The sequence below is a fragment of the Pectobacterium araliae genome (assembly GCF_037076465.1).
GTDB classification, from domain to species: Bacteria; Pseudomonadota; Gammaproteobacteria; order Enterobacterales; family Enterobacteriaceae; genus Pectobacterium; species Pectobacterium araliae.
Window position 1 is genome coordinate 2,823,180 of sequence record NZ_AP028908.1, and the last position, 57,671, is coordinate 2,880,850.

At 53.8% G+C, this 57,671-nt stretch carries 50 protein-coding genes and 1 pseudogene (2 of these 51 cut by a window edge); 23 read left to right on the forward strand and 28 right to left on the reverse strand.

Going from position 1 to position 57,671, the window contains the following annotated elements; all coding sequences use genetic code 11:
* On the forward strand, window positions 1-646 hold the 3' portion of the coding sequence (gene ggt / locus AACH44_RS12835; RefSeq protein ID WP_261848064.1) for a gamma-glutamyltransferase. Its footprint begins 977 nt before the window's first position; 646 of the gene's 1,623 nt are visible here — the last part of the coding sequence; its start codon lies off the left edge, out of view; it ends in the stop codon at window positions 644-646.
* Window positions 647-1,309: 663 nt separating this feature from the next.
* Here the strand turns inward: ggt and AACH44_RS12840 are convergent.
* Window positions 1,310-1,564, reverse strand: coding sequence for a hypothetical protein (locus tag AACH44_RS12840; protein ID WP_261848063.1), 255 nt, complete (start codon window positions 1,562-1,564; stop codon window positions 1,310-1,312).
* A gap of 385 nt (window positions 1,565-1,949) precedes the next feature.
* Here AACH44_RS12840 and AACH44_RS12845 point away from each other — a divergent pair, with 385 nt between their 5' ends.
* Both AACH44_RS12845 and AACH44_RS12850 read left to right on the forward strand, forming a co-directional pair.
* On the forward strand, window positions 1,950-3,002 hold the full coding sequence (locus AACH44_RS12845; protein ID WP_261848062.1) for a hypothetical protein: 1,053 nt from the start codon (window positions 1,950-1,952) through the stop codon (window positions 3,000-3,002).
* A 6-nt stretch (window positions 3,003-3,008) separates the two neighbouring features.
* Window positions 3,009-3,296 (forward strand): annotated as a pseudogene (locus tag AACH44_RS12850) (IS4 family transposase); the annotation flags it as partial.
* A 37-nt stretch (window positions 3,297-3,333) separates the two neighbouring features.
* Here AACH44_RS12850 and AACH44_RS12855 read toward each other — a convergent pair.
* The 4 genes from AACH44_RS12855 to AACH44_RS12870 are packed head-to-tail and all read right to left on the reverse strand — an operon-like array spanning window position 3,334 to window position 11,054.
* Window positions 3,334-4,308 (reverse strand): hypothetical protein, encoded by a 975-nt coding sequence (locus AACH44_RS12855; protein ID WP_261848061.1) that lies wholly within the window; start codon window positions 4,306-4,308, stop codon window positions 3,334-3,336.
* Complete coding sequence (mukB, locus tag AACH44_RS12860) at window positions 4,308-8,891, reverse strand: chromosome partition protein MukB (protein WP_261848060.1); 4,584 nt, start codon at window positions 8,889-8,891, stop codon at window positions 4,308-4,310. The genes AACH44_RS12855 and mukB overlap by 1 nt, the downstream gene beginning before the upstream one ends.
* Window positions 8,888-9,661, reverse strand: a complete 774-nt coding sequence (locus AACH44_RS12865) for a chromosome partition protein MukE (RefSeq protein ID WP_261848059.1) — start codon at window positions 9,659-9,661, stop codon at window positions 8,888-8,890. Before AACH44_RS12865 ends, mukB begins: the two co-directional genes overlap by 4 nt.
* Window positions 9,654-11,054: a hypothetical protein gene (locus AACH44_RS12870; protein WP_261848058.1), complete on the reverse strand. Its 1,401-nt coding sequence runs from the start codon at window positions 11,052-11,054 to the stop codon at window positions 9,654-9,656. Before AACH44_RS12870 ends, AACH44_RS12865 begins: the two co-directional genes overlap by 8 nt.
* A 215-nt stretch (window positions 11,055-11,269) precedes the next feature.
* Between AACH44_RS12870 and AACH44_RS21240 the strand changes: the two genes are divergently transcribed.
* The 3 genes from AACH44_RS21240 to AACH44_RS12885 all read left to right on the forward strand — a co-directional run bounded on the left by AACH44_RS21240 (window position 11,270) and on the right by AACH44_RS12885 (window position 13,714).
* Window positions 11,270-11,551: a hypothetical protein gene (locus AACH44_RS21240; RefSeq protein WP_425606665.1), complete on the forward strand. Its 282-nt coding sequence runs from the start codon at window positions 11,270-11,272 to the stop codon at window positions 11,549-11,551.
* A gap of 18 nt (window positions 11,552-11,569) precedes the next feature.
* Complete coding sequence (locus tag AACH44_RS12880; protein ID WP_261848091.1) at window positions 11,570-12,049, forward strand: DUF2501 domain-containing protein; 480 nt, start codon at window positions 11,570-11,572, stop codon at window positions 12,047-12,049.
* 165 nt (window positions 12,050-12,214) lie between these two features.
* Window positions 12,215-13,714 carry a SulP family inorganic anion transporter gene (locus tag AACH44_RS12885; protein ID WP_261848057.1) on the forward strand — a complete coding sequence of 500 codons (1,500 nt, stop codon included), beginning with the start codon at window positions 12,215-12,217 and terminating at the stop codon, window positions 13,712-13,714.
* Here the strand turns inward: AACH44_RS12885 and AACH44_RS12890 are convergent.
* The 12 genes from AACH44_RS12890 to AACH44_RS12945 form a co-directional block, all read right to left on the reverse strand.
* On the reverse strand, window positions 13,700-14,650 hold the full coding sequence (locus AACH44_RS12890; RefSeq protein ID WP_261848056.1) for an ABC transporter ATP-binding protein: 951 nt from the start codon (window positions 14,648-14,650) through the stop codon (window positions 13,700-13,702). The two genes, AACH44_RS12885 and AACH44_RS12890, sit on opposite strands and share 15 nt — an antisense overlap.
* A complete protein-coding gene (locus AACH44_RS12895; protein ID WP_261848090.1) occupies window positions 14,647-15,642 on the reverse strand; it encodes an ABC transporter ATP-binding protein in 996 nt (331 codons plus the stop codon). The genes AACH44_RS12890 and AACH44_RS12895 overlap by 4 nt, the downstream gene beginning before the upstream one ends.
* Before the next feature lie 2 nt (window positions 15,643-15,644).
* Entirely contained in the window at window positions 15,645-16,508 is an 864-nt protein-coding gene (locus tag AACH44_RS12900) for an ABC transporter permease (RefSeq protein ID WP_338659266.1), read from the reverse strand.
* Between the two features lies 1 nt (window position 16,509).
* Complete coding sequence (locus AACH44_RS12905) at window positions 16,510-17,466, reverse strand: ABC transporter permease (RefSeq protein WP_261848054.1); 957 nt, start codon at window positions 17,464-17,466, stop codon at window positions 16,510-16,512.
* Window positions 17,467-17,478: 12 nt separating this feature from the next.
* Window positions 17,479-19,044: an ABC transporter substrate-binding protein gene (locus tag AACH44_RS12910; protein WP_261848053.1), complete on the reverse strand. Its 1,566-nt coding sequence runs from the start codon at window positions 19,042-19,044 to the stop codon at window positions 17,479-17,481.
* A 51-nt stretch (window positions 19,045-19,095) separates the two neighbouring features.
* Window positions 19,096-20,313 carry a M20 family metallopeptidase gene (locus AACH44_RS12915; RefSeq protein ID WP_261848052.1) on the reverse strand — a complete coding sequence of 406 codons (1,218 nt, stop codon included), beginning with the start codon at window positions 20,311-20,313 and terminating at the stop codon, window positions 19,096-19,098.
* A 414-nt stretch (window positions 20,314-20,727) separates the two neighbouring features.
* Entirely contained in the window at window positions 20,728-21,534 is an 807-nt protein-coding gene (locus tag AACH44_RS12920) for an ABC transporter permease (RefSeq protein WP_261848051.1), read from the reverse strand.
* Window positions 21,524-22,405 (reverse strand): ABC transporter permease, encoded by an 882-nt coding sequence (locus tag AACH44_RS12925; RefSeq protein WP_261848050.1) that lies wholly within the window; start codon window positions 22,403-22,405, stop codon window positions 21,524-21,526. The genes AACH44_RS12920 and AACH44_RS12925 overlap by 11 nt, the downstream gene beginning before the upstream one ends.
* Window positions 22,402-23,499 (reverse strand): ABC transporter ATP-binding protein, encoded by a 1,098-nt coding sequence (locus AACH44_RS12930; protein ID WP_261848049.1) that lies wholly within the window; start codon window positions 23,497-23,499, stop codon window positions 22,402-22,404. The genes AACH44_RS12925 and AACH44_RS12930 overlap by 4 nt, the downstream gene beginning before the upstream one ends.
* Window positions 23,496-24,581: an ABC transporter substrate-binding protein gene (locus AACH44_RS12935; protein WP_137742464.1), complete on the reverse strand. Its 1,086-nt coding sequence runs from the start codon at window positions 24,579-24,581 to the stop codon at window positions 23,496-23,498. Before AACH44_RS12935 ends, AACH44_RS12930 begins: the two co-directional genes overlap by 4 nt.
* 15 nt (window positions 24,582-24,596) lie before the next feature.
* Window positions 24,597-26,600, reverse strand: a complete 2,004-nt coding sequence (locus AACH44_RS12940; RefSeq protein WP_261848048.1) for a hydantoinase B/oxoprolinase family protein — start codon at window positions 26,598-26,600, stop codon at window positions 24,597-24,599.
* Complete coding sequence (locus tag AACH44_RS12945) at window positions 26,597-28,678, reverse strand: hydantoinase/oxoprolinase family protein (protein WP_261848047.1); 2,082 nt, start codon at window positions 28,676-28,678, stop codon at window positions 26,597-26,599. Before AACH44_RS12945 ends, AACH44_RS12940 begins: the two co-directional genes overlap by 4 nt.
* 248 nt (window positions 28,679-28,926) lie before the next feature.
* Between AACH44_RS12945 and AACH44_RS12950 the strand changes: the two genes are divergently transcribed.
* From AACH44_RS12950 to AACH44_RS12960, 3 genes are read left to right on the forward strand one after another with little or no spacing between them, the layout of a single operon-like run.
* A complete protein-coding gene (locus AACH44_RS12950; RefSeq protein WP_261848046.1) occupies window positions 28,927-30,420 on the forward strand; it encodes a Sapep family Mn(2+)-dependent dipeptidase in 1,494 nt (497 codons plus the stop codon).
* Window positions 30,410-31,144 carry an alpha/beta fold hydrolase gene (locus tag AACH44_RS12955; protein WP_261848045.1) on the forward strand — a complete coding sequence of 245 codons (735 nt, stop codon included), beginning with the start codon at window positions 30,410-30,412 and terminating at the stop codon, window positions 31,142-31,144. The genes AACH44_RS12950 and AACH44_RS12955 overlap by 11 nt, the downstream gene beginning before the upstream one ends.
* Window positions 31,145-31,185: 41 nt before the next feature.
* The gene (locus AACH44_RS12960; RefSeq protein ID WP_261848044.1) at window positions 31,186-32,367 is read left to right on the forward strand and encodes a mandelate racemase/muconate lactonizing enzyme family protein; all 1,182 of its coding nucleotides are present in this window, start codon (window positions 31,186-31,188) and stop codon (window positions 32,365-32,367) included.
* Window positions 32,368-32,493: 126 nt separating this feature from the next.
* On the opposite strand, the gene AACH44_RS12965 is transcribed toward AACH44_RS12960, so the two are convergent.
* From AACH44_RS12965 to AACH44_RS12980, 4 genes are read right to left on the reverse strand one after another with little or no spacing between them, the layout of a single operon-like run.
* Window positions 32,494-33,165 carry a methionine ABC transporter permease gene (locus AACH44_RS12965; protein ID WP_261848043.1) on the reverse strand — a complete coding sequence of 224 codons (672 nt, stop codon included), beginning with the start codon at window positions 33,163-33,165 and terminating at the stop codon, window positions 32,494-32,496.
* Entirely contained in the window at window positions 33,150-33,944 is a 795-nt protein-coding gene (locus AACH44_RS12970) for a methionine ABC transporter ATP-binding protein (RefSeq protein WP_261848042.1), read from the reverse strand. The genes AACH44_RS12965 and AACH44_RS12970 overlap by 16 nt, the downstream gene beginning before the upstream one ends.
* A 16-nt stretch (window positions 33,945-33,960) precedes the next feature.
* Entirely contained in the window at window positions 33,961-34,767 is an 807-nt protein-coding gene (locus tag AACH44_RS12975; RefSeq protein WP_261848041.1) for a MetQ/NlpA family ABC transporter substrate-binding protein, read from the reverse strand.
* Between the two features lie 21 nt (window positions 34,768-34,788).
* Complete coding sequence (locus AACH44_RS12980; protein ID WP_425606575.1) at window positions 34,789-35,853, reverse strand: isopenicillin N synthase family dioxygenase; 1,065 nt, start codon at window positions 35,851-35,853, stop codon at window positions 34,789-34,791.
* A 456-nt stretch (window positions 35,854-36,309) separates the two neighbouring features.
* Here AACH44_RS12980 and AACH44_RS12985 point away from each other — a divergent pair, with 456 nt between their 5' ends.
* Complete coding sequence (locus AACH44_RS12985) at window positions 36,310-37,143, forward strand: transporter substrate-binding domain-containing protein (RefSeq protein WP_261848040.1); 834 nt, start codon at window positions 36,310-36,312, stop codon at window positions 37,141-37,143.
* 34 nt (window positions 37,144-37,177) lie between these two features.
* Here the strand turns inward: AACH44_RS12985 and AACH44_RS12990 are convergent, their stop codons facing one another.
* On the reverse strand, window positions 37,178-38,587 hold the full coding sequence (locus tag AACH44_RS12990) for an MmgE/PrpD family protein (protein WP_261848039.1): 1,410 nt from the start codon (window positions 38,585-38,587) through the stop codon (window positions 37,178-37,180).
* Window positions 38,588-38,738: 151 nt separating this feature from the next.
* Here AACH44_RS12990 and AACH44_RS12995 point away from each other — a divergent pair, with 151 nt between their 5' ends.
* From AACH44_RS12995 to AACH44_RS13030, 8 genes are all read left to right on the forward strand, one after another.
* Window positions 38,739-39,416, forward strand: a complete 678-nt coding sequence (locus tag AACH44_RS12995) for an amino acid ABC transporter permease (protein ID WP_261848038.1) — start codon at window positions 38,739-38,741, stop codon at window positions 39,414-39,416.
* An 8-nt stretch (window positions 39,417-39,424) separates the two neighbouring features.
* Window positions 39,425-40,090 (forward strand): amino acid ABC transporter permease, encoded by a 666-nt coding sequence (locus AACH44_RS13000; protein WP_161529359.1) that lies wholly within the window; start codon window positions 39,425-39,427, stop codon window positions 40,088-40,090.
* Window positions 40,091-40,113: 23 nt separating this feature from the next.
* On the forward strand, window positions 40,114-40,926 hold the full coding sequence (locus tag AACH44_RS13005; RefSeq protein ID WP_261848037.1) for an amino acid ABC transporter ATP-binding protein: 813 nt from the start codon (window positions 40,114-40,116) through the stop codon (window positions 40,924-40,926).
* A gap of 28 nt (window positions 40,927-40,954) precedes the next feature.
* Window positions 40,955-41,872: an aminotransferase class IV gene (locus tag AACH44_RS13010; protein ID WP_261848036.1), complete on the forward strand. Its 918-nt coding sequence runs from the start codon at window positions 40,955-40,957 to the stop codon at window positions 41,870-41,872.
* A 91-nt stretch (window positions 41,873-41,963) separates the two neighbouring features.
* Window positions 41,964-42,383 carry a hypothetical protein gene (locus tag AACH44_RS13015; protein ID WP_261848035.1) on the forward strand — a complete coding sequence of 140 codons (420 nt, stop codon included), beginning with the start codon at window positions 41,964-41,966 and terminating at the stop codon, window positions 42,381-42,383.
* 256 nt (window positions 42,384-42,639) lie between these two features.
* Entirely contained in the window at window positions 42,640-43,392 is a 753-nt protein-coding gene (locus tag AACH44_RS13020; protein WP_338659267.1) for a hypothetical protein, read from the forward strand.
* 491 nt (window positions 43,393-43,883) lie between these two features.
* Window positions 43,884-45,251, forward strand: a complete 1,368-nt coding sequence (locus tag AACH44_RS13025) for a pyridoxal-phosphate dependent enzyme (RefSeq protein WP_261848033.1) — start codon at window positions 43,884-43,886, stop codon at window positions 45,249-45,251.
* 45 nt (window positions 45,252-45,296) lie between these two features.
* A complete protein-coding gene (locus AACH44_RS13030) occupies window positions 45,297-46,454 on the forward strand; it encodes a trans-sulfuration enzyme family protein (RefSeq protein WP_261848032.1) in 1,158 nt (385 codons plus the stop codon).
* A gap of 388 nt (window positions 46,455-46,842) precedes the next feature.
* Here AACH44_RS13030 and AACH44_RS13035 read toward each other — a convergent pair whose 3' ends face one another.
* The gene (locus AACH44_RS13035) at window positions 46,843-47,931 is read right to left on the reverse strand and encodes an NADH:flavin oxidoreductase/NADH oxidase (RefSeq protein ID WP_261848031.1); all 1,089 of its coding nucleotides are present in this window, start codon (window positions 47,929-47,931) and stop codon (window positions 46,843-46,845) included.
* A gap of 87 nt (window positions 47,932-48,018) precedes the next feature.
* Between AACH44_RS13035 and AACH44_RS13040 the strand changes: the two genes are divergently transcribed.
* From AACH44_RS13040 to AACH44_RS13050, 3 genes are all read left to right on the forward strand, one after another.
* Window positions 48,019-48,324 carry an ArsR/SmtB family transcription factor gene (locus AACH44_RS13040; protein ID WP_261848030.1) on the forward strand — a complete coding sequence of 102 codons (306 nt, stop codon included), beginning with the start codon at window positions 48,019-48,021 and terminating at the stop codon, window positions 48,322-48,324.
* Between the two features lie 161 nt (window positions 48,325-48,485).
* Window positions 48,486-50,033 (forward strand): FGGY-family carbohydrate kinase, encoded by a 1,548-nt coding sequence (locus tag AACH44_RS13045; protein ID WP_261848029.1) that lies wholly within the window; start codon window positions 48,486-48,488, stop codon window positions 50,031-50,033.
* The gene (locus AACH44_RS13050) at window positions 50,030-51,058 is read left to right on the forward strand and encodes a 2-hydroxyacid dehydrogenase (RefSeq protein WP_261848028.1); all 1,029 of its coding nucleotides are present in this window, start codon (window positions 50,030-50,032) and stop codon (window positions 51,056-51,058) included. Before AACH44_RS13045 ends, AACH44_RS13050 begins: the two co-directional genes overlap by 4 nt.
* Before the next feature lie 49 nt (window positions 51,059-51,107).
* Here AACH44_RS13050 and AACH44_RS13055 read toward each other — a convergent pair whose 3' ends face one another.
* The 5 genes from AACH44_RS13055 to AACH44_RS13075 are packed head-to-tail and all read right to left on the reverse strand — an operon-like array spanning window position 51,108 to window position 56,626.
* Window positions 51,108-52,049, reverse strand: coding sequence for a carbohydrate kinase family protein (locus AACH44_RS13055; protein ID WP_261848027.1), 942 nt, complete (start codon window positions 52,047-52,049; stop codon window positions 51,108-51,110).
* 60 nt (window positions 52,050-52,109) lie between these two features.
* Window positions 52,110-53,108 (reverse strand): ABC transporter permease, encoded by a 999-nt coding sequence (locus AACH44_RS13060; RefSeq protein ID WP_261848026.1) that lies wholly within the window; start codon window positions 53,106-53,108, stop codon window positions 52,110-52,112.
* Complete coding sequence (locus AACH44_RS13065; protein ID WP_338659268.1) at window positions 53,105-54,097, reverse strand: ABC transporter permease; 993 nt, start codon at window positions 54,095-54,097, stop codon at window positions 53,105-53,107. Before AACH44_RS13065 ends, AACH44_RS13060 begins: the two co-directional genes overlap by 4 nt.
* Window positions 54,094-55,641 carry a sugar ABC transporter ATP-binding protein gene (locus tag AACH44_RS13070; RefSeq protein ID WP_338659269.1) on the reverse strand — a complete coding sequence of 516 codons (1,548 nt, stop codon included), beginning with the start codon at window positions 55,639-55,641 and terminating at the stop codon, window positions 54,094-54,096. The genes AACH44_RS13065 and AACH44_RS13070 overlap by 4 nt, the downstream gene beginning before the upstream one ends.
* A gap of 4 nt (window positions 55,642-55,645) precedes the next feature.
* The gene (locus tag AACH44_RS13075) at window positions 55,646-56,626 is read right to left on the reverse strand and encodes a sugar ABC transporter substrate-binding protein (protein WP_425606652.1); all 981 of its coding nucleotides are present in this window, start codon (window positions 56,624-56,626) and stop codon (window positions 55,646-55,648) included.
* Between the two features lie 238 nt (window positions 56,627-56,864).
* Here AACH44_RS13075 and AACH44_RS13080 point away from each other — a divergent pair, with 238 nt between their 5' ends.
* A complete protein-coding gene (locus AACH44_RS13080; protein ID WP_226292987.1) occupies window positions 56,865-57,386 on the forward strand; it encodes a 1,2-dihydroxy-3-keto-5-methylthiopentene dioxygenase in 522 nt (173 codons plus the stop codon).
* A gap of 84 nt (window positions 57,387-57,470) precedes the next feature.
* A protein-coding gene (locus AACH44_RS13085) for a DUF1456 family protein (protein WP_338659270.1) crosses the window boundary here: on the forward strand, window positions 57,471-57,671 show its beginning. It continues 264 nt past the right edge of the window; 201 of the gene's 465 nt are visible here — the first part of the coding sequence; it begins with the start codon at window positions 57,471-57,473; its stop codon lies beyond the right edge, outside the window.

The window sequence follows — 57,671 nt, forward strand, 5'->3', positions numbered from 1 at the left end:
GGACAGCGGCTATCTGAAACAACGGGCGGCGCAAATTGATCTCACCCGCGCCAGCACGCCCGCAGCCGGTATTCCGCGTAGCGGCGGCACCGTCTATCTGACCACCGCTGACGAGAACGGCATGATGGTGTCGTTTATTCAGTCGAACTATATGGGTTTCGGTTCCGGCGTGGTGGTGCCTGAGTTTGGCATCAGCCTGCAAAACCGTGGCGCGGGGTTCTCCAGCGATCCGCGCTCTGCCAATGTGGTTGAGCCGGGCAAGCGCCCTTTCCATACCATTATCCCGGCATTCCTCACTAAAGACGGGCAACCGCAGATGAGTTTTGGCGTGATGGGCGGCGATATGCAGCCGCAGGGGCATGTGCAGACACTGGTCAGAATGCTGGATTTTAACCAGCAGCCCCAGGCCGCCTGTGATGCACCGCGCTGGAAGGTAAACCGGGATTTCACGCTCGATCTGGAAAGCGGCTTTGACCCGGCGGTGAAACAGCAGTTGCAGGCACGCGGGCAGCGCTTAAAAAGTGTTGACGATCCTTATATGGACTTCGGCGCCGGGCAGTTTATCTGGCGCTTGTCCGACGATGCAGATCACGGCTATGTCGCAGCCAGCGACAGCAGACGGGATGGACTGGCCATCGGGTTCTGAAACAACAGAATGCAAACGCTAAGGAAATCGGGGCGTTTGCATTTGGCAGACTCATGAAAGAGCCGGGGCTGGCCAGCTGCCAGCTGCCGACCCCACTGAGCACAATGTTCTGTTGATCAATGCGCTGGGCATTCAGGACGTTTCTCATGTGATTGGTCTGAACTACAGTGCATGCGGCGGAATCAGTCCAGAACAGTTTGAAAACCAGAACCTCGCTTAGGGCTGTGTCCACATTACGTGGGTAGGATCAATACCGCTCACATGAAATCCTTAGACATTTGGTTCAAAGGGAGTGTTGTTGACCGATATAATTTCAGTCAGACGGCGAATAAGGTTTCGCGTGGGTTGTTGGATTAATCCCCTTACGTTAAATAAAACATTACATAGATATAAATAGAGAACCTCAACTATCATCGAGGTTCTTTGTATCTATATATGCATATTAGATCGATCACATCATTATTCAAACATTCTGAAAATATCCTGATAGCTAGACACAATAGTTGGTGAACCTAATGATTCAATCATACCAGTTGGAAGATGTTTGATTGTTTCTTCTCTCCCGACAGCTAAACAATCTCCTTCACCTCCCCAGAAAAGAGCAGAAGATGTTATTTTTAATATATCACACAGCCCTTGCCAAAACGCATCATAACCCGGAGGTCAATTTACAGAAAACCCAGATAACATCGGCACATTATCAATAAAGATAATATCAATATAAATTTCCGTGCTACTAATGGGTAAAATATTATATTTACCCGCATCTGGATTTTCATACTCTAGTAAAACATAACACATATTTTCTTCTATATTATAAGATGAAACGGCATCACCAAAAGCGTCAAGAAAAACTGATAGAGGAAAATATCCAACCTCACCATCATCATGCGTTTGTAAAAATATATCCCAACTCATAATCATCCTTAAAAGTGGTTATTAAAATCAGTGATGATAATATTTATTTCGCACCACTTATATATTATATACTTTCATTGACAACATCAATCAGCAAGAAACTACGTAAACAGTATACGCCTTAATTTAGTCAGGAAGCCCTGACGGTGTGGCCTACTACGCCCTTGTGGGTCATTCCGGCAGCACGCTGAGGATGCACATTTATGTAACAATAGAACATTGAGGTAACTGATAATGGTTCAACCAAAAAGAATCAAACACCGTTTTCCTCCCTAATTCAAACAGGAAACCTTTGATCTAAAGTGCCAAAGCTGGACATTGGTTATTCTGAATGGTTGAATCTTGTTTGCCTTACCCTATTTGCAAATAAACCACGGAGAGCCAAGTGGCACACTATTGGTGGCGAGATTTACTTGATCGAAATAATGTCTGGCAGGGGCTGGAGCTGATAGTTCAAGGTCAAGCGCCTTCAAAACAAAGTAGTATAGAAATGCTCAGTGGTCACCATGGGCGTATGTCGCTACAGCTTCGGGGCAAAGCGCTTTTCTGGGCCTCAATGCTAAAAGATCACTCTGGCGTTTGGTTGGTGTTTAATGCCGATCACCCTGACCAACAGGGTTTATTATCTCCTGTGACCTCAGTTGAGGTGGAGTCAGTGAAAAAACAGGGCGAGCAGGCATGGGTAAACGAATGGTGTCGCTATTTCGCCCGGCAATTGATGCGGACGTCTGATCCGTTACTTCCTGAGCGCCGCTGGTTGTTAAGACCCATGGCATCCGTCAGTCGTCATGCACCCTATACCGTTCAACAGACAGCCACCGTCGAAAACTGGCATTTCCATTCGCCAGCCAGTACTGGAAATATAGGATGTGATTGGACGCTTTATGGCGAAGATTTCCCTGATTTAACTCATCCTCAAAAAGTGAGTCTGGTGGACTGGTGGTGGGGCGGAAACTTACTGTTAGGACGTTACTCGGTAAAAACCAATACAGGGCGTCTGAAATGGTGGCGTAAAAAGTGTCGTGAAGGCACGTTGCCGCCAGTGTTGGTCTGGTACGTTGCCGGGCTCGCATCATTTGTAATCCTTGACGGTCACTACCGTCTACAAGCCGCAATGGAGGAAGGCATCCCGCCGTTATTTCTGGTACTCAGCGAACTTAATGAACGGACGTTTCCCCCTGCACCTGAGCATCAGGAACGCATTCTCCGCGCACTGGAGCAACAACAACGCACGAACCCGAAGTGTAGTGTTGAGGGGACCAACCAGACGTTAATCAATCTCTATGATACCCGCTATCTTTATGCAGCCACTCACAGTCGGGCTGTTCTCGGTAAAGGTGAATCTTGGGTGCGAGACGTCAAAGCTTATTTGCATAAATATAACTGTGAGGAAAATCTGGAAAAGATCCTTAACCGCGTGTCCACTATTGCTGGGTAAGATCAGCTTGCTTATAATCTGCTGCGTTATCAGATGATTAAGCTGGCAGGCCATCTGAAAGAATATAGACCGAACCAGCTGAACGTCACCGAATCGAGCGGTCTGGTTATGAGAATGCTGATGACATTACAGGGCGCCTCAGCGGATCGAATCCCGGAACTGTTGCGGGACCAGGGGAATTTGACGCCGTTGGTGAAACGCCCAGCAAGAAGAGAAAGAACCTTCCCGATAGTAGCGAAGGAAAGGCCGCAGAAATATGGAAAAACCAGGAAAAACAACCAGTCAGTTGCTTAACTGACTGGCATTACCGTCCAGCTAAATCGCTCGTATCTTATATTGTTACCGTTTCTGCCATCGGATTACCTATCAATCTCTGTATCGCTGCATTAAAACGGTAATCCACGACCAGCACTTCCTGTTCGATCCAGCGCTGTTCCTGCTTTAATTGCGTAAGTTGAGGGCAATCCGGTGCTGTATCCCAGGCATGTTTCCCAACGCCCATCATATTATTAACCTGGTGTGCTGACGGCCAAAAGTCCGGTAGCCAAATCCGGCAGGGCCGGGTCAGTGAGTGAGATATTCGTCGGGCAATAGACAGACCATTCGGATCAAGATCGGGAAAATGTACCCACGGTATACCCTGCCCGTATTGAGAAATCCACCGACAGCAGGGTAGATAATTCAGACCTGGGGCAAAGATCAGTATCAAACCATCGACAAGCGGCATATCAACATACGCGCCTAAGTTCTCGACGGTCATGATCAATCGCGCCGATAAAATATCCACTGAGAGCAAATTAAGTAGCATTCGCTCTGGCAGACAGCACTCCGAGCGCCACTGGCTCTCATCATCTGCAAACAGAACGTTTTCCCTATTATTGCAGGCAAACGTTAGCTGCATCTCCGTCCCCTGGCTGCGGAGCCGTAAGACGTCATCATGGGTGACAGTCTGTCCTTTGATTAAAGGCAGCCCCAGACCTGCTTTACTGTTGCCCCGCCATGCCGATGCTGATTTATGGTGGATACTTTGCAGGCGGCGAGGAATAGCCGGATGATTCTCTTTTCTACCAATGACCTGTTGTTGTATCTGTTGCTGCACCTGCGTGAGCAGGATTTCCAGGCGATCACTTTCTGCCAGCCGCCAGCGATTGCGAGTAGAAGGGATGATAATACCAAGTTCAATCAGATAATCTCGTAGCAACTGTTCCTTGGCATTTTCGGCCATCATTTGCCGTTCTTTTAATTGCTGAAGAATATCGTCAAGTTCGCTGGCCGGGAAACCTAACTGAAACAGTTCGTTATGCATTATAGTGTTTTCCCCTCGTCACTTTCAGCATTTTCCGCTGTAGCCAGATAGCTATCAACGTCAAACGGTAACTGTTGGGCGTCGCGAATCCCGGTAATTTTCACCTGATGACGCGTGACACTTTGCCCATTGTCTCCCGTGCTTTCAGTCCTGACTGTGCGTACCAGTTGGTAACCTGTGCCAGTAATTTTCCCTAACGTTTCCGGGGCCGCAACCAGCATCTGGCACCCAGTTCTTACGGCCAGCTCGTGGACTGTCGTCTGAGAGGCGGCATCCAGACGGGAAACCTCGTCCATCACCAGTGGCAAAGTGAAAGGCTCTTTATTGCCGTGAGAACTGCGTCCCCAATGTCTGAGCACGGCAATCAACACCGCCAGCCCGGAACCGATTCGTTCCCCGGTTGACAAGCTAGAGGCGTTCAATAGTTCAAACTGCTCCGCACCGCGACGCTGTATTAACGTTTTTACATCCAGGTAGTTACGGTGATCCAGCAAATGTGAACCATCAATTTCATGTTGATTGATTTTTTTATACAGGCCTGCCAGAGCTTCGGTAACGGTTCCAGCCGTGGAAAAGAGATCGTCCATGCCATAACCACCTGATTTCAAAGCATTCAGGGTATCCTGAAAATGTTTAACCGTCCTGGCCTCCAGACGCACACTGGCAACCTGCCCAAAGCCAATTCCGGTAAGTTCAGCACTTAATCGGCTTATCGCGCGTTTTTCATCGTTGATTCGGCGCGATAACGCATCGGCAAGCTCATCACGACGCATCTGAAACGCGGCTTCGGTTTCAGCCAGCATCCTTTGTGCATCTTTCGCCGCCTGAGACAACGCCAACAACATTGCACGGGGTTGCGTGGTACGCTGAATATCCTGTCGGGCGCGACGGCGAAAAAGAGCCACGGCGCGGCTATAAAGCGTGGTACAGATTTCAGCGACGTCAGGAGTGTCCTGACTACAGGATGTTAACTGCTGCATGAAGGGATCGGCTGAAGAAATAGAATATTCGATAGCAAGCCGAGTCAGTTGAGTCAGCAACGGTTGATCGACCAGCAAAAAGGTTCCTGATGATGGCGCGTTGCCATTTATCAGGACTTCGCGCATTGCAGGTTCCAGTTCACCATAGGAGCCATCGGCTTTTAATGCAATTATAATTCTGTTGCGCAGCTGAGTGATTTGTTCAATTTTTTCTGTCAGGGCAATGAGTTTGTCATTTTGATTTTTCAGTTGTAATTCTTCGTTTGAGCGTTGGCGATGCATCTCAGCATTTTTTACATTGCACTCTTCTACGTTGTTATTCAGCTTTTCAAGTTGGTTCTGTAAATGTGTTAACTGTAAAGCAAGCTGGGTTTCCAACCCTGGAATATAGGGAAAAGGCAAATTATCCAGATTATTTTTAGCTTCATCGCGATTCTGGCGATGGCGAATAATAGCGGAATCCATTACTGAAAAAGATGCATCTTTTTCAGCTAACTCTCTTTTTGCATGACTTAGTTCATCTCTAATGCGTACTCCGTCCTGTTCCAGCCGTTTTTGGTCGTCTGATAAGAGGGTTTGCTCTTGTGCTTCATCTTCCAGTATTTTCTGAGCATTAACATATTCTGGGTTAAGATGAGCCCGCACACTGTCTAACTGTTTCACCCGCCGGAGTCGTATCGCAGAAATTTGCCAAGTTTTCTCGTTCTTCTCAACCTGCTGGCGTACCTGTTCTATATTCTCTGGGTATTCTTCCCGTAGTAATGGACACTCTTTTTTTATCTGGCTAATTAACGGATGATAACGTTTGAAATTACGCCCGGCGGTTTCAGCCCGCGTTATCTGACTAGCAATATCAGCCAATTCCTGAAGAAGATCCCGAAACAGGATTTTACTGTCTGGCTCACACTCCTGCAGTACCAGCATGAGACCCCGGCTTTTTTTCCACTGGCTGGACACGCTTTTGCATTTTTCTGCAATGTCTGTCAGGGCAGTAAAACGATGATCGCGCTGTCGGCGAGCCTCCTCCAGCGGCGGCTCGTTATTCCAGATAAATGAGGGGGCAGCGCTGACACCCTTAAGATGTTCTCTGCTGCGCTCGAGGTCTTCAATCTCACGTTCCAGCGCCTCACTCTTTTCTTCCGCCTGTTGGATCTGTTGGTCCAAGTGAATGATTAGCGCCTCGCGGGCTTTATCACCTAATACAGGCTCTGAACGTATCTGGCTGATACGACGGTACCGTGGTTCATCGATAACACACCAGGGGGGAAGGATACTCTCCGATGTATTATATTCGTCGGTGATATCGTTAAAGAGTAATTCCGACTCAAACGGCTCGTTGCGTAAAACGTCCACGGGTTGGGTGACACTGATCAATATAACGTCGGGAAGCGGCCATTGTTCACCGTATTGCGAGAGCAATAGCCTAGCGGCATCATCGACATCACCATTGATCAGTATGGCAAACATTAACGGCCCTAATGCCGCCTCAAAATATCCGGCATCCTGTACTTCGGTATCGGCGTACAGTTCAGCAACCGATATTCCCGACACGTCGGCGGCAAGAAGCCGTAAATACTCAAGACTCCCAGCTTCTCTTCCGCTCAGTTTGTTACGCCGCTCCCGGCACTGTTTGATTTCTGTTTCGTAGCTAACAATTGCTTGTCGAAGTGATTTAACGTGTAACACGTGATCAAGAATAAGTTGTTCGCAGCGTTGCGGTGTCAAGTCATCATCAGGAAAAATGGAGCGTAAATAGCTAACCGATGGCTGATATTGGTGCCACTGCTGACTCTGTTGCTCATAGCGTGCAATATCGATGTCAAGCTGCTTAATTTGTTCCTCTACTTCGATTTGACGTTGCGCTAATTGTTCCTTTTGTTCATTTAAGTGCAATTCTTGCTCTTGTTGCACCGCCAGTTGTTGCGCAAAATCCTCATCGCTCAATGGTAACGATAGCATGCCTGCATCACGAAGCCGCTGCTGAAGGCGCCGCTGCTTCTGATGATCGCTTTGTAACGTCTTTTGATGCTGTTGTCGCCCGCCCAGTTGAGCGTCTTCGAGACGCCATTTTTCCAGTTGAGCGCATCTTTCCATAAACCAGTGCTGAGCGTCTGGAGGAGAGATGTCATCCTCCAATTTTCGCGCGCTGTTTGCGGCGAAAGTATAAGCATCCAAAATATCCTGATGGGATCGTAATTGACGCTCTGCATGGTTGAGAGCATTCACCGCCTCTTTTTCCTGATTTGCCAGTTGTTCAATGAATGCGCTTAATCCCGAAAGCGTAAAAACACTATTCCATTGACTAATCTCATCATAGAGTTGTTTTGCGTGGTTATATTGCAATGCCATTTTCTGAGCATGGCCATAACGCATATCGGCATTAGATAACTGTTTGGCTATGCGTAGCTGGCTTTCTTCATTCTCGCTTTTTTTTCTTTCCAGCTCATCAACTATACCCCGCTGGAGTTTGCTTGCTTCTTCCGCACTATCTAGCTGGGGTTCAAGTTTATTAAGTTCGCCAATTGCTTTTTGTTCTTGATCAAAATAAATCCTACCGTCATGGGCACATAACCGTTGGGGCTCAATACCCTTAATCTGTTGTTGCGTTATTGACCGTTCCGATTTGATGGCGTCTTCTTTGCGTCTAAGCGTACTCAGGGTTTCCGCAATTTTTTCCAGTTCACGTTCAACCCGGTATTTCTCTCTCTGAACGGTAGTGCGTTCTTCATCATTCATCGCCAGTTTTTTTTCAATAACTGACCACGTATTGGCTGAAAATGATAAGGTTAACGTCAGTAATGAATTAAAAAATTGATAATCTTTTTGGTAACTCTCAAGGTCTTGCTGCGTGAGCCTGACTTTGACCATGGACTCATGCACCATATTCACTACGGAATGTATATTCCCGCGTGTATGAGCCATTAAATAAGCACTGAGATGTTTTTCTATCGATTTATCCAGACGCCCGGCCATTGCTGAATGAAGGATCTGAGCCAGGCGGTATTTATCGTCGGACGACTGACAGGCTCGTGGTAAAATACCATCCTGAAACAGTGCCAACATATAGGCATTTGAGTCTTTAAATGCCTGAATGGCACACCCTAATAGTGCCGCTTTATCGCGCAACTGGTCTACCGTTACTGGGTGAGCCACTTGTCCTTTACGATCAAGTAAGCAATCTAGCGGGTTAACGCTATCAGGAAGCGTCAGACAAAATAGCCGGGTATCTAATGTCGTTCCTGTCGTTTTTTCAGCCCGAACGACGTACAGATGCCGCTGGCCTGTCCCTCGAGCCTCGACCTCCAGAGCAACGATACTAGGCTGTCCTAGGCGTGGAAACATTTCACTGTCTTTTATTGATGTTGAAACCTTAAAATCATCCTTAGTCCCTAAGCTAATGTAGCGAATATCAGGGATCTGGCTGAACATAAACGCACCCAACAAAGACGTTTTCCCCGCGCCATTATTGCCCAACAATGAAACCGTACCGCCATATTGCCGCGATGTACGCAGTGCGTGAGGATTCACCAGATTTAACGTTCGGGCGTTAATGCCATTAATGTTGACAATACTGAGGCTGCGTATCAGAGGATAATGGTTCACAATGGTTCCCCTTTATGTGTCTCGGAAGTAAATAAATCGCCCGTTGTATCCATGTCGTCTTCGGCAGGGAAACGATCGCTCTCTGCCAAATCGTCATCTACACCATCCCGCGCCATCTCATCAATATTGACCAGATACCCCTCCGATATCAGTTCGGCCAATCGTTGTGGTATTTCTGACTCTTGCTGTAGGCCTCGTAGCGGCTCAATAAAGCGATAGATCGCGGGCGTTGTCTGGAAGGATTGTCGATCTCTGGATAGCTGAATAAAGGCATAACGCTCGAAGACTATAAGCGCCTTTTTAATTTCATCCTGGATTTTAGATAAATCATATTGTGTCTGTTGACCGGGACGACGGCGAAATAATTCCAGAAGTCTGGTTTCGGATAATTGATGGCTCATTCGCTCCAGCAGTTGGTTCGTTGTGAACCATTCTGTTTGACTAAGCTGTTTTTCGAGCTCCATTGCAACGATGAGTAGACCAGTGACCATCTGCAACTCATTAAATCTCTCTACGGGTATTTTACCGCGCCGCTGAGGTAGTAAATAATAAACAGATTCATTAGAAAGGCATAAAGATAAAGACAAACAAGAGTAGTATTCGCAAAGTGGATCAAACGCCTGATTAACAAACGAATACAACATGTAATCCGAAGGTAATATATTAACACCTTTGCGTAACTTATAGTCAACAAGAGGAAATAAAGGTGATTTCATAACATCCAGAAATGTATCAAATCGGTCATTTGGTGTGTATTCAAGCTCAGTCATCGAGGCCTCCCTGTGAAATTATCCATTGTTCTTCAATTTCGTAACTTGCCGCCCCATCCATTAAAACCCATTCAGGGAAAACATCATCCTGAATATTGTTACTCTGTTTCATTATTTCTTTTATCGTACACTGCACCAAACGAAATCGATCTGTTTCATTGAATGAGAATTTACTTAATATGCTTCTGATAATTGAAACGTTACTCACGGGTTTATTATCACTTAATGCTTTTTCAACAAACTCCCTTGCAAAGCTCTCTAACTGAAAAGCTGGCATTTCCCGTACCAGTTCTTCATCATCGTTGTCATCAAGGAATAAAGCGTTATCAGCAGGGGGAGGCGGTGTGTCCCATTCACGTAATTGCATTAGCTTAACCGCCGAAGGTAGTGCCAACGACCATGATGACTGACCAAACAGCTCAATAGTACGATCGATTAAATATCCAAGATTAGCATTGGGATCCAATGCGATACGGATGCGTATACGATCTAATACGGTGTTAAAGAATCCAGATAAATCCCTTAAAGAATAATTAGCGAACTCTCGAATATCCGTTAATGAACTAAACAAAGATGATAAAGCGTTTTTTAATCGCTGCGTTCCTCCCTTTTGCACTACAGTATTTTGTAAAATTTCCAGCTGCATTAATACCGCATCAGCCCGATTCATCACCAATTTTCTCAAATCGTTAATCTGTCCGGCCAGCGTACGTATCGTTTCCAGCAACTGCTGTATTTCTGTTTCCAGAGAAACATCAATTCCGGTTTGCATTTCAGAACGCATTGAATGAAATTTTGAGATTAAAAATTCCTGATTTTTGAAAACGCCCGTCAGAAGATCTTGCAGGCTTGGTAAAAAAAGCGCTACCTTCATCAACCATTCACTATCAGGAATTTTATTCCCATCGCTGATAGCATTTAAACTGGACAACTCCTGATCAATTCTCAGATAACGTTGACTTAATGTTTCTTTATCCTCTGATTCATCAGATTGTTGGAAAGGTTTTAGCAAATCATATGCCAACTGAGTCAGGCGGTATGTTCCACCAAAATCTGCGACAGATATTCCGGCCAGTGACAATAACCCTTGTTCCAATGCGCGTTTCAGAAAATTGTTAACCCGGACATCGGAGGTATTAAGATCTTCATTTATTCTTTCATCAACGTAACGGATGATGTTGTGACATGTCGTTTCATCATAGCCGGATTGTACAAAATGATGTTCACTATCCGATTCGACACCGGCCTCCTCCATCCCCCACATCGCCATCGCCGCCAGATAGCTAAACTCATTAGTGGTAAGGTGTAAATTCGGCTGGTATTTACTGATTTTTAACAGTATGCGGTTTAGGGGACTTGTAAACTGCTGCGGTGTAGGTGTGACATTGTCCATGATAAAGCTCACCCCGGCTTTTCTCGTTCAGTATCTATGCTGTTATATCAGATTAATAGCTGAAGATCCTTTTGTCTTGCTGAAACAGAGACATAAATTCGACCTCCTCCTTAAAATCGCAGCAGAAATCGGTAACAACTTAAACGCCACGGCTGAATCGCCATGAATTTAACAGACACGCCGAAGTCATTTAGATGGCTTAAAGAGAGGTGCCGATGAGCGGCAAGCGTTATCCCGAAGAGTTTAAAATTGAAGCGATCAAACAGGTTGTGGATCTGTTCTCCCGCCACGTTATCGGCTGGTCAATTCAACCCAGGACGACAAAGGACATTGCCCTGAAATCACACGATCTGGAAGGCCGCATAAGTCGTCGCGGTAACAGCCACGACAACGTGGTAGAAACCGTAACAAATTCAAATAAAAGAAGGGAAACAATGCGGAGATTTTTGCTTTTTAAGTACGATACTTCGCGGTATTTTCTACGGCGTGGATGTTAAACAGTGAGTAAGGGTGTCATGGAGTCAATCAGAAACGTAATCGGTGCCGTTGGCTTAGCCACTTGTATGCTGACAGGCTACGCTCAGGCTGCAAGTTTACAGGATTCACTGTCCAGCGCGGTTAGCCAACTCGGTCAGAACCACTCTTCATCCGGCGGATTGGCTGGATTAGCGGGGCTGCTCAATGGTGGAAATCAGGCGCTAAGTGCTGGCACGATGAACAACGCGGCTGGGATCTTGCAATATTGCGTGAAGCAGAAGCTGGTTTCTGCAACCAATACAGAAAGCATCAAAAACCAGTTGCTGGATAAACTTGGCCTGGCATCTCAGCAAGAGCAACAACAGACTGATTATACGCAGGGATTAGCCGGTCTTTTGAATACCAAAGATGGAAAACAGTTAAACCTGAATAATATTGGAAATACGCCATTAGCTGAGAAGGTGAAAACCAAGGCTTGCGATATCGTATTGAAGCAAGGTGTGAAATTTATTTCCTGATATTCTTAAGGGCGGATAGGCGAAGCGCTATCTGCCCCTTCGTACCGCAGCAAACTTTCCCTTACTCACCGATGACGGACAGTATCTTTTATACTGCCGATAATTTATCCTCTCCCGCCTTTCGTCATTGACCTATAAATAAGAAAAAATCAGAGCCTGCACATTATGATTTCATCCCCCAATGCAACGCCGACGCCAGTGCCCTCTGCTACGTCAACGCTTGCTGTATTACGCTCGCCCTCGCTGCTGATGCGCGAAGTTTTGGCGGGCACCATCACCGCGTTGGCGCTTATCCCAGAAGTGATTTCGTTTTCCATCATCGCGGGCGTCGACCCGAAAGTCAGCCTGTTCGCCTCCATCGTGTTGTGTTTTACCATGTCCTTTCTCGGCGGCAGACCGGCGATGGTGACCGCCGCCGCGGGTGCCGTGGCGCTGGTGATCGGCCCGCTGGTACACGCACACGGTGTGGCCTATATTTTGCCTGCGGTAATGATGGCGGGACTTATCCAAATTCTGTTTGGGCTGGCGGGCTTGGCGAGAATGATGCGCTATATCCCCCGCTCGGTGATGATCGGGTTTGTGAATGCGCTGGGCATCCTGATTTTTGCCGCGCAGGTGCCGCATATTTACGGACAATCCTCGATCGTCTGGCTGCTGTTTGCGTTGACGCTCGCGATTGTCCTGCTGCTGCCTTACGTGGTGAAAAGCATTCCCGCGCCGCTGGTGGCCATTGTGACGGTGACCGCGATTGCTATTTTTACTGGCATCATGGTGCCTAACGTCGGCGATGCGGGCCCCATGCAACCCGGATTACCGAGTTTCACCCAGTGGCTGGTGCCGTTTAATCTTGCAACGCTGCACATCATCTGGCCAACCGCGCTGAGTATTGCCTTTGTTGGGCTGATGGAATCGCTGTTAACTGCCAAACTGGTCGACGACATTACCGATACCCCGTCCAGCAAGCGCCGGGAATGCTGGGGACTCGGCGTTTCCAATATTTTCGCCGGGTTCTATTGTGGGATTGCCGGATGCGCAATGATCGGGCAGACCGTGGTCAACGTGGAGTTGGGCAAAGCGCGAACACGCATTTCCACCCTCGCCGCCGCGCTGGTGCTGTTGCTGCTGGTGACTGGGCTGAGCGAAATCATGGCGAAGATTCCGATGGTGGTGCTGGCAGGCATTATGATGATCGTCGCACTGAAAACCATGAACTGGCATAGCCTGCACCCAACCACGCTGAAGCGTATGCCGCTGTCGGAAACGCTGGTGGTCATCGTGACGGTTGTCGCGACCGTCTCGACGGGGAACCTCGCTATCGGCGTAGCGGGCGGCGTGATCTTTGCCATCCTGCTGTTTGCGCGCCGCGTGGCGCACGTCATTCACGCGGAGCGTCAGGTGAGCGAAGACGGTCAGTCGGTGCACTACAGGGTGCGCGGCCCTCTCTTCTTCGGCAGCAGCAACGATCTCTTCGAGCACTTCCTCTACGCGCAGGATCCGCAGAACGTCACCATCGATTTGACGCACGCCCAAATCTGGGATGCCTCCAGCGTGGCAGCGCTCGACGCGATCGAAACCCGCTATCATCGCTACAATGCGAAGGTCACGATCATCGGGCTGGATACCCACAGCACTAAAATTCACCAGCGCCTGTCAGGGCATCTCTGATCGGGCGCAGGCGACGCGGTGTTCCGCATTGATCCAATATTCTTGCGTTGGGTGTATGCGGCATCGTGCCGGCGTGCCGGGTGTTGGTTCGTCAAACTGACACCCGCTCTCTTGCCCTTTCTGCGCGTCCACCTGAACAGCCCGTTTTAACCGCGGATGCGCGGGCGGAATCGAAGCCAACAGGAAACGCGTATACGGATGACGTGCCTGTGAAAACAGCGTCGCCGCGGGCGCTTCTTCAACAATGCGCCCGCGGTACATCACGCCAATACGGTCGGCAATATGGTGTACCACGCTCAGATCGTGCGCGATAAACAAATACGCCAGCCCCTGCTCCCGCTGTAATGCCAAAAGCAGATTTAAAATCTGCGACTGAATAGAAACATCCAGCGCCGAAACCGGTTCATCGCACACGATCAGTTTCGGTTCCAGCACCAGAGCGCGGGCAATCCCGATACGCTGGCGTTGCCCACCGGAAAACTCGTGCGGAAAGCGTCCGGCATCCGCTGCGGTGAACCCGACTCGCGTCAGCATCTTGATCACCTGCGCCTTGCGCCACTGGCTATCGCGTATGCCGTGGATAATCAGCGGTTCTTCAATGCTGTACCCGACGCTACGCTTGGGATCGAGCGAGGAGAGCGGGTCCTGAAAGATCATCTGCATGTCGCGCCGCAGCTGTCGTAACTGCTCTGCGTTCTGCTGCCGGAGATCGTGACCGGCAAAGTGCAATTCCCCGGCATTCGCGGGCGTCAGCCCTAAAATGCTGCGTCCCGTGGTGCTTTTGCCGCTGCCCGACTCCCCAACCAGCGCATACGTTTCACCGGGGAAAATATGGAAACTGACATCATCGAGCGCCACCCGCGTTTTTTTTCGCCATCCCTGCCCGACCCGAAAGGTTTTACGCAGGTTTTTCACCCGTAATAACGGCTCAGTCATACGGCGCTCCCGAGGCTATCCGCCTTCCAGCAGCGTACGCGATGGCCCACCTCGTCAGCCACGGAGAGCTCAGGGGGAGACTGGTGACAGCGTGCATCCGCCAGCGGGCAGCGCGGAGCAAAACCACAGCCAGTGGGAGGATGAGTCAATGGCGGAACACTGCCGGTTATCTCCGGCAGCTCGCTTTTACGCGGCGCATCGAGGTTAGGCATCGCCCGCAGCAGCGCCTGCGTATAAGGATGTCGCGCGTGATCAAACAGCGTGAACACATCCGCCTGCTCCACCACTTCCCCCAGATACATCACGATCACGCGCTGACACATCTGCGCTACCACCGACAGATCGTGCGTAATTAGCACGATACCCATATCGGTTTCGGCTTTTAACTTATCCAACAGCGAAAGAATCTGCGCCTGAATGGTGACATCGAGCGCCGTTGTCGGTTCATCGGCAATCAGCAACCCCGGCCCGCAGGCAATCGCGATCGCAATCATCACTCGCTGGCGCATCCCGCCAGATAGCCGATGCGGATAGCTCACGGCACAGGCGGCCGGATCGGGCATCCCCACCTGGGTTAGCAGTTCATGCACCCGCGCTTTTCGCGCCTGACGCGAGAGCGTGGTGTGTTGCCGCAGGCTTTCATCGATCTGTTCACCCACGGTATAGACCGGATTAAGGCTGGAGAGCGGATCCTGAAAAATCATGGCCAATGCATTGCCCCGCAGGCGTCGCCGCGCCTCATCCGACAGCGACAGCAGCGGCTGACCGTTCAGGCTAGCCTCACCGCCGACTCGGCTAGTGCGCGCAGGCAATAATCCCATCAGCGCATCAGCAGTGACGCTTTTGCCACAGCCAGATTCACCGATGATGCCCAGCGTCTCACGCGGATTCACCTCAAAAGAGACCCCTCGGACAGGGTGCAAGAGGCCAGACGGCGCGGCAAACGTGACTCTCAGGTCTTTGACAGACAGTAGCGGCGTTTCACTCATCATATTCACTTTGGTGTCGTGACCGCTTTCAGCAGACGGGAAACCCGACGTGAGAGCGGCTTAAGCGTAGGATCGGAGATATCGCGCAGGCCGTCTCCAATCATATTCAGAGACAGGATCAAGAGCACAATCGCCATACCGGGGAAAAAGGTCATCCACCAGGAGGTAAAAATCACTTTTTTCCCCTCCAGCAATAAATTACCCAGGCTGGGCGTCGGTGCAGGTATCCCCGAACCTAAAAAGCTCAGCGCCGCCTCAGTGAGAATCGCGACCGAGAAGATCCACGACACTTGAACGATCAGCGGCGATACCACGTTGGGTAAAATGTGCAGCCAGATGATCCGGCGACTCTTTGCCCCCTGCGCACGCAACGCCTCGATGTAATTTTTCTCCTTGATCACCAGCGCCGCCGCACGCATCACGCGCACCACCGACGGCACATAGACCAGCGACAGCGCCAGTACAACATTGGCGGGATTCGGGCCAAGAATACCAACGATGGAAATGGCCAGCAGCAGAGAAGGAAAGGCAAACAGCCCGTCACAAATCCGCATGATGACCATATCCAGCGGGCGATACCAGACACATAGCAGGCCGATTAGCGTGCCAATCGAGCCCGAAATCAGCGCGACCGCGCCCCCAACGGACAACGAAATCTGGACCGCAATCGCGACCCGCACAAACACATCGCGGCCAAAATTATCGGTGCCAAACCAGTGCTGCCACGTCGGTGCGGACAACCGCTCCAGGGGATTTAAGGCATAGGGATCGTAAGGGCTGAGAAATGCTCCCCCCAGCGCGACGATAAGAATAAGCAGCAGGATAGCGATGCCCGTTGTCAGGAGTTGATTGGCAAACAGCGCTTTCATGTCACTCCTTCTCCCCTGACAGGGAGAGACGCGGGTCAACGGCATGCCCCAGCATATCCACCGCCAGATTAATCAGCACATAGCTGACGGTAATCAGCAGCACCGCTCCCTGAATCACCGAGAAATCGCGGCGTTCGATGGAATCCACCACCAGCGAGCCGACGCCGGGAATGCCGAACACGCTTTCAATCACAATCGTTCCCGTCACCAGCGAACCGAAAGATTCACCGCAGATGGTGAGAATAGGCAGGAGCGCATTTTTCAGGCCGTGGCGCAGTAGAACCCAGTATTCCGCTACGCCTTTGGCACGCGCCGTTTTAATGTAGTTTTCGCTCAACACATCGAGCATCACCGCTCGCGTCATGCGGGCAATCAGCGCCGCGATGCGCAACCCCAATGCCAGTGCCGGAAGCGTCATATACCACAGATTGACCAGTACATCGCCGCGCGTCGAGCTGTATCCCACAACCGGAAACCAGCGCAACTGCACGGCAAAAAAGAAAATCAGAAACAGCCCGAGTAAAAAGCCGGGAATCGACATCCCCACCGCCGCCAGTCCCATAATCAGGCGATCCAGAAACCGTCCCTGTTGCGACGCGCTAAGTACACCAGCCGCCAGCCCAAGCAGTAGCGCCACCCCTTGTGCATAGAGCGCCAGTGCCAACGTAGGTTGCAGGTGCTGCAAGAAAAGCGACATGACGCTGGCATTCATGAAGAGTGAATGGCCGAGATCGCCACGCAGCACTGCGCCAAACCACACGACAAACTGAGTCAGCAGGGGCTTATCCAGCCCCATTTGTTGACGCAGCGCGGCGACATCCCCCGGACTGGCATCATTGCCCAGAATGACCAGCACCGGATCGCCCGGAGCAAGATGTACCAGACAAAACACCACGATGGAGACCACCAGCAGAACGGGTATCAGCGCCAGCAGCCGATGGAAAATAAACCATCCCATTCGCTTCTCCGCTTACGGTTTTGTGATGCTGACGTTCCACAGGACGGGGCCGATTAAATCCCGATAGCCGTGAACATGATGCGTGATCGCGACCGCATCAGGCGTGGTACGCCCCAGCACAATCACCGGCAGATAGGTCCAGGTTTGCACGTGAAGTTTATCCACCAATCCTCTTGCCGCCTGTAGCGACGGAGCCTGCTTGATATCATCCAGCAGCGCATCAATTTCCGGGCTGTTACTCAAGCCGGGGAATTTGGCACGGGAATCCAGGAAAGGATACTGATGCAGCACCTGACGCATCGAGAATTCCAGCGCACACAGGTCGAAGTTTTTAGGGTCCTGACGCCGCTGTAACACCGTGGCCCAGTCATAGACATCAAGACGAGATTTCACGCCAATCTGTTTGAGCACCTGCTGTGCAACAATCGCCAGATTGTACAATTCGGCGTATTCCTTGGTGGCGATGATCACTACTTCTTCACCGTTATAGCCGGACTCTTTTACCAGCTTTCTGGCCTCGTCCAGCTTGTGCTGATTCCAGTATGGCTTGCCAGCTTCACTGTGCCAGTCCACCTGCTCAGGAAAACCTAACGACGAATCTTCCCTGAAAAAGCGTGGATCGCTGTAGCCCGCCAGCAGCACCTGATGGACATCAAGCGCCAGATTGAATGCCTGACGCAGTTTCACATCGGCAAACGGTCCGCGGTTCTTGTTGAACAGGTAGGTGATGAGCGATCCCCCGGCTTCGGGACGATACAGCTTCACATCGCGGGCACTATTCAGCGCGTCAATGTTGTCTTTCGGCAAATCAAAAACGACGTCATATTCACCGGTCAATGCCCCTGCCAGCCGGGTAGACTCATCCGTGATGTAGCGGAACCAGATATCTTTCACCTCGGCCTTCTTCTGCCCCGACAGGCCATTCGCCGGTTCGCTACGCGAGACATAACCGTCATAGCGCGTCAGATGCAGATAATCCCCCTGTTTGAATTCCGCCAGCTTGTAAGGGCCGGTGCCAATCAGTTCACTCACCGGTTTTTTGCTGGTATTGGCTTCGTCGATCAGGCGCTTAGGCATAATCGAAGGCAGATTCTTCAAATCGGCCAGCACATTCAGGGTAATCAGAGACGGCGTCTGTACCGTCAGCTGTACGGTGCGATCGTCAATCCGGCTAAACTGCGCCCCCGGCAGATTGGCTTTCCCCTGCGTAGAGACGGCCAGCCAGCGGTTCATCGATGCCACCACATCGTCTGCCGTCAGCGGCTGACCATCATGAAAGCGGATGCCGTCGCGCAGCACAAAGGTATAGACCTTGCGGTCATCACTCAGCGAATAACGTTCAACCAGTTCCGGCACCGGTTCAAACCGATCGTTAATCGTAAAAAGTTGTTCAAAAATGTGGCGTACCACGTCCGTGGTCGCACTGTTGGTTGTCAGGTAAGGATCAAGCGTACCCGGTCGTTTGCCATAAGCGATATTCAGCGTTGCATCGCGATTGACGGTTTCCGCCAGCGCGATTCCCCAGGGTAAACTGGCCGCGAGCAAGAGTGCAGCGGCAGGAAAGTTAAACCATTTCATTGATGGGAAACTCCACTATTTTTATGATATTCAGCCTGTGCAGACGCCGCATCAGGCGGCGTCGGTAACCGAGCGACGGCCAGCAAACTCGTCTTTGGCATCCTGCAACGCGCGGGGATCAGTCAACAGTCGCAGGCCCGTTCTAGCCAGAACCTGCGCGCCCGTCAGCAGCGCGGCATAGCCAAGCGGGGAATTTGCCGCTTCACGGAATGGCACGGTGTGGCCGATCAGATCGTCAGGGCCGATTTTAATCGTGGGGTGTGCAGTCGGCACCGCATGGCTGATATCTCCGGCATCCGTCGAACCGATGCCCTCTTTCACTTTTTGATCGACCACCTCCCCTGCGGCAGTGAATTCCTCCAGCAGGATGGCATTCAGCGCGTGGTTAATCAGAAAATCACGCGGGCCAACCTGATGCTCAATTTTCACCGTGGTGCCCGTCGCCAGCGCGACGCCATCCGCAATCGCGCGAATACGTGGCTCTAACGCCACCACTTCTTCACGCGTTTTGGCACGGATGTAATAGTGGGCGGAGGCGTATTCTGGAATCACATTCGGCGCCTGCCCGCCGTTGGTGATAATGCCGTGAACCCGAACGCCGTCCGGCAGTTGCTGGCGCAGCACGCTGATCCCGTTGTAAAGCAGCACCAGCGCATCCAGCGCGTTCACGCCTTTATGCGGCGAGCTTCCTGCATGCGAGGGTTTACCGTAAAAATGAAAATAGAGGTGATTGTTTGCCAGCGACGGTCCGGTGAGCCGCGTTTTTCCTGCCGGATGAACCATCAGGGCGACATCGACCCGATCAAGGAAGCCATGTTCAACAAAACGCGCCTTCACGTTGCCATTAATTCCGCCTTTCCCGCGCAGGCCGCCTTCTTCAGCTGGCGTCCCCAACACCACCACCTTGCCGCCGGTCTGATCGATAACCTCTGCCAGCGCAATCGCGGCCGCCAGACTGGTTACTCCAATGATGTTGTGACCGCAGGCGTGACCGATATCGATTAACGCATCATATTCAGCGAGGTAAGCAATGGTCGGCCCCGGTTTGCCGCTGTCTTTTTCCGCATAAAAGGCCGTTTCATGTCCGGCAACGTTCAGCGTTACTGTGAAGTGATGCTTCTTTAATAAATCCGTTAATAGCCCGCTGGCGTAATATTCATTATTTCCCGTTTCGGGATGCGCATGAATATCCTGGGAAATTGCAATATATTCTTCGCGATGCTGTTCAATACTGCTACTGATGCGCTGCTGTAATGCGAGAGTTCCCATCTTGCTCACCTTTTTATTTGCTATGACTATATCGCGCGATAAATATGTCTGTCTCACCGCCGCTTACGGAATACATCGCATCGTGTTGCCACTTCATCCCTAAAAACCAGACAACATCAGTGAATCCTTTATTTAGGGATAAAAATACCCGCCCGCCGATAACGGCAGGAAATATCCATTAATACTGTGTTTTTACGATGACCTCCGCCACGCGGGACGATGCTCAAACGACGTTAAAAATAATAAGGGTGCTTCTAATTAATTATTTCACCATCACTATAACGGTAACCGTTCATTTCTTTTATAGAGATTCAGGGTAAGGATATCTGATAAACGGTATTGCTCTTTGCAGTGCATGCATTTCAACCATCAGACAGATACCGTAAAAATACCCATAGTTTATCAACACATTAATTAAAGAATTTTGGTCAAACCGATGCGCTTCTCAATAATGATGAGCACCAGCACCGCAATGGCGATAAAAATTACCGAAATGGCGTTCACCGTCGGATCGAAGGTTTGATCGACGTAATTGAAGATACGGACGGGCACCGTGATAGTATCCGGTGCGCTGAGGAACAGGCTCACCGAGACCTCGCCGAATGACGTTACCGCCGCGAAAACTGCCCCTGCCAGCATACCCGGTTTAATCAGCGGTAGCGTGATATGCAGGAAGGTATATCCGCGTCCGGCACCGAGGCTCATCGACACCGCTTCCAGCCGTCTGTCCATTGCCGCCAGACTGACGCTGACCGTACGAACCACATAAGGCAGTGCCACCACCATGTGGCCGATCACCAACCCTGTCACACTCCCCGCGAGCCCCACAGCCATGAGGACATAGAGCAATGCGATCCCCAATACAACCTGTGGGATCATCAGCGGTGATAGAATGAAAGCCTGAAGGCTTTCACGATAGCGAAATTCCAGCCGCGCGAGCGCCCAAGCGGCAAACGTGCCGACGATCACCGTCAGCGGCGTGACAATCACCAGTAATAGCAGGCTAATACCCAGTGATGAACGCCAGTTTTCGTCCTCCAACAGCGCACGAAACCAGCGCAGCGATATACCGCGCGGTGGGAACTGCGGATAGGTTTCAGGACTGAAGGCGGATAACACAATTACCAGCACCGGCAGCGCAAGGAAAGCATAAACCAGGATACCCGCTAGCGTGACAGCATACTGACGTAAACGGATGCCCGGCGAACGATCAGTAACCATGGTTTTTCCTCTCCCAACGTTTCAGCACGTGACCCGCCGCCCCTGCCACTAACAGCGTCATGACCAGCAGCGTGAGCGACAGCGCGGCCGCCATCGGCAAATTGGCTATTTGCATCGCCTGCTGATAAATCGAGATAGGCAATAGCGGTTGCAGCCGCCCGCCAATCAACAGCGGCGTGATGTAGCTCCCCGCCGCTAACGAAAACACGATAACAAAACCCGTCACCATCCCCGGGAGCGTCAACGGCAGTACGACCCACCTAAACGTCTGTGCCGACGTCGCGCCAAGGCTCATTGATGCCAACCGTAGTGACGGTGCCATTTCGTTGAGCGACGTGATCAACGGCAGCACGGCGAACGGCAGCATCACCTGCACGTAGGCGATAATCACCGCATTCATGTTCCACAACAGGCTGAGCGGCTGCGGGATCAGGCTTGTCGCCATCAATACGCTGTTAACCAACCCATTTTGCGCCAGCAGGACAATCCAGGCAAAAGTCCGAATCACCACGCTGGTCAGCAACGGAGAAATCAAAATGATGTAGAGCAGCGTGCGCCACGTTCGGCTGCGTAGGGTCACCAGCAGCCAGGCGGCAGGCCAGGCCAGCAGAACGGTCAACACGGCCGTGAGCACGGAAACCCACAACGTAGTCCATAGCGCGTACAGATAGTCGAACTGTGTAAACACCGCGACATATTGCGTCAGGCTGAATCCCGGCAGCGGCTCCAATAGCCCGTCAACCTCCGTGAGACTTTGATCGACCAGTAGCAGAATCGGCACGAGTAAAAATAGCAGCAGGAACACCAGACAGGGGGTCAGCATCAACCATGGAAACGCGTTCTTTTGCTCTTTCAGACGCGGGGGACTCATGCGGTATCTCCCTCAGCGGGTAAAATCACAACATCGTCCACCTGCCAGTGCAAAAAGCAGGCCTCACCGATGGCGGGCAAACGAGAAAACATCTGCTCATCGGCCTGCACCAATAGCTCCCCACCGCCGGGCAATTGGCAGGTCAGGCGTACCGACGCACCGGCGTAGCTGGCCTGTTTCACCGTTGCGTCGGTCTGGTTAACACCCGACCGTCCCTCGGGCGGAACGAATGCCAGCGCAATTCGTTCTGGTCGAATCATCAGCCGCTGAGCCTGAAGAGCACGGGTTGTGGTGGCAATCCGCAGCGGTTGTGACACCGCAACGAAATGATCCTGAGCCACATAGTGACCGCTGGCGGCATCCGCGCTTACCGTCAACAAATTCGCCTGCCCGATAAATTCAGCAACAAAACGGTTTTCCGGCGCGTGGTAAAGCTGCCACGGCGAACCGAGCTGCTGAAGACGGCCATGACCAAGAACGCCGATACGATCCGACAGTGTTAAGGCTTCCTCTTGATCGTGCGTCACCAGTACGGTCGTAATCCCCACACGCTGCTGCAACGCACGCAGCTCATCCTGCATCACTTTGCGTAACCGTGCATCAAGGTTAGAAAGTGGCTCATCCAACAACAGGACCTGCGGTTCAATCGCCAGCGCACGGGCAATAGCCACGCGCTGCTGCTGCCCGCCGGATAACTGATGTGGCCTGCGCGTCGCTAACCCTTCGAGCCGAACCTGATCCAGCGCCTCTTTCACCCGCCGCTGTTGCTCCTGACGGTTGACACGCCGGACCTTGAGGCCATAGGCAACATTCTCCTCAACACTTAAGTGAGGAAATAACGCGTAATTTTGAAACACCATCCCGATGTTGCGGCGATAAGGCGGCCAGTCGGTAATATCCTGCCCATTGATACACACACGTCCGGCGGTGGGTGCAAGAAAGCCCGCAATGATATTGAGCAGCGTGGTTTTACCACAGCCGCTCGGCCCCAGCAGGGAGAAAAACTCCCCCTGTGCAATCTCAAGGCTAACGCCGTCCAGCGCTCGGTGCGCGTCAAACTCTCGTACAACGGTATCAATGGACACCGCACTCATTTGCCGCCCCCCAGCGCCTTACTCCACCGGCTGGTCCAGTCGGCCAGTTGCGGCGTCGCGGTGGCGTAGTCGATCCAGATCAGCTTGCTGTAAGCCTCCTCGCCAACCTGAACCTGCTGTTTTAACGTCGCGCTGTACTGCACGTCCTTATTCGTCATGCCGTACAGGGATTTATCGGAAAAGGCTTTTTGCGCCTTATCGCCGGAGAGTGCGTTCACCAGTTTGTAGGCATTCGCCAGATTCGGTGCCCCTTTCGGGATCACCCAGTTAGCCGCGCCGACCACCGGGCCGTCAGAGGGATAAACGAAATCAACCTTCACCCCCTGCTGCTTGAGCGCAAACACGCGCCCATCCCAGTACGGCACAATCCAGGCATCACCTCGCTCCAGCAGCGTCTGAATCGCTCCCGGACTGTCAGGGAAGGCGACCGCGTTGCCACGCAGTTCTGTCAGCTTGGCAAATGCGTTGTCGACATCCGCAGGGTTATTCAGTTTTCCGCCCAGCGCATTCACCAGACCGGCAAAAAACTGTAATCCCGCGGCATAGGTTGGAGAGGAGATCGCCACATGGCCCTTATATTCGGGTTTCCACAAATCCAGCCAGCTCGTCGGCGGTGTTTTCACCAGATCACTGCGATACGCCAGCCCAAGTTGCCCCAGGCTAAACGCTGCCGCGTAGGTTTTGTTATCACTAACAAAACGCGACTGCACACTGGGATAAAGCCTGTCGAGATTAGGAATGTGCTGTGCATCGAGCGGTTGCAGTAGATCGGCGGCAATCGCACGCTGCACGGTGTCTGGCTGGAACACCACAATATCGTAAGGTGCCCGTCGCCCTTTACTGGCTCGCAGTTTGGCAAACCACTCGGCGTCAGCACCCGGCACGACGGTCAGCTTAATATTATTGTCTTTCGCAAACTGCTCTAGCCCAGCGGCGCGAATATTTTTCTCCCAATCGCCACCATAGACGCCGATCACAACCGAATCGGTGGCTTGCGGCGTCGCCGACTCGGCATACACCGCCGTGGCAAACGTGGCAGACAGCGCACTGAGCACTAACGTTCTGAGAAGGGTGACTCGCATAATATCTCCTGGTGATTATGTGCGCGTTGACGGCGCGGAAAACGAGGATGCCTGCCGTTCTAACGCAGCAACAGCATCGGCAAAGCCCTGTTGGGCAAGCGTGATAGAAGGAGCCGTTCGCTGTGGAAAGCCAGCGGGCAGATGTGCCAGCGCCGCGGCAAATATTTGCTGACGAAGACGCTGCCGTTCAGCGGGCAACAGCGGATATAACAAGACATTGAGGCGCGTCAGCAGCGTCGGCTCAAACACCGCCAGCCAATTATCTCGCGCAGAACCGAATGACGAATGTTGAGACACGAACGCCCGGCGTCTGGCGGTTTCAGCACGATCGAGCACGCCATTCACAACGACCACACCATAGCGTTCGCGGGCTGACGTTTCGCTAATCAACTGGTTCTCAACATCGTCCAGCACCGCCGCAGTATCGCGCGCCAAGGGATCGCCCCATCCGCCGCCGCCCGGCGTTTGCAGTAAAATCTCGTCGCCCCGCGTCACGCTGAGCAGATCGATTTTGCCTAATTCGATATCATCACGGCCGGGATTTAGCGTCATCGTGGTTCGCTCACCCGGTAAACCTCCGTGCGCCCCCCACGGCTGAAACACCATACGCTCCATGCCACGCGCCAGAATGGTGCTGTCGTCCTGAAGCAGGCGAATATGGATCTGTTGTCCCATCCCGCCACGCCACTGTCCGGCACCCGCAGAGTCCTCACGCAGGCCGTATTGCACAATTTCAACGTGTGTTTCTGCCTCAACCATCTCGACCGGGTTGTTCGCCAGATTGGAAATACTGTTGTCGCGGCCATCAATGCCGTCGCGTCCCCAGCGGGCGCCGCCGCCGCCCACCATCGGTTCGATCACCTGAACATTTTGTTCACGCTGCCCACCCCGTTCAGCGACCACCAGAGGAATAATGGTGCCGCCGCTGGCCGCAGGCATCACCTCACCCAGCGCCTGACCGAGTAAACCATTTAGCACGTCATTAACCCGCACTGCCGTCGCGTGGCGCACCCCCACCGCCGCGGGAAATTGCGGGTTAACCACCGAACCGGACGGTGCGAAAAGGGTTATCGGCGCCAGCAAACCGGCATTCAGTGGTACGGTTTTATCGAGCGTGCAAACCAGCGCCAGAATACGCAACGTGAGCCAGGCATGGGGCTCGCCGTGGCTGGGAATATTGATGGCAGCCGCCACCTGTGCGTCGCTACCGGTAAAATCCAGATGGACAGTGCCGTCGTCTACCCGTGCGCTGAGCGCCAGTCGCACTGGCAGTCCGCTGCCTGCGGCATCGTCCAGATAATCTTCAAACGTGTAAGTCCCATTCGGAATGCGGCGTAATACCTGCCGGGCACGCGCCGCCGCGTAGTCTTGTAAATCCTGCTGCGCCTGCACCACATCGGCGACACCATGCAGGCGCACAATCTGTGCCAGCCGCTGCTGCCCGGTATTTAGCGCCGCCAGCATCGCCTGAATATCTCCGGCATTGGCCTCCGGAGTACGGCTGTTAGCCGCCAGCAGTTGCATCAGCTCGCGGTTAATCTCGCCGCCGCGTACCAGCCTGATCGGTGGAATTTGCAGCCCTTCCTGAAAAATATCGCTGTTCGTTGGCGAAATACTGCTTGGCACTCGTCCCCCTACATCAGAAGCGTGCAGGAACGCCCACCCCCACGCGACAATCTCACCGTCAATAAACCACGGAGCCAACAGTTGCAGGTCAGGAAGATGGGTGGCTAACCCGCGTGAACGATACGGATCGTTGGTCAGGATCACATCGCCCGGTTGCAGATCGTTGATTGCCTGCATGGTTGGCAAACTGTTCAATCCGACAAAACCGGAAACCCCGATCCCACGCGGATAGGCAAAGAAACGGCCATGCCGATCGGCAACAGCACAACAGAAATCAGCGGTTTCTTTCACATAGAGCGTGCGTCCCGTGCGTTGCAGGATATGGCACATCTCTTCGGTCAGCGCGGTCAGCTTGTTATTGAGAATTTCCAGCGTAATCGCATCCAGCTTCATGCCTGATCTCCCATCGGACGTTTGACGATGAGCAGGTTTCCCTGCATGTCCACCGAACCCTGCCAACCGGGTAAAATCAGCGTGGTAGTATCCTCCTGCTCGACGATAGCCGGGCCCTTCAGCGCGTCACCTTCACGTAGCGCGTTTCGTTGCCATATCGCGGCATCATGCCAGCGCTGACGAAAGTAAAAACGGCGTGTGGTCGGCGCGGTATCTGCTGTCACGAGCGTGGCGCGCTCATCCGGTAACACCGGTAGCCAGGCCGTTAGCGATAAACGCAGCGTCGTTAAGGCAACCTCTCCATCAGCATTGACGAAACCATAATGCTGCCGATGTCGCTGCGTAAATGCCGCCAGTAGCGCGGCCACGTTGACCGAATCCGGTTCACCTAACGACACCGTCAGTTCGTAAGCCTGCCCGGTATAACGCATGTCAGCCTCGACACCGAGCGTGACACGCGTGCTGAAAGCCGCGCCTTGCTGCACAAACCACGCCTGCGCCCGATCGCGTAACGCGGCCAGCGCGGCGAGAATAGGCGCTTGCGTATCATCACTCACCGTTACACGCAGGCTACGGACAAAATCGTGCCGAATATCCGCCGTCACTGCCCCTTGAGCGCAAAACGTCCCAGGACGCAGCGGCACCAGAATACGAGAAATACCCGCTTCGTCAGCCAGTAAATTGGCATGCGTCGGCCCCGCGCCGCCAAACGGCACCAGCGTCAGCACGTCTGGTGAGGCTCCCTGCTGCGCCAGCACTTTATTCAATTCGGTCGCCATCTGCGTCGTCGCGACCGCTAATGCCCCACTGGCCGCCTGCTGAGCCGCATCTTCATCTGAAAACCCAAGCCGTATCGCCAGATTCGTCAACGCCGTTCGGGCACGCGCGACATCCAGCGGCATCGTCCCGCCCAGAAAGGTATCCGCTGGTACAATTCCGCTCACCAGATAGCAGTCGGTAAGGGTTGGCCGGTCGCCCCCGCGCGCATAAGCGACCGGGCCAGGTTCCGCCCCCGCACTCTCTGGGCCAACCTTTAAAATCCCGTAATCATCCACATGCACGACAGAGCCTCCGCCAGCCCCTATCGCCGAAACGCCCACCACCGGTAAGATCAACGGCAGGCCACCAATATCCGTACGCGTCACACGAGCGACGTCACCGTCGAGCGAAAGCGACATATCGCTACTGGTGCCGCCCATATCGAAGGAGAGAAATCCACCGCCGCCCGCACGTTTTACCAACTGGGCAGCGGCACTGACGCCAGAAGCCGGACCGGAGAGCAAGGTATCAACCGGACGTTGCCGCGCACTCTCTAACGGCAGCACGCCGCCGTTAGACGCCGTGATCAGCAGTTGGGCGCTGATGGCCTCCTGTTGTAACAGCGCCGCCAGTCGGGAAAAATAACGCTGCATCAGCGGCTGAATATAAGCGTTAAGCCCGGCGACCAGCGTGCGCTCATATTCACGTATCTCCGGCCACAGCTGCGCGGCAGACAGCACGGGAATATCCAACAGTTGCTCGCCGATTTGCTGTGCCAGCTCGGCCTCTGCCTGCGGGTTGGCATAGCCGTTAATCGTCATTAGCGCGACCGCACTGACCTCCAGCGCCTGTATCTGTGTCGCCAGCGTAGCGATATCCTCTGCCGTTGGACGCGATGACCACTCTCCCTGCGGGGTAAAACGCGCTGGGATCTCCAGCACACGCTGGCGCGGCAGAAAGGGCGGTTCACGATCGGCATGAAAATCAAAAGAAGACGGCAGGCGGGCACGACCAATTTCCAACACATCGCGAAAACCTCGGCTGACAACCAGCGCAATACGCGCACCGCGCCGCTGAATAATCGCGTTGAGCCCAAGCGTCGTGCCGTGCAACAGGAACGCTATCGCAGAAGCCGGTAGATCGCTCTTATGCAGAAGCGCCAACAATCCGTCACGCACGGCATGCGCCGGATCGTCTGGCGTACTCGGCTGTTTATGAAAAAAATACTGCTGCTGAATAGGGTCGAATAAAACAAAATCGGTAAAGGTGCCGCCGACGTCCACCCCTACCCGCGCGCCAGTCGTCGCAAGTGTGTTCACCCCGTTCTCCTGATGAAAAGACGCGATGCGCCAAAAAATACCAAGCGTTATAAATAATAAGCTGTCGTTAATAACCTCGTAGTTACCATGTCAGCAGGAAGTGGGACGAATAATAAATTTCGCTATCGTTTGCCAAAATTTGGGATTAGCCAGCGATATATGCCGCCTACAGATATCCATAGCCAGAATCAAGCTAAGGCGCAGCGGATAGATGTTTTATGTTATTTGGTCACTTAATGGAGGAAAGTATGTCCACAGCCCTAACCCCCCAAGAAAGCGCCCTGTTACCCAAAATCGAACGCTGGATTGCCGCACAGCGTGACTCGCTGATTGATGAGCTGGCGACGTGGATTGCCATTCCCAGCGTGAGCCGCGCCGATCTCACTCAGCCGGGTGCGCCATTTGGTCCCGAATGCGCCCGTGTATTGGATACCGCGTTGGCATTAGCAGAGCAGGCTGGATTCCGTACCGAGCGCCATGCGGGCTACGCGGGTTCGGTGATTTACGGCGAGCACCGCGAGGATATCGGCCTGATTAGCCATCTCGATGTTGTGCCTGCGGGTGAACACTGGACGTATCCGCCGTTTGCGCTGACGCGTCACGGTGATTTTCTGATCGGACGCGGCGTAGCTGACAACAAAGGCCCCGCGATCCTCGACCTCTATCTGCTCAAGTTGATCCGCGCGCTGGATATTCCCCTGCATCAAAATCTGCGCATCGTGTATGGGCTGGCGGAAGAGACCGACATGGCCGATCTCGCCTGGTTTGCCCAGCATGGGCCGGTGCCGCGTATTTCGCTGGTCACCGACGGGAAATTTCCGGTGAACTATGCGCAGAAAGGGCAAATCTCGTTCCGGCTGCACATCGCCGACGCGGGCGTGCTGGCGAACCTGAGCGCAGGCAACGCGGCCAACAGTATTCCGGCTACTGCGCAGATCACGCTCGCTGATGCGCCCCGCGATCTCAGCGTCGATGGGTTGCGTGGCTTGGGAGTCGGACGCCTCACGCTGATCCCTACCGAACAGGGGATTACGCTACAGGCGCAGGGCATTGCTGGCCATGCCGCCTTCCCTGACGGCACGCTCAGCGCCGCCGTGGTGTTGCTGGATGCCCTACGCGAACTGGATCTGTTGCCAGAACGGGAACGCACGCTAGCCGCGCAGCTACAGCAGATTTTCGCTTCTCCCTATGGCGAGGATATTGGGTTGGCGCAGGAAGATGCGCCGTCGGGCAGGCTGACGCTGAACGCGGGTCTCTGGCAGTCGACCACGCCCGGTTCACTGACTCTTCTTGCCGACATTCGCTATCCGGTGACGCGGGAAGGAAATGCGATCGTCGCGGCATTACGCGACCAGCTTGCCACGTTGACAAACGACATTACGCTGGTAGACGGCTGGCGTGATGTGCCACCGTTTTATCTGCCAGAAGAAGACAGCACGCGGCGGGTCTTGCAGCAGAGCTGGCACGATGTCACAGGTCGTGCAGACCCGGCCTATTCAATGGGGGGCGTAACGCATTCCAAAGTGCTGCCGCGTGCGATTACGTTCGGCCCCGGCTACCTGCGTACCGAGGCCAATAGCCCAGACTTCCTACCCATCGGCCACGGCTTACCGCACGGCGCAGACGAAGCGATCCATCTGCCCTCGCTGCTGGCGGCACTGTCGGTCTATGTGATTGCGCTAATACGGCTGGATGCGGCGCTGCATACGCAGAATCAGGAGAATTCTTCCCATGTCGGTTGATGCCCACACCACCACGTTCGTGTTGATACACGGAGCCTGGCACGGCGGCTGGTGTTGGTCGCGCGTAACCGAGCGGCTTACCGCCGCAGGCTTTGCCTCTTCGGCATTGACGCTCACCGGACTGGCAGAACGCCGTGACGAGCTATCGCGCGGCATTAACCTGTCCACCCACATTCACGATATTACCGAGACGATCCGCCAACAGGGCTGGCGCGATGTGACGTTGGTCGGCCACAGCTACGGCGGCTTTCCCGCTACGGCTGCCGCGTATCATTTGCCTGATGTCGTCAGCCACCTGATTCTGCTAGATGCGTTTTTACCCGCATCGGGCGAAAAGCTGCTGGATCACGCCCCCGATCTCATCACCGCCTACCAGACGCAGGCGGCGCGCGACCCCACGTGGCACATTCCCCCGCTTCCGTCGCTGCTGTTTGGCGTGAACGAAGCCGACCGTGAGTGGGTCGATTCCCGTCTGACGCCACAGCCGGTCAATACCTATTTTGAACCAATATCCTTACAGCCTGCCCCAGCGACGCTGAAAAAGACCTACATTCGCTGTACGCGCGCAGCGGGCAACTACCTCACCACCTCGCTTCAGCGTGCTCAGGCCGATCCAGCCTGGCGTTTTCTGACGCTCGACAGCGACCACGATGCGATGATCGATGCACCGGATGCGCTAACCGCTCTACTGACGTCAGCGTTGACAACCCGCACACCACTGTGATTAGACTCAATGCTAAGCAGGCTAACTTAAGGAAAGCGTTGATGAAAATTACTGATGTGCGCGTGATTCTCGCGAATCGATATATGTTTGTTGAGGTCACCACCGACGAAGGGCTGACGGGCATTGGTGAATCCGGTGCCTGGGGCTTTCTCGATGCCTCCAAAGGTGCGGTAGAGGCATTGCGCACGTATTTAATTGGGCAAGATCCGCTGCGCATCGAACATCACTGGCAGTATATGTATCGCTGCTGGCATTTCCGTGGTGCCGCGATCATGGGTGCTATCAGCGCCATCGATATCGCCCTGTGGGACATCGCGGGCAAGTATTACGACACGCCGGTTTATAACCTGCTGGGCGGCCGTTGCCGCGACAAAGCGCGCGTTTATGCCCACGCGGGAGGACGAACCACAGAAGAGACCATCGCCAATCTGAAAAAAGCCAAAGCCGACGGCTTTACCGCAATTGGTCATCTCACACCGTTTCTGGATGAGTCACGCGATACGCCTTATTTCACCACCCACGCCAAAGAGATCGGTGAAGCCATCGAACGCATCGGCCTCTATCGGGAAGCGGTCGGTAACGATGTCGACCTGTGTATTGAAGTCCATCGCCGCCTGAAACCTGCCGATGCCGTCGTGTTCGCCCGCGGCATTGAGCCGTTTTATCCCTACTTTATTGAAGACCCTATCGGCGCGGATAACTTCGATTCGATGGCGGAAGTCGCCGACAAAATCAATATTCCTATCGCCACCGGTGAACGCCTGAACAATCCGCAGGAGTTCGCGATGTTAATTCGTCGCAACGCGGTCGCCTATGTGCGTCCTGACGTCTGCATGTGCGGCGGGATTACCGGGGCGAAAAAAGTGGCCGCGCTGGCAGAAGCCAACGATTTGATGGTGGTGCCGCATAACCCGCTTAGTCCGGTTTCTACTGCCGCCTGTTTGCAAATCGCCGTCAGCATCCCGAATTTTGCCCTGTTGGAGTATCCGGGGGATGACCAACCCGCGCTGTCGGAAAAATTTGGTGCGACGGGCGTCGAGAACGGCGTGCGGAAAAAAGATGTGGTGAAGAACACCTTCAAATGCGTAGATGGATTTATGGAGATACCGACGCAGTCCGGTATCGGCATTGCGCTGGCGGACGATCTGGAGAACCGCTTCCCCTACCGCCGTCGCGGCCTGAAAACCCGACTGCACATCGACGGTTCCGTGGTCGATCAATAAGGCGTAGCCTGACTGAACCGCCTCTCAATAATATAAGCGGTAGTGGACGAGAAACACGGTGCCGGGACACCTCACACCGTGTTCACATATGAGCGTTAAGCATTACCTTACTTTTTTGCGGGGCGATTAGCGCCGATGCGTCAGTGAACGGATCACGCGGTCGCCGAGAGATTGGACGCCCTGAACCAGCAGTACCAGAATCACCACCGTACCCACCATCACCTGATCGTTAAAACGCTGGTAGCCATAGCGGATCGCCAGATCGCCCAACCCACCGCCCCCAATTACTCCCGCCATTGAGGAAAACCCTATCAGCATCACCACAGTCAGCGTGATACCTGCCAGCAGAGTGGGTAACGCCTCCGGCAACAGCACTTTACTGATCACATGCCATACCGAGCCGCCCATTGAAAGGATGGCTTCAACCCGACCCCGATCGACCTCATCCAATGCATTTTCCACCACGCGGGCGAAAAACGGGAATGCTCCAACGGTAATCGGCACCACCGCTGCCGTGCTGCCTAGCGTGGTTCCCACAATCAGGCGGGTCAACGGGATCATGGCGATCAACAGCACCACAAACGGCAGTGAACGTCCCACGTTGATAATACCACCGAGAATGGCATTGAAACGCGGCAAAGGCAGCACGCCGTCTCGGCGGCTGATAAACAGCAGAACACCAATAGGTAACCCGATAATCACGGTAAACAACGTCGCCAGCCCGACCATATAGAGCGTTTCCTGCGTGGCATTGAACATCATTGGCCAAAAATCTTCCCAGCTCAGGCGACTTTGCATAAATGCCCCTCTTCCGTCACACCGTGGCGGCGTAAAAAATCCTGTTCAGCGCCATAATCCGGCAAAAGTGCCTGACGCAGGCGCGAAGTGGGTTCCGATAACAGCGTCCGCAACGACCCGCTTTCCACTACCGTTCCCTGTTCCAGCAATGCGGCGTGATCGCAGATGGCTTTGACCACAGCCAGCTCGTGCGTGATCAACACGATAGTCAGCCCCAGTTGGCGATTGATCTCCGCCAACAGCGCCAATACCGACGTCGTCGTTTCTGGATCAAGCGCACTGGTGGCTTCATCACACAAGAGATAATCAGGCCGGGCAGCCAGCGCCCGCGCAATGCCAACGCGCTGTTTTTGTCCACCGGAAAGCTGGGAGGGAAACGCACGCGCCTTGTCGCTCAGCCCCACCAGCGCCAGCAGCTCGGCCACCCTGGTAGCCCGCTCACGCTTGGCTACCCCGGCAATTTCCAACGGCACGGCAATGTTATCTTCAACATTACGTGCATGCAGCAGATTGAAATGCTGAAAAATCATCCCAGTCCGCTGCCGATGCTGTCGCAACGCCTGCTGCGACAGCATGGTAATGTCCTGATCGTCCATCAGAATACGACCCGATGTGGGCCGTTCCAGCAGGTTCAGACAGCGAATGAGCGTACTTTTCCCTGCACCGCTACGGCCCAGGATGCCGTATATCGCGCCGTCAGGCACCGTGAGCGTGACATTCTCCAATGCCGGGCGAGGCGTATCAGGATAGTGCTTTCCCAATCGTTCAATGCTGATCATGCTTGCTGCCCCGCACTTATTTTCCAGCCACCGGAATCACCGAGCCCTTATAGCGCGCACTAATGAAATCCGCGATCGCTTTGGATTCCAGATCGTTCGCCAGTTGTTTGATTCGGGGATCGTCCTTCAACGCTGGCGTCGTCACCAGAATATTGGCATACGGATTATTGCTGGCGCTTTCCAGCCCCAGCGCATCACGGGAAGGAACCAGTCCGGCCTCCAGTGCATAGTTACCGTTAATGACAGCCAGATCGACATCTTCCAGCGAGCGGGGGATTTGCGGCGATTCGATTTCCCTGATCTTCAGATTCTTCGGATTATTGGCGATATCCTTTGGCGTCGCCTGAGCGGTTGCCGGATCGTTGTAGCCAGTCTTCAGCGTGATCAACCCCTGACTTTGCAACAGGTACAGTGCGCGGCTCAGGTTGGTGACATTGTTTGGCACCGCCACCGTCGCATTGTTCTTCACCTCACTCAGCGATTTATATTTCTTTGAGTAAATCCCCAACGGCTCAATATGCACCGTCGCCGCGACGACAAATGTCTTGCCCAGTGCTTTTTCCTGATCGCGCAGATACGGCACATGCTGGAAATAATTAGCATCTACATCACCGTGAGCCAGCAGTTCGTTGGCATTGACGCCGCTGGACAGTTCCACCACTTTCAACTTGAGTTCTGGATCAATCTTTTGCACCTGCGCCAAAATTTCCGCGTGCGGAACCGCATCTGCCGCCACCCGCAAGACCTCAGCCGCCTGCGCCGAGAGAGCCAGACCAACCGACAGCGCCACACCAGCCAGAGAGAACAGGACGTGCTTTTTCATCGTGTTATTCCTTATTGTATTTTAGAGAGTCACCGCTGACTGAGTTTGTTGCGTGCGCAATGCCTCTTGCGCCGCTAAAACATCGGCGTAATGGCGTTGAGCAACATCAGGGTGTGAGCGCAACCGCCCTTTGAGATAGTTCCAGCCCACGTCACGCAGCAGCGGATTATGGGGATCGCTGGCAGGTCCTCTCGCCTGGCTGGCGAGATGCTCGGGAAGTTGATAAACCGGAACCACGGCATCCAACTGTGCGCCGAGGAAAAAGGCAATCGACAAGCGTTCTTTTCCAACGGGGGGAGACACAACCCGGTGCACCGTGGCACGCAGGTAACCATTGGTTGCCAGCTCAAGCAGTTCACCGATATTAACGACAAACGAACCCGCCAGCGGCTGTGCATCAATCCAGCGTTCAGGTTCGATTTCCACCTGCAAGCCTTGCTGATTGTCCTGAAGCAGGAAACTAAGAAACCCTGAGTCTTTGTGCGCCCCTACTCCCTGCTGGCTTCCACCTTCCGTCTGGGAGGGATAACGAATCAGCTTGATGTGTTCGTTGGGTTTTCTGCCGTAAAGCGCATCAAACGCGGTAAGCGGTAGTTCTAGCGCTTCGGCGAAAGCACGCAGTAGGCGCAACGACATATTCGTCATTTCTCGCTGCCAGTGTAGAAGCGTCGCTTCCAGTTCGGGTAACGCGGTTGGCCAGAGATTTGGCCCCTGCAATCGCCGCCAGCCGGGGTCGGTCGGAGAGACATCAAGCGCAGGGCGCTCCGCGCCAATATCAAACTGTTCGCGCCAGTCGGGCTGGTTACGTGTTAGTTCCGAGCCTGCGCGGTTATAGCCGCGAAAATGAGGGGAGTGGATCATGCCAACGCGCTGTTTTTCCGTTTCTGGCAGCGCAAAGAAATCACGCGATAAGTCCTGAACTCGTTGTTGCAGGGCGCTGTCAATACCGTGGTGGACAAGATAGAAAAACCCGACATCGCGGGCGGCACGGTTTAGTTTGGTTAAAAACACCGCACGTTGTTCGGCATTACCGTCAAGCTGTGATAAATCCAGAACGGGGAGAGACTGTATACTGATGGTACTCATAGCGGACTCCGTTAATTACCCAAAAAGATTCGATAAAATAAGACAGAGAGTCACGGCAACAAGAATAATCAGACATCATGAATCCTCGATAAATAAAGCACGCTATAAAAAACTGACCTTTCCTTTTCTGCATTAATCCTGATTTGCGCAAATCGGTAAACTGCCAATTATTAAAAAGCATAGCGAAAAGATTGCTATGCCCTGTGCCGTGCAAAAAGTACAGAAAATAGCGGAACAACCCATCGACTAAACAACTAGAGAAACGGAACAACCCCATACAAGACGCCCCTGTGCGACAACAGGCGGCGCGATAACATCCTCTCCTACCCAGCCAATACTTATATTTATCTGGAATGAGATAAGCCGAAAAAGACTAATTTAGCTATAAGTATTTCGCTACTCTGCATGAGCGAAATATATCGCCTCGATTAAAATTCACTCATCAGGGTAATGATTATGAAACGTTCTCTTCACCAGGTATTCATGGCGATGACGCTGGTTAGCGCCGCCTTTTTCAGTCAGGCTGCGGAAACACAGCCCTCAACGTGGCAACACATCAAACAAACCGGAGAATTACGCATCGGCGTGGCACAGGGTGAGCCGTGGTATTTTAAAAATCCGTCGACCGGAGAATGGGACGGCATCGGCTATAACATCGGCAAAGAGTTAGCCAACGATCTTGGCGTGAAATTGGTGACGGTAGAAACCACCTGGGGTAACGCGATTGCTGCCTTACAAACGGGCCAGATCGATACCATGCTGGTGCTCGATCCAACGGAAGAGCGGAAGAAAGCGGTCGATTTTCCTGAGCAGCCTTTCTTTTGGTATGCACAAGGCGTGTTGATTCGCGACGGCATTGCCGTCACCAACTGGGACGACCTCAATCGTGAAGATGTTAAGATTGGCGTTACATTGGGTTCCAGCCCAGACCTGATTCTGACCAAACGTCTGCCCAAGGCACAGTTGGTACGTTTCCCGAATATGGATGAAGGCGTCGCCGCGTTTTATGCCGGTCGCGTCGATGCGCTATCTTACTTCCATCCCGCTCTGGCGCTGCAACAGGCTAAAGTCGGCAAAGGCAATTTGGTTCTGCCAAAGCCGATTATTGAGGTCAGCACCAGCGGAGCCATCCGTAAAGAAACCGACCAGACCTTCCATAATTTCCTGAATGACGAATTTGCCAAATTGTATAAATCCGGTAAGACGCAGCACTACTATGAGCAGGCGCTCAAACTGCGCGGCGTGGACGTCAGCAAAGTGCCATCGGTCATTAAAGAAGACTGGAAATAATTGGCATCAGACAACAGAACGGTCCTGAACGGATTCAGGACACCCCCATTAGCGGGGTCAGCAGCGCGGCGACATTCTGACATTGTTCAAGTTCGGATAACGCCGCCGTTGCCTCTGCAACATTTATTGGGGCAATCCGTGACGATAGATTCTCAGTAAATTTCGCCATGATGCGGCTTTCCGCTAACGGATGTTCCGCGCCCCCCAGCGGAAACGCAATGCGCTCCCCCACCACAACGTGACCCCGCGTGACGACATCAACCTGCAACACCGGACGACGTTCCTGCGCCATAAGCCGGTCAAGCTCGGGCGACACCTCAACCTGAACCTTATCGGCCAGCGCCTGAAGCACCGGGCTGGCTAAAGTATCATCTGCACTCCAGCAATGGCGCGGAATTCGATAGGCAAGACAGGCCAGCGCAAACGGCAGGCTGAACTGTGCATCCGTTTCATTTTGCGGTCGCCTATCCATAAAATCAGCGGCCAGCCTCTGGCTACCTTTGACGAGAATCACATCGATGTCCTGCGGTGATAGCGTCAGCTCGTGCTGTATACGTTCGAAGGATTCCAGCGCGGTATGTATCCAGCGACAGGTCGGATACGCTTTGAAACTGGCGTGCTGGATAGCCCACTGATCTCCCAATCCGGTCAGTAATAGCGACGCATCAAAACGGTCAGATCCCATCATGCGCCAGAATCCCTGATCGCCGGACAGCACGTCCCTTGGGCCGATTATGCCTGCGTGGTGTAGCTCAACGCCACGAACACCCGCTTCCGCCGCAGGGGCGTTGTAATCCTTGAAGGAAACCAGCGGCCGCTGCTGCCAGTTGTATTTGTGCAAGCTGGGCAACGGCGTCAGCGAGGCCGCCAGCCCTATAGCGTTCTCTAACCCTTCGGCATCGCACCCCGTCAGTAATCCGTAGGCTACTGCCGCGCCCACAGATTCGTGCTGGCACACGCCATAGATCTGCTGAAAACGCGCCGGACTCGGCTGCTGAGACTGAATGATCCGGCCATTAATTTCATACGCCGCAGCCAGCGCACAAATCAGCGTTTCGCCGTCGATCGGGCGCGTTCCTAATGCTGCCAGCGCGGCGGCAACCAGCGTGGCACCGGGGTGCCCCATGCCGCGTCCGGCAACTTCATAGCCGTCGTCGTAATCCAACGCATTGATCGCCGCCGCATTCAAAAACGCCGCGCCGATGGCAGCCAACGGCGCGCCGCCATCCACTATTGGGCTGTTACCCGCCGCATAGTGCAGGCGGGTGACGCGCGCGCAATCCCGCACCACCTGACTATGTGCGCCTGCAATGCCGCAGCCGAGGCTGTCGATAAAATGCAGCACGATTTTTCGTCTTAACGCCGCGGGAATGTCCTGAATCGTCAACCGATGAGCAAAGGTCGCCAGACGCAGCGTCAGAGGTAATACGGCAGAGTGAGTCATCGAAAAATCGTCATTTGTTATACATAAAAGGAATATTAGCACCACGTTTTATTATTTATTTATCATTTTTTCGACCTGCTAAGATGCATAGGTTCTAACAAAATAAGAAACATATATTCCTAATTACAAGGTTTCCAGGGGCGCTATTTCTATGTCGTATCAGTGGGATTTTTCCGCCATCTGGCCCTATCACCAGCTATTGCTGGAAGGGCTATGGGGAACGATAAAGCTCGGTGCAACCAGCATCCTGATCGGTATGGTCGCTGGCATGGTGCTCGCTGCGATGAAAATGTCGCACCGACGGCTGTTGCGCCTACCCGCCGCAATGTTGATTGGTTTTTATCGTAATACGCCCGCGCTGGTACATTTTTTCTGGATTTACTATGCCCTGCCCGTCATTACGCCGTTAACGTTTTCGCCTTTCACCGCTGCCGTGATCGCGTTGTCCGCACAGTCCGGTGCCTTCTATGCCGAAGTTTACCGTGGCGCGATCTCCTCTATTCACACGGGGCAATGGGAAGGGGCCAAAGCGCTGGGCATGTCGAAATCAACGGCGCTGCGTCGGGTTATTCTCCCGCAGGCGCTGCGCCGGATGATCCCGCCTTTTATTGAGCGTTCGTTTGAACTCATCAAATCCACGTCGCTGGCGTCATCACTGGCCTATAGCGAACTGCTTTATCAGGCGATGCAGATCAACAGCCAAACCTACCGACCGCTTGAGGTCTACAGTCTGGTGGCGGTGATGTATTTCACCCTGCTGCTGCTGATTAGCCTGTTCAGTCAACATATTGAGAAACGGCTGTCACTGGCAGACCGTCGGCTCGCGTAAGGAACAGCATGCATTATCAATGGGATTTCTCGCTGGTCTGGCACAACATTCCCGTGCTGCTGAAGGGCCTTGGCGTCACGCTCGAACTCTGGCTGCTGGCCGGCGTGCTGGGCACCGCGCTGGGGCTGGTTCTCGGTCTGTTTCGCGTATTTGGCAAGCGCTGGCTGTCATTGCCCGCCAGACTTTTTGTCGAAATATTCCGTAATACGCCCGTTCTGATCCAACTGATCTGGTTCTATTACGCCTTTCCGGTTCTGGTTGGTTTGCAATTCAGTACGTTCGGCGCCGCCGCACTAGCCCTGACGCTGTATAGCGCGGCGTACTGTACGGAGATTTTCCGTGCTGGACTGCAATCCATCGACCACGGGCAATGGGAGGGCGCGAAAGCGCTGGGGATGCGTCACTCGGTCATTTTGCGGCGTGTGGTTCTGCCTCAGGTACTGCGCAACATGCTGCCTGCCTTAACCAACCGGATGATCGAGCTGGCTAAAGTCACCTCGCTGGCTTCCATACTGGCCGTCAACGAACTGATGTACCAAGGGCGACTGCTGAGCAGCACCTATTATCGTCCGCTGGAAATCCTGACGGTGGTGGCGCTGCTCTATTTCGTTTTGATCTGGCCGGGGAGCTACCTTGCCGCACGACTTGAACGTCGTTTCCGTTCCACCCCCTAGCCTGACAGCGACACAGGATTGCTATGAGTGAAGATAACGTTCTGCGTGAAGATATAGACCTGAATGAGGATGTCGTTCTGCGCATTCGCGGACTCCAGAAGCGCTTCGGTGCCGTTGAGGTATTGAAAGGCATCGATCTGGATGTACGACGCGGCGAAAAAATTGCCATCATCGGCGGCAGCGGCTCGGGGAAAAGTACGCTGCTGCGCTGCCTGAATTTCATGGAGATCCCCAGCGCTGGCACCATCGAACTGGATGGTGTGGTTCTGGGGAAAACGGATGCCAAAGGCCAGCGTGATTACCCGGAAAAGCAGCTTTGCGCCGTGCGGGAACGCGTAGGGATGGTGTTTCAGCAGTTCAATCTGTTTCCCCACCTGACCGTGCTGGAGAATGTGCGTGAAGCACTGCTGTCGGTAAAGAAAATGCCACGGCATGAAGCGGATAACATCGCCAAGGCACAGTTGGAAAAGGTTGGATTGGGCAACAAGCAAGACGCTCGCCCCGCCAGCCTGTCCGGTGGGCAACAGCAGCGCGTGGCGATTGCCCGTGCGCTGGCGATGTCGCCAGAGATCATGCTGTTCGATGAACCCACATCATCACTGGATCCAGAACTGGTGGGCGAAGTGTTGCACACCATTCGGGCGCTCGCGGAGGAAGGTCGCACGCTGCTGCTGGTCACCCACGAACTGGGATTTGCCTATCACTTCGCCGACCGCGTCATCTTTATCGAGAATGGCGTGATCCATGAAATGGGCAGCGCCGAACAGGTGCTCAAAAATCCACAGCAGCCGCGCACGCAAGCCTTCCTTGCGCGCTTTGCCGAGCGATCCTTTTAGCTCATCATTCACATTCAGGAACAGCACGATGCAACCCACATTATCCAGCCAGAGCAGTCAGGCTTATTTGCAAGATCCACGTAACAACGACGTACAGGTGTATGTAAATGGGGAGTTTGTTCATCGCGATAACGCGGTGGTGTCGATTTTTGATTCCGGCTACGTGTGCGGCGACGGCGTATGGGAAGGCCTGCGTTTGGTTAACGGCCGTCTGATCGCGCTGGAGGCGCATCTCGATCGCCTGTTTGAGGGTGCCGCCACGATCCAGTTAGATATCGGCCATAGCCGGGAGGCGCTGACCGATATTCTCTACAAGACATTGGCCGTCAACGGCATGACCGATGGCGCGCATATCCGCCTGATGATTACCCGTGGGAAAAAGCATACCCCGAATCAGGATCCCCGCTTCATCATCGGCGGCGCAACCCTCGTGTGCGTGGCGGAGTATAAGGTCGTCGATACAGCAGCGAAAAAGCGCGGACTGACGCTGTTTACTTCCACCTACCGCACCAGCACGCCAGACGTCTTCGATCTGCGGCTGAATTCGCACAGCCGACTTAATCTTATTCAGGCACTGCTACAGGCGTTGCAGGCCGGTGCCGATGAGGCGCTGATGCTAGACCCGCACGGCTTTGTCGCCAGTTGTAACTCCACCAACTTTTTTATCGTCCGCCGCGGTGAACTGTGGACATCATCAGGACGTTACTGCTTCAACGGCATTACCCGCCAGACCCTTATCACTCTCGCGCAGGCCAACGGGCTCAAGGTCAGGACTCAGGATTTTACGCTGGCAGAAGCCCTCACCGCCGATGAAGCTTTCGTCACCGGCACGCTGGCGGGCATCACCCCGGTAAAAGCGCTGGATGGTCGCCCGTTTAACGCCGAACACCGCCCGGTGACCGAACAACTCAGCCGCTGGTATGAGGCGTATTTGCATGCGCAGTGATTGAGGTGCATCGTCGTGATAACAGCGACGATGCAAGGGATATCCCGACAGTCTGTGCCGCGTTGGTAATGTATTGGTTCGGACAAATATTATGACAACGCTACAAAGGTTGACTAAAAATCTAGACACAGAAGATCTTATGCCTACCTATGAATTTTTATGTGACAGCTTTATAGGTAATACCGACTATTGGTCGTACATCGAAGCCAAAAAACCAGACGGCACTGAAAGACATCTCATGTTCCGCTTAACAGGTCGAAAATACAATACTGAAATCACAGACAAACGCTATGGCCTTGGCCTAGTCATCAACTTGCATACATGGCGCTTTCTTCATCATGCGAAACACCTACATTGGTTTGCTCAAAAAGATACAAGCTCACTGGCAACTCTGATGGCAATCCCCTGCTCAAAAGCGGGATTTGTTAAAACTAGCGCATACCCACAATATCTAGCTCAAAACTTCATTCTATGCACATCATATAGTACTAAAGCCAATATAAGGCCTTGACAATTCAAAACGTGGCGTTTAATGGTAGCTGTGATAAACTATCCACAGGATGTTTAACAGAATTTGTCTTGTGGATAACCGTTGGATATATGAGGGGGATTAATGGCTAAATATGAACTTCGACCGCTGTCAGAAAACCGCAAAGCTGACATTGTTCGTAGCGCATTGGCGCAACCCAGCACCTCTAGGCCACAGCAGACTGCTTCAGATCACACAGTATCAACATTAGCAAATGACCCAAGAACAATGATGGATCGTGCTTTCCGCGCTGCGACGACTAAAGCCTAATTACAATTATTTAATTAAAGCGCCTTTTGGCGCTTTTTTATTGCGGAAAAATCAAATGGAAAAGCGCTGGGTTTTTACTCAACTAGTATCTGGGAAAGATGACACCTATGGTTTTTTGGCTTATTCGATATACAAACATGAAAAAAATGAATATGCAGAAGAGCTTCGTAAGAGCGGTGAGCATGATGTAGATGAAATTAATGCCCAGTTGAAGATCTTTCACGAACAAACAGCAAAATCACAGGCGAGAATCGACTCTTACAAGGAAAGAGCTGAAGCTATTGTACGAAATTTAACGGATCAAATAGATACGGATATTCGTCTAGAATACGACGCACAGTTAGCCAGTGCCAACTTGCAAGATGAAGAAATAAAGCGTCTTGAGAGTGAAATACAGACGATGAAGGCGTCTCGTGAGAATGAGTTAAGAAAGGCTGAAGAGAACGCTATTCTAAATTTTCATCGCATGGTAGAACTTACCCAAGCTCGCAAACGGGGTCGTGTGTCACGTTCATTAGGATGGTACTGGAATGGATTTGCAAGCATATTTGCAACCATAACCTTTGCTGTTGTGGTCTATGGTATTTGCACTTGGGCCCTGCCGCAGAAATCCAGAGATGAAATCGTAGACGGTGCATTTAAGAACTTAAGAAGCATTTTGTTCCAGCAACCTAACGTTCAGTTGGATCATGCCGACATAGACGTAAAACAGCCCAAGTAACACATGCAGTTATTTGCAACATCCGCTTTTGGCAGAAGCAGTCTGTCGGATTAGGAATAATTCAGAGAAACGAAGGTGCCAGCTCAGATCTAACACATCAGGAACGCGTCACTGACGGCTCGAAAAGCGGGTATAAGCACCGAAAGAACCGCGCTATCGGCATAATTCCCGCCAAAAGTCTGGGTTCTTAGGCCGCTGGCGACTAAACGCCCTACGTCGGGCATGGCATCAGTGTTACAGAAAAATGCCGCTGTTTATCACGCACGAAATCTTATCTCTTCCTTGAAATGCGTTTTGCTGTCACAACGCGATTTATTAAGCCTTTCGCTGGCAGTCTATACGCCCGCACCGCTACGCCTCCGCACATCCTTACGGCCAAACAGAATATTATATTACTTAAATGTATATTGTTTGGTGATTTACTTCGTTCATTTTCGATTCGCAGCAGATCTACTATGTGGCATCCACCATTTTCAACAGAGTGAAATGCGATGAAAAGTGCCGATACCGTTCTCGACCTGATCGGTCATACGCCGCTGCTGGAGCTCACCCGGTTTGATACCGGCCCCTGCCGACTGTTCGTCAAACTGGAAAACCAGAATCCCGGCGGCTCGATTAAGGATCGTGTGGCGCTGTCCATGATCGAAAACGCCGAGCGTCAGGGCTGGCTAAAGCCGGGTGGCACCATCGTTGAAGCCACCGCTGGCAATACCGGACTCGGCCTGGCACTGGTCGCCGCACTGAAGGGGTATCACCTGATTCTGGTGGTGCCGGACAAAATGAGCCGCGAGAAAATCTTTCATCTACGGGCACTCGGTGCCGAAGTGCGGCTTACGCGCTCTGACGTCGCCAAAGGTCACCCTGATTACTATCAGGACTATGCCCGTCGGCTGGCAGAGGAAACGCCCGATGCGTACTACATCGATCAGTTTAATAATCCGGCCAATCTGGAGGCGCACTACCGCACGACGGGTCCCGAACTGTGGCAGCAGATGGAAGAGCAGATTGACGCTATCGCCGTCGGCGTAGGTTCCGGTGGTACGCTGGGCGGGTTAACCCGCTACTTCGCCGACGTGTCGCCGCAAACTGCGTTTGTGTTGGCCGACCCCGCCGGTTCGATTCTGACGGACTACCTACAGCGCGGCGAATATGGCGAGGCGGGAAGCTGGCTGGTAGAGGGGATTGGCGAGGATTTCGTGCCAGCACTAGCCGATTTCACTCAGGTTACCCACGCTTACGCGATTGATGACGCCGAGTCTTTCCACACCGCTCGGGAACTGCTGCGTAAGGAAGGCGTGCTGGCTGGCTCCTCCAGCGGCACGTTACTGGCCGCCGCCCTGCGCTACTGTCGGGCACAAACCGAGCCTAAGCGGGTCGTCACTTTCGTTTGCGACAGCGGCAACAAATACCTGTCCAAGATGTTTAACGATTACTGGATGATTGAGAAAGGACTTATCACACGCCCGTCACACGGTGACCTGCGCGATCTCATCACCTATCGCCACGATGAAGGTGCCACGGTTTCGGTGTCACCCAACGACACGCTCAGCGTGGTACATGCCCGTATGCGGCTCTACGACATCTCCCAACTCCCCGTATTGGACAATGATCGCGTCGTCGGCGTGATCGATGAGTGGGATCTGCTCAACAGTCTCAAAAACGATACCCAGCATTTTTCACTAACGGCACGCGAGGCGATGTCCGATCAGGTCGAAACGCTGCCAAAAGAGGCCTCGCCTGATGAACTGCTGACCATCTTTGATCGGGGATTTGTCGCGGTGATCCTTGATGGCGATCGCTTTCTCGGCCTGATTACGCGCACGGATGTTCTGAATCATTGGCGACAAACGCTCCGCTGATACGTTGCTCACGCTTCTCTTTTCTTATCACTTAGGATGTGAACCATGCCTCAATTCGATACCCAAACCGTTCACGCGGGCTATCCCCCGGACAGCACGGGTGCGGTTATGCCCGCGATTTACGCAACCTCCACATTTGCCCAGCCCGCACCCGGTGAGCATACCGGCTACGAATATTCACGCAGCGGCAACCCGACGCGTGCGGTACTGGAGGCGGCGATTGCCGAACTGGAAGGTGGGACGCGAGGATTTGCTTTTGCCTCCGGTCTGGCTGCCAGTTCAACGTTACTGGAACTGCTCGATCACGGTAGCCATATCGTGGCCGTGGACGATCTCTACGGCGGCACCTGGCGTCTGTTAGAAAATGTTCGCAAGCGTACCGCCGGATTGCAGGTGACCTACGTTGACCCCGCCGATCTCACCGCGCTGGAACACGCCATTACACCGCAGACAAAAATGATCTGGGTCGAAACGCCAACCAACCCGCTGCTGAAACTGGCCGATCTGGCGGCCATCGCCACGCTCGCCAAAAAGCATCAGATCATTAGCGTGGCAGATAACACCTTCGCTTCACCGGCGATTCAGCGTCCGCTGGATGTCGGGTTTGATATCGTGGTGCACTCCGCCACCAAGTACCTCAACGGTCATTCAGACGTGATTGCCGGGCTGGCGGTCATCGGCAAGAACAGTGAACTGGCGTCACAGCTTGCCTATCTGCAAAATGCCATCGGCGGCGTACTCGATCCATTCAGCAGCTTCCTAACGCTGCGTGGCATCCGCACGCTGGCGCTGCGAATTGAACGTCACAATCAGAGCGCCCTTCAACTCGCGCACTGGCTGGAACTCCAGCCACAGGTCGAGCAGGTTTACTATCCGGGGCTACCGAGTCACCCGCAGCACGGCTTGGCACAGCAGCAGATGCGAGGCTTTGGTGGCATGATCTCTGTGAGATTGAAGGGCGATGAGGACTATGCGCGTGAGGTTATTAAGCGCACGCGGCTATTTACGCTGGCAGAGAGTCTGGGCGGCGTGGAAAGCCTGATTAGCCAGCCCTACTCCATGACCCACGCTTCCGTGCCGTTGGAAAAAAGACTACAAAAAGGGATCACACCACAGCTGCTGCGTTTATCTGTGGGAATTGAAAATGTGCAGGACCTGATTGATGACCTGTATCAGGCACTGAATGTGAACGCAGTGAGTTAACTGCACACAACCTAGCTGATGCAGAACACATTCCAGTGCAAGAAAGCGACAAGGTTTCGTGCGTGATAAGCAGCAGAGTTTTTCTGTGGCATTGATGCCACGCCCGACTTAGGGCGCCCAATCGCCGGCGCCCTAAGAACCCAGGCTTTTGGCGGGAATTATGCCGCTAACGCGGTTCCTTCGGTGCCCATGTCCGCCTTTCGAGCCGTCAGTGACGCGTTCCCTACGCGGCACTGACTTTCGCGACGTCCTGTCGCTCACTCGGCGTTCATGTTCACCTCAGCATAATTTTTTACGCCATGCGGAGAAATACCATGAACAATACGATTTGGCTTAAGTTTGTCAGTGGTTTTAACTAACAAACGCCGCCAGTCATCGTCTGCAGGGATTAATAACGCTCCAGCCAGTGGGCGTAAGGCGCTGGGAGCGTCCACGAGGCGCGTTCGATGCCCAGTTCGCGGGCAGCCTGATAGCTCCAGTGCGGGTTCGCCAGATGCGCTTTACCCACCATCACCAGATCCAACTGACCCGATGCCACCGCCTGTTCAGCCAGTTCCGGCGTGCCGAAGCCCCAGGCAGAAGAGACAGGAAGATCGGCCTGCTCGCGTACCTGTTTAGCAATCGGTCCCATAAAGGCAGGTGCCCACGGAATGTTGGCTGCCGGCGTAGAAAAACCAATGCTGACGCTCAGCATATCCAGCCCTGCGGCTTTGAGGCGACGCGTCAGTTCAATCGATTCCTGCAAGGTTTCTTCATCACGGCCGTCAAATTCAATCACGCCGAAACGGGCGGTCAGCGGCAGGTGCTGTGGCCACACGTCGCGAACGGCAGCCAGCGTTTCCAGCAGAAAACGGCTGCGGTTGTCAAAACTGCCGCCGTACTGATCGTTGCGTTTGTTGGAATGAACGGAGAAGAAACTCTGTGCCAGATAGCCGTGAGCAAAATGAAGCTCCAGCCATTCAAACCCGGCTTCCAGCGCGCGGCGAGCCGCAGCGACAAAATCATCGCGAACGCGGGCGATATCTTCCAGCGTCATTTCCTGCGGCTGTTTGGACAGATTCGCGCCGAAAGCTTCTGCCGAAGGAGCAATGGTCTGCCAACCGCGTGAGTCGCCCGCAGGAATGTGGTCATCACCCTCCCAAGGAATATTCGCGCTGGCTTTACGCCCAGCATGCGCAATCTGAATTCCCGGCACGGAGCCAGCGTCCTTAATGGATTTAGCCACCTTGGCAAACGCCTGCGCCTGCTCATCGTTCCAGATACCCGTGCAGTGCGGCGTGATGCGACCTTCAGGTGCGACAGCCGTCGCTTCCACGATAACCAACCCGGCACCACCGCGCGCCAGTGAGGCATAATGCACCTGATGCCACTCGTTGATCAGGCCATCATTCGCGGAATAGGTACACATTGGTGGAACGGCAATGCGGTTGCGTAACGTAATTTCTTTCAGTTTGAAGGGTTGAAACAGTGCGGACATCACATTTCCTACTTTGTCTGGTTACTTCGATATTTCGATATTAATCGAACAATGGATTTTAGACAACCCTATCGCTATAATTCGCTTATGAGACCTTTTAAGCACCCCTCTCCTGAAGAATTTACTCTTGAGCGCGTCCTGTATGCCTTGAGCGATCCGTTGCGTCTGGCGATTGTGCGCTGTCTATCCGTACAAGAAGAAGCCACGTGTAGCGAACTCGACGGCGGTCGCCCGAAATCCAGCGTGTCGCACCATTTTCGCGTGTTACGCGATTCAGGCCTGCTGCATACCAGCAACAGCGGCACCACGCACATCAACCGACTGCGCCGCAGCGACATGCAACAGCGCTTCCCCGGCCTGCTCGACGCCATTCTGTCTCAACCCGCCGAGTAACTTTTCGCATCAATGGCGGCCTTTCCGCCGTTGCACCGCCTCCGTGATTCCAACCCCTTTGCTATTCCAGCATTGATGCTTTGCTTTGCATTTCTATGAATATAGCGACCGCTATTTTTCCATTACTCTGATGCTGATACGGGTTTTATGGGGCAGCGTGGATGGACTACTACATTGGCATTGATATCGGGACCTCAAAGGTCAAATCGGTACTATTCGATGTCGATTTCAATGAACTGCTGATTGCGTCAGCCAACACCGTCACCTACTCTCCGCAGCCCGGCTACGCTGAGCAAGAGATGTCCCATGTGTGGGACGGTGTGCTCTCTACCCTGAAAACGCTGGCCGCTTCACCGCGGCTACAACAAGGTCGTGTGCGCGCCATCGGGCTGGCCGGACAAGGTGAAGGGGTCTGGTTGAGCGATCGCCACGGGCAACCCATTCGGCAGGCCATCCTCTGGAGCGATACCCGGACAGCGGAACAGGTTCATCAGCTTAAACAGCGCCCGAATCTGGAAGCGACGCTTTTTCCAGAAACCGGTTCTCCCCTGCTCCCTTGTAACAGTGCGCAGCAGCTACGCTGGCTACTACAACACCAGCCCGACGCGCTGAACGAGGCCGATTACTTCTTTTTTGCCAAAGACTGGGTACGCTTTCGGCTAACGGGACAAGCCAATCTGGAACTGACGGATGCTGGCACATCGCTGCTGGATCTGCATAGCGAAACGCTGTCAAAAACCGTGCTGGATAAGCTGGAGTTACAGTCGATTAGGCCGCTTTTTCCGCCGTTGCTTTATCCCGATGACATCGCCGGAACGCTGAGCGACGCCATCGCCGCGCTGACAGGTCTGCCCACGGGAATCCCCGTCTGTGCAGGCGCACTGGATGTGTCTGCCGCCGCACTGGGTATCGGCGCCATTCACGACGGCGACATTTTCACTATTCTCGGCACCACCTGCTGTACCGGCATTGTGTGCCGTGGTTTAACGCAGGTAAGCCTGCAAACCCGGTTTGTCGCACACGCCTGGCCGGGCCACTATCTCAACCTGTTCGCCATGCAGTCCGGCACGCCGAATATCGACTGGGCGTTGAGCACATTAGCTGACGAGGCCGATTTTCAGACGATCAATGCCCGCATTTCTCGCGTGCCACCCGGCAGCGGCGGCGTCTTCTATCAGCCTTACCTTAATGGTGAACGCGCACCGTTTTACAGCACATCGGCACGGGCGGGATTTTTTGGTATCGAACAATCCACGACGAACGCGCATTTACTGCGCGCGGTCTTTGAGGGGCTCGCCTACGCGATTACCGATTCGCTCAGCGGCTACCCTGCCCACAGCGATCTCTACATCGCTGGTGGCGGTGCGGCTTCAGCGACTTGGCTACAAATCATCGCGGACTGCACCGGACGGCGGGTAATCGCCAGTTCGGTCAAAGAACTGAGTGCATGCGGTGCTGCTCGCCTTGCCGCCCTGTCGGTCGGTGAAAGTGCCAACGTGGTTCCCGCCGCCAACGCGCAGGCGTCGACGTTTCTCCCCGATGCCAACGCCCATCGGCAGTATCAGATACTGTTTCCGGTTTTTCGCCAACTGCGCGACCAGCTACAGCCGCTCTGGCAGGCACGGGCTCAGGCGCTTAGTGCGTTAGACCATCAGAGCGCAGCACACTCGCACACGGTTCCTACCTCACAGAAAAGTATCGCCTCATGAAAATCGTATTTACCGCCGAATATGGCGGCAGCCTTGATGCCTTTCAGGCGCTGGGGGAGTTGGTGGTAGACGGCTGGGCTATCGGTCAGCCCAAACTGAGCGAAGCGGCGCTGATTCATCTGGCGGAGAACGCCGACGTTATCGTCACCAGCTATGACGATATTACCGCCCGCGTCATTGAGGCTTGCCCTCACCTGCGGCTCATCGCCTGTACCCGCGCCAACCCGGTCAATATTGATGTTGAGGCCGCGAGCCGCCGGGGTATTCCGGTTCTTTACACGCCCGGCCGCAACGCCGATGCCGCCGCAGAATTAACACTGGCGCTGATGCTGAATGCCACGCGCCACATCCCTCAGGCGCATAGTGCGCTAAAGCGCGGTGAGTTCACGCGCGAAACCCATACCGCGACACAGACGCAGGCCGGATTACGTCAGGATGTGGTGTGGGACGTAGACAAGCACAGCCCGTATGAAGTGTTCAAAGGCGGCGAACTGCGTAATAAGACGCTCGGCATCATCGGCTATGGCAGCATTGGTCATCGGGTCGGGAAACTGGCGCGCGCCTTCGGTATGCAACTGCTAATTGCCGATCCCTATGTCGCCGCCGAAGAGATCGACGAACCGGGCATTCGCAAAACCACGCTGGACGAGCTGTTTTCGCAGTCCGATTTCGTCAGCCTGCACCTGAACAGCACGCCGCAAACCAAAGGGCTGGTCAACCTCGACAGGCTCAGAACCATGCGCCCCAATGCCTATCTGATCAACACCTCGCGTGCCGCCGTCGTTGTCGAAGCCGATCTGATCACGGCACTACGCGAAAAGTGGCTGGCAGGTGCCGCACTTGACGTTTATGACAGCGAACCACTCTGGCGTCATCACCCGTTTATTACCGAATTTGATAACGTGGTACTCACGCCGCACATTGCTGGCGCGACGCGAGAAACGCTGGTGAAACACACCGCGATGATCGCCGCCGATCTACAGCGGTTCATTCGCAGCGAACCACTGCTTTACGAATGGAAATAAACGCAGCGCCGATCGAGTAGGTCAACGTCTCCTGGTAGGTCAGCACTTCCTAATAGGTAGGCGCTTCTGCCATAAACGTCAACGTGTGTTCCCAGTCAATCACGCCCGCATCGGAGCCCAGCCCGGTAGCCACCAGCCCAGACACTGCCGAACCAAGCTGGCAGGCCTGTTCCAGATCCCAGCCTTTCGCCAGACCGGCAATAAAGCCGCCGCAGTAGCTGTCGCCGCAGCCCGTGGTATCCGATACCGCCACGCGGTAGGCGGGAATGCGCAGCGTGACATCCTGGCTGAACACGTAAGACCCTGCCGCGCCCGCTTTGAAAATGCAGGTGCCAACGCCGCGATCGAGAAAGAAAGCCGCAATCTCTGCCGGTTGAGTCAGGCCGGAGATAAACGCGGCCTCCTCCAGCGACGGCATAAAGTAATCCACATCCGGCAGCAGCGGTGTCAGCAGCGACAGCGTCTCTGCATTCGGTGCAATCAGGTCGAAGCTGGTCGTCAGCCCTTTAGCTTTGGCGTGGCGAAGCAGACGCGCGCTCTGCCCCTGATCCATTTTCGCCAGCAGCCCTGTACCGCCGTGGTGTAAGAAACGCGCATTGCACACGGCGTCAAAATCCTGATCGTCGATGAACAGGTGATCTGACGCACCGCGATAGTGTAGCGCCGGGCGCTCACCGTCTGGGCGAATGGTCAGAATCGTCGCCGAGGTCGATACTGCCGTCGTTCGCTGCACCAGTGAGCAATCAATACCCAATTTGCGATAGGCAGCCAGAATAAAATCGGCTTTTTCATCCTCACCGAGGCAGGCCGCCGTCGCCGTGCGGATACCTAGTTTGGCGGCGTTCATCGCCGCACCGCTGGCCGTCCCGGCAGGGTTAAGGCGGATCTCGTCAATAAAGTGGACGCCGCCGCCTTCAGGCAAACCGGTCACTGGCCGACCGGCGACATCCAGAATGGTTAATCCAACAAAAACTGCATCAAATTGACTCACGCTGACTCCTTCACGTTCTGTTTTTTATTTGTGTTCTGCTTTTTATTCATGTTTGAACATTTATTGCCGCTGACGCAGCCGCCCTTGCAGGAAAGAAAGCGCCAGCGCCAGCACTAAAATCACGCCGCTCAGCGCATCTTTTACGATGAAGTTCAGCCCCATCAGGTTCAAACCGTTGGCGATCATGCCGAGAAACAGCACACCGATTAGCGTCCCGGTCACGTTGGGCCGTCCCTGAGCATGAAACGCGGTACCGATAAAAACGGCGGCAATCGCGTCCATCAGGTAAGCCTGTCCGGCCAGCGGGGTAAACTGACGCAGATTGGCGGATAACACGACGCCGCCGATGGCGCACGTCACCGACGTGACAATCAGCAGCCAGAACATCGTGCGCCGCACGTTAACGCCGGCAATCAGCGCCGCTGGCGCATTCAACCCCATCGCATGGATACGTTTACCCGCAATCGTCCGTTCAAATAACAGGTAGTAGGCAAACCACAGCACCGCGACAATCACGATCGGCACCGGAATACCCCACAGGTCACCCACAGCCAGCTCGTGGTACTGCGGTGCCATCCGACGATAAGCGATCGGCCCGCCACCCTCGGTGTAAATGCGCTCAATACTGCTGCCGATAAACCAGGTTCCCAGCGTTGCCAAGAATGGCTTAATTCGACAATGAATAATCAGCACCGCATTAACCACCCCCACCAGCGCACCACCCGCCAACGCGGCCAATACCGCAGCCTGCCACGGCAGGCCATAGACTTTGAGCGCCACCAGCGCGAAGGCAGCGCCAAAGTCCAGTGCAACGCCCACCGACAGATCGATCCCACCGGCCGTCACCACCAGCGTCATGGCCAGCGCCACAATCAACAGCACCGCGCTACCTTGCAGCAGATTCCCCCAGTTGCCTAACGTCAAAAATATCGGGTTTTGCAGCGAGAAAAACACCAGAAAAGCCAGCAGAATGACCAGAAAACCATAGCGGATAAAGAACGACAGCCCCAGTCTGCCGTCCGGCAACGCAGGCTGCGCCGCCAAAGAAGAAGGTTTCACGCGTGACTCCTTTGCCTGCGTAGCGAGGCGGCGGCGAGCACCACCAGAATCAGTACGCCCTTAATCGCGCCGACCCAGAAGATATCGACTCGCAACAGCGCCAGACCGTTCGACAGGGCGTTCACCAGCAGCGTGCCCAGCAATGCCCCCCAGATGGTGACCACCCGACGGCGAGAGAACGCCGCGCCAAGAAACGTCGCCAGTACCATCTCCAGTAACAGCGGTTCTGCCGTGCCGGGAGAACTGCCCGATCCTTGCGCCACCAGCGTCAGCGAGGCCAGCGCAGCCGCCAATGCGCCTAACAGATACGAACCAATAACCAGCGGCGTGTGGGAAATGCCCGACAGGTGCGCCGCTTCGCGGTTTCCACCAGCGGCCTGCAAATGCTGACCCCAGCGGCTATGGTGAACGATAAACTGAAACAAGAGGAAGACCAGCAGCATGAACCAGACCGCCAGCGGCAAACCCAGCAGAGTGCTATCACGAAACGCCACAATCACTGGATCGCTCACGCTGATGCGTCGCTGCTGGGTCAGCAAATTAGTGAGCCCGATAACGGCTAAGGAACAGGCTAATGTCGCCAACAGCGGCGGTAGCCGAATCGCCACCACCAGCGCCGCATTCACCGCGCCCGCCACTAGCGCGGCCCCCACCACGTACACAATCAACCACCAATAGCTGATATCCGCGTTCGTCAAACCGTCGCTGATTATCGCTACGGCAAGTACCGCAATCGCGGGCAGCGAGAGATCGATACCGCCGGAGACAACATCGTCACCGCCGCCCGTAATGACGCAGACCAACCCGAAGCACAGGATCGCCAGCGGCGCGCTTTGCCGCAAAATAATGGTGATATTTTGCCAACTGAGAAAATAAGGCGCACTCAAGCAGAGGGATAGCAGCAGCGCCGCAAACAACAGTAAGGGAATATGATTGAAAAGTCGGGCTAAACGCGGCGTCGAGCGGAGGGATTGTAGGGCACGAGTCATACCGCCTCCTGCATTCGGCCGCTGCTGGTCAACGCCAGCAGGCTATCCAGCGAGAGGTGTTCCGTCGGCACATCGGCGATGAGTTCGCCGCGCCACATCACCAGAATGCGATCGCAAAGCCCCAGGAGTTCGCCGTCATCGCTGGAAGAGACAATAACGGCCCGCCCTTCTGCCACGAGTTGCCGGGTAAGCTGATAAATTTCCGCTTTCGCGCCAATATCGACGCCCAGCGTCGGTTCATCAAGAATAAACAGCCGGGTATCGGTCTTTAGCCAGCGCGCCAGTATCACCTTCTGCTGGTTGCCGCCGCTTAAATTGCGCACAGGAACACTGACATCGCACGGCCGGATATCCAGCGCCTGCACCAGATGATTCGCCTGTGCTACCGCTTTCTTACGCCGCAGCCAACCGCGCCAGGCTACCGCAGGTAAAGAAGCCAGATTGATATTGTCCGCCACCGATAGCGGTAAAATCAGCCCGTCATGACGACGATCGCGCGGCACCAGCGCCATTTTCTGTGCGATGACCTGTACCGGAGAACGGGGTCGCAGCGTCTGACCATTAATCGCAATATGTCCCTCACGGGCGGGTGAAATACCATAAAGCGCATCAATCAGCGCCTCACGCCCCGATCCCAACAGCCCTGCTATGCCGACGATTTCTCCCGCCGCCACCTGAAAACGTATCGGCTGAAAATGTTGTCGATCCGTGAGTTGTTCAACCTGTAGCAAAGGCGTCTCAGTTTTCTCTGTCTTTCGTTTTCCGTCAAACAGGCTGGCGATCTCCCGTCCCACCATCAGGCGAATCATTCCATCGATATCCTTCGTCTCCGGATTTTCCAGCGTCGTCACGCCCTTACCATTGCGTAACACCGTGACGCGATCGCAAATATCCGCAATTTCATTGAGATAGTGGGAAACATAGATAATAGCGATGCCGCGCTGTTTCAACGTCTGGAGCGTATGCAGTAGTTGCGCGGCTTCACGCGCTTCCAGCGGCGCGGTCGGTTCATCAAACACTACCAGCCGCGCCTTGCCATCAATCAGTGCCCGCGCAATCTGTACCAGTTTACGTTGCGCCAAACTTAACTCGCGAATCAGCTGGTTGGCATCTATCGATAAATTGAACGTGTGTTGAAAAAACTGTTCCGTTTCACGCCGCATCGCCCGACGATCAACGCCTCGCCAGCGGCTCACAATTTCCTGCCCGAGAAACACCGATTCCGCCACGGTAAAATGGGGAATCAGATGCAGTTCCTGATGGATAAAACGAATGCCGTGTGCGTGAATAACCGCTGGCGTCACGGCGGTCAACCGCTGTCCATCGATAGCGATCTCGCCGCTGTCTGTGGCATAGACCCCAGCCAGTACCTTGATTAAGGTCGATTTCCCCGCGCCGTTTTCCCCAATCAGGCCAAGAATTTCTCCCGGCCAAACCGTTAGTGATACGTTGTCCAGCGCGGAAATCCCCGAGAACTGCTTGCTGATGCGCGTCATTGCCAGACCGCCGCCGGACGGCGACGGGGCTGAGTGATATCCCGCCATAGCCTTACTTCAGTTCACCATAGCCAAGCTGTTTATAGACCGCTTTGGCTTCTGCCTCCCCTTTGATGGGGAGCACCGGCACAAACGTCTGCGGCAGCAGCGTGGTGCCAGCGAAATAGCGGGCGACGTTTTTCGCCGATGTGGTGCCAATCAGACGCGGCTGCTGCGCAACGTTGGCAACAAACGGACTGCCTTTCTCCGCCATAATTTCCAGCGTTTCTGGCCCGGCATCAATCGCTGTGACCTTCACATCCTTGTCACGTCCAGTTTCTTCCAATGCCTGCACCACGCCGATGGCCGGTTGATCCCAGCAGGCAACGTGAATTGCATCCAGCGTGCCTTTAGGATGCTGGCTCAGCAGCTCAAGGGTTTTCTTGCGCGCATCTTCCGGCGAGTTGGAATACTGCTCAGCCAGCTCAGGCTGAATGATTTTGATCCCCGGATAATCTTGCAGGACGTATTTCCACAAATCATAGCGGATACCACAGATGCGCAGCGCGTTGGAGAAGGCGTTGAACACCGCAATATTGCCTTTTCCGCCCAGCGCATCCGCCGTGTAGCGACCAATCGTTGATCCAATCGCGTAGTTATCTGACGTCGTGTTATTGATAGAGTAAGACGAAACGTGATCGACGGTGAAAACCGGAATTTTCGCGTCACGCAGCGCTTTAAACTTTGGTTCTACCGCGCTGTCGCCAAGAATACTGATCACCGCATCCACCTTACGCGCCAGCAGGATATCGTGGTTATTGGCATGAACCTGATTATCACGCCCGCCGTCCACGCCCACGACCTGTCCACCAAGTTTCTCAATTTCTTCGGTCGCCCCTTTATAGGCCTCACGATCCCAAAAATGCTGTGTCCCCACGACGGCGACACCAATGGTTTTTCCCTTCAATGACAGTGTCTCATCAGCCGCCTGAACAGAGGTCATAACCCCCGCAGCCAGCACGCACGCAGCAAGACGAGAAAAGCGAGTCTTCATCATTTTTATCCTAGTTTTTATAAAATTATTAGCATTAAAAGAGATTAGCAACGGGAAAAGTTAAATCGAAATAACAAAAATGATAATGGCTAGTGATTAAATAGAAATAGCATTGATACACAGATGTGATGATTGTTACCTATTGAATTTGCAGGAATAAGTTATAAAAAAAGCATCTTGTTTTTTATCCCTATAAAGTTAATGGTTAAGGTTCTTCTATATCTAAGGGAAAGCAGACATGACAACGCTATCGATTTACCACCGTCCGCAGATCACACAGCCCGTCCAGCAGATCACCACGTTTAATGACATCGCTTCCCTGCTCGCCAGCGCCGGGATCCAGCTAGAACATTGGCAGACCGACGCACCTCCGCTTGACGCCAGCAGCGAAACCATTTTGACGCAATACCATGCCGATATTGAGCGTCTCAAACAGCAGGAAGGCTACACCTCTGCCGACGTGATCAGTCTGACGCCAGATCATGCCGAGAGACTGGCGCTGCGGGAAAAGTTTCTTCAGGAACACACCCATAGTGAAGATGAAGTGCGCTTCTTCGTGCGCGGCAGCGGAAGCTTCTTTGTGCCGATTGGCGAGCAGGTTTTCCAGCTTACCTGTGAGGCAGGCGATCTCTTACGTGTTCCCGCCAACACGCCGCACTGGTTTGACTGCGGCGAATTTCCTGATTTTGTCGCGATCCGTATTTTTACCAATCCAGAAGGCTGGGTTGGGCACTTTACCGGACGGGAGACGTTTCACTAATTCCACGATCGTTTCTGCATTTCTCCGCCGTTCCCTTTATACTGTGCGTTTTGTACGAAGACGAACGGCGAGACCCCCTCCGTAATGATGAACAACGATGTCCTGCGCAGCGTGCGCTATATGCTGAATTTCAATAATGACCACCTGCTGAAGATCCTGGCGCTGGTGGAGATGACCGTCCCCCCCCAGCAGTTGGCGAGCTACGTCAAAAAAGAGGGAGAGGAAGGCTATCAGCCTTGCCCAGACATCGTGATGAGTTATTTCCTGAATGGACTGATTCTGCAA

What these genes read in the sequence shown, in the direction of transcription:
- AACH44_RS12840 (WP_261848063.1), bottom strand. Translation starts at nt 1,564, where the DNA reads ATGAGTTGGGATATATTTTTACAAACGCATGATGATGGTGAGGTTGGA.
- AACH44_RS12855 (WP_261848061.1), bottom strand. Translation starts at nt 4,308, where the DNA reads ATGCATAACGAACTGTTTCAGTTAGGTTTCCCGGCCAGCGAACTTGAC.
- AACH44_RS12865 (WP_261848059.1), bottom strand. Translation starts at nt 9,661, where the DNA reads ATGACTGAGCTTGAATACACACCAAATGACCGATTTGATACATTTCTG.
- AACH44_RS12870 (WP_261848058.1), bottom strand. Translation starts at nt 11,054, where the DNA reads ATGGACAATGTCACACCTACACCGCAGCAGTTTACAAGTCCCCTAAAC.
- AACH44_RS21240 (WP_425606665.1), top strand. Translation starts at nt 11,270, where the DNA reads ATGAGCGGCAAGCGTTATCCCGAAGAGTTTAAAATTGAAGCGATCAAA.
- AACH44_RS12880 (WP_261848091.1), top strand. Translation starts at nt 11,570, where the DNA reads ATGGAGTCAATCAGAAACGTAATCGGTGCCGTTGGCTTAGCCACTTGT.
- AACH44_RS12885 (WP_261848057.1), top strand. Translation starts at nt 12,215, where the DNA reads ATGATTTCATCCCCCAATGCAACGCCGACGCCAGTGCCCTCTGCTACG.
- AACH44_RS12890 (WP_261848056.1), bottom strand. Translation starts at nt 14,650, where the DNA reads ATGACTGAGCCGTTATTACGGGTGAAAAACCTGCGTAAAACCTTTCGG.
- AACH44_RS12895 (WP_261848090.1), bottom strand. Translation starts at nt 15,642, where the DNA reads ATGATGAGTGAAACGCCGCTACTGTCTGTCAAAGACCTGAGAGTCACG.
- AACH44_RS12900 (WP_338659266.1), bottom strand. Translation starts at nt 16,508, where the DNA reads ATGAAAGCGCTGTTTGCCAATCAACTCCTGACAACGGGCATCGCTATC.
- AACH44_RS12905 (WP_261848054.1), bottom strand. Translation starts at nt 17,466, where the DNA reads ATGGGATGGTTTATTTTCCATCGGCTGCTGGCGCTGATACCCGTTCTG.
- AACH44_RS12910 (WP_261848053.1), bottom strand. Translation starts at nt 19,044, where the DNA reads ATGAAATGGTTTAACTTTCCTGCCGCTGCACTCTTGCTCGCGGCCAGT.
- AACH44_RS12915 (WP_261848052.1), bottom strand. Translation starts at nt 20,313, where the DNA reads ATGGGAACTCTCGCATTACAGCAGCGCATCAGTAGCAGTATTGAACAG.
- AACH44_RS12920 (WP_261848051.1), bottom strand. Translation starts at nt 21,534, where the DNA reads ATGGTTACTGATCGTTCGCCGGGCATCCGTTTACGTCAGTATGCTGTC.
- AACH44_RS12925 (WP_261848050.1), bottom strand. Translation starts at nt 22,405, where the DNA reads ATGAGTCCCCCGCGTCTGAAAGAGCAAAAGAACGCGTTTCCATGGTTG.
- AACH44_RS12930 (WP_261848049.1), bottom strand. Translation starts at nt 23,499, where the DNA reads ATGAGTGCGGTGTCCATTGATACCGTTGTACGAGAGTTTGACGCGCAC.
- AACH44_RS12935 (WP_137742464.1), bottom strand. Translation starts at nt 24,581, where the DNA reads ATGCGAGTCACCCTTCTCAGAACGTTAGTGCTCAGTGCGCTGTCTGCC.
- AACH44_RS12940 (WP_261848048.1), bottom strand. Translation starts at nt 26,600, where the DNA reads ATGAAGCTGGATGCGATTACGCTGGAAATTCTCAATAACAAGCTGACC.
- AACH44_RS12950 (WP_261848046.1), top strand. Translation starts at nt 28,927, where the DNA reads ATGTCCACAGCCCTAACCCCCCAAGAAAGCGCCCTGTTACCCAAAATC.
- AACH44_RS12955 (WP_261848045.1), top strand. Translation starts at nt 30,410, where the DNA reads ATGTCGGTTGATGCCCACACCACCACGTTCGTGTTGATACACGGAGCC.
- AACH44_RS12960 (WP_261848044.1), top strand. Translation starts at nt 31,186, where the DNA reads ATGAAAATTACTGATGTGCGCGTGATTCTCGCGAATCGATATATGTTT.
- AACH44_RS12965 (WP_261848043.1), bottom strand. Translation starts at nt 33,165, where the DNA reads ATGCAAAGTCGCCTGAGCTGGGAAGATTTTTGGCCAATGATGTTCAAT.
- AACH44_RS12970 (WP_261848042.1), bottom strand. Translation starts at nt 33,944, where the DNA reads ATGATCAGCATTGAACGATTGGGAAAGCACTATCCTGATACGCCTCGC.
- AACH44_RS12975 (WP_261848041.1), bottom strand. Translation starts at nt 34,767, where the DNA reads ATGAAAAAGCACGTCCTGTTCTCTCTGGCTGGTGTGGCGCTGTCGGTT.
- AACH44_RS12980 (WP_425606575.1), bottom strand. Translation starts at nt 35,853, where the DNA reads ATGAGTACCATCAGTATACAGTCTCTCCCCGTTCTGGATTTATCACAG.
- AACH44_RS12985 (WP_261848040.1), top strand. Translation starts at nt 36,310, where the DNA reads ATGAAACGTTCTCTTCACCAGGTATTCATGGCGATGACGCTGGTTAGC.
- AACH44_RS12990 (WP_261848039.1), bottom strand. Translation starts at nt 38,587, where the DNA reads ATGACTCACTCTGCCGTATTACCTCTGACGCTGCGTCTGGCGACCTTT.
- AACH44_RS12995 (WP_261848038.1), top strand. Translation starts at nt 38,739, where the DNA reads ATGTCGTATCAGTGGGATTTTTCCGCCATCTGGCCCTATCACCAGCTA.
- AACH44_RS13000 (WP_161529359.1), top strand. Translation starts at nt 39,425, where the DNA reads ATGCATTATCAATGGGATTTCTCGCTGGTCTGGCACAACATTCCCGTG.
- AACH44_RS13005 (WP_261848037.1), top strand. Translation starts at nt 40,114, where the DNA reads ATGAGTGAAGATAACGTTCTGCGTGAAGATATAGACCTGAATGAGGAT.
- AACH44_RS13010 (WP_261848036.1), top strand. Translation starts at nt 40,955, where the DNA reads ATGCAACCCACATTATCCAGCCAGAGCAGTCAGGCTTATTTGCAAGAT.
- AACH44_RS13015 (WP_261848035.1), top strand. Translation starts at nt 41,964, where the DNA reads ATGACAACGCTACAAAGGTTGACTAAAAATCTAGACACAGAAGATCTT.
- AACH44_RS13025 (WP_261848033.1), top strand. Translation starts at nt 43,884, where the DNA reads ATGAAAAGTGCCGATACCGTTCTCGACCTGATCGGTCATACGCCGCTG.
- AACH44_RS13030 (WP_261848032.1), top strand. Translation starts at nt 45,297, where the DNA reads ATGCCTCAATTCGATACCCAAACCGTTCACGCGGGCTATCCCCCGGAC.
- AACH44_RS13035 (WP_261848031.1), bottom strand. Translation starts at nt 47,931, where the DNA reads ATGTCCGCACTGTTTCAACCCTTCAAACTGAAAGAAATTACGTTACGC.
- AACH44_RS13040 (WP_261848030.1), top strand. Translation starts at nt 48,019, where the DNA reads ATGAGACCTTTTAAGCACCCCTCTCCTGAAGAATTTACTCTTGAGCGC.
- AACH44_RS13045 (WP_261848029.1), top strand. Translation starts at nt 48,486, where the DNA reads ATGGACTACTACATTGGCATTGATATCGGGACCTCAAAGGTCAAATCG.
- AACH44_RS13050 (WP_261848028.1), top strand. Translation starts at nt 50,030, where the DNA reads ATGAAAATCGTATTTACCGCCGAATATGGCGGCAGCCTTGATGCCTTT.
- AACH44_RS13065 (WP_338659268.1), bottom strand. Translation starts at nt 54,097, where the DNA reads ATGACTCGTGCCCTACAATCCCTCCGCTCGACGCCGCGTTTAGCCCGA.
- AACH44_RS13070 (WP_338659269.1), bottom strand. Translation starts at nt 55,641, where the DNA reads ATGGCGGGATATCACTCAGCCCCGTCGCCGTCCGGCGGCGGTCTGGCA.
- AACH44_RS13075 (WP_425606652.1), bottom strand. Translation starts at nt 56,626, where the DNA reads ATGAAGACTCGCTTTTCTCGTCTTGCTGCGTGCGTGCTGGCTGCGGGG.
- AACH44_RS13080 (WP_226292987.1), top strand. Translation starts at nt 56,865, where the DNA reads ATGACAACGCTATCGATTTACCACCGTCCGCAGATCACACAGCCCGTC.